The organism is Marinobacterium sp. xm-m-383, assembly GCF_013283255.1.
Classification (GTDB): domain Bacteria; phylum Pseudomonadota; class Gammaproteobacteria; order Pseudomonadales; family Balneatricaceae; genus Marinobacterium_E.
In genome coordinates this window covers 57,526-112,705 of the sequence record NZ_WBYT01000003.1, presented here as the reverse complement: position 1 = coordinate 112,705, position 55,180 = coordinate 57,526, and the positions used below count along the sequence as shown (strand labels likewise).

Here is a 55,180-nt window from a genome sequence, read left to right as displayed (position 1 = left end):
GATGCTGCATATCACAGTTTTCAAACTTCTCCATCACTTCAGAAAGCGCTGACTTGTCTCCGGCTATCAATCGTTCACGCAACTGCTCAAGTGCATGAAATTTCTGGTTGTGAGCAGCGCTAGCCGAGTCAAATTGGTCAATGGCGACACGAATCGCATCGGCATCCTCTGTGCGCATCAATTTGCCGATGTACTGAAGTTGACGTTTTTTCGCACCATTAGAGGTGATTCTTGCCATCTCTGCACAGGCCTCTGCTAGGCGTTCAGACATGGGGACTTTCGCTTGTTGATCAAGTCGTAACTCAGTGATGCGACCACCCAGTTTTTGAAGCTCTTCAGCTTCCCGTTTAACTTGGCTGCGGCTGACGAGTTCGATCTCTTGATCACTCTCTTTTGAAAAATCTTTACTGCTCATAATTAACCGTAGAAAAAGGTGGCTAGTCCGAGGAAGGCAAAAAAGCCTACCACGTCTGTAATGGTGGTGAGTAGAACACCCCCGGCTAGTGCTGGGTCGATTCCCGCTTGCTTAAGGGTCAGTGGCAGAAGGCTGCCTGCCATAGCGCCCGCGACTAGATTGATCACGATGGCCATTGCGATCACTATACCGATGGTCATATCTTGAAACCAGAGGACAGCAATGGCGGCCACTACAACAGCCCAGAGTGACCCGTTGATGATGCTAACGATTAACTCACGGTTAAACAGCCAGCCAATATTGTGTCTTTCAATGTGTCCAAGTGCTTGGCCACGAATGACAAGAGTGAGGGTTTGACTGCCGGCGATGCCACCCATTGAGGCGACGATTGGCATCAGTACTGCCAAGGCTACAACCTGATCGATGGTGGCTTCGAATAGGCCAATGACGGCCGAGGCCAAAAAAGCGGTAATAAGGTTAATTCCCAGCCAGACTGCACGACGCCGACTGGTTTTTAGTACCGGAGCAAAGGTGTCTTCATCCTCGTCCAGACCGGCCATGCTCATCAGTGAGTGATCGGCGTCTTCTCGAATTACGTCGACTACGTCATCGATGGTGATACGACCTAGAAGCTGTCGATCCTCATTGATAACAGGGGCCGAGATCAAGTCGCGCTGTTCGAAGATGCGAGCTACCTCTCGTTCAGGAAGATCGGCAGGGATCGCATGGTCATTCTCGGTCTTCATGATTTCACGAACCAGCATCTGTGGGTCTGAAATGAGAAGTCGAGTAATAGGAAGTACACCTATTAGTGCGTTGCGTTTGCGACTCACCACGAAAATACTGTCGGTACTGTCAGGTATCTCACTGTGTCGACGTAGATAACGAAGCGCCGTCTCAACCGTGATATCAGGTCGAATGGTTACCGTATCGGTATTCATCAGACCGCCGGCCGTATCATCGGGGTAGGAGAGTACCGCTTCAACCCGTTGGCGATTCTGCAAATCCATGTTTTGCAGCATCTCTTGCATGACCGTGTCAGGAAGCTGCTGAAGAATATCGGCTAAGTCATCGACATCGAGTGACTCTGTCATCGCCAGAATTTCTGCCGCGTCTAAATCGCTGACAATTTCAGCCTGAATATCTTCACCGAGGTGCTGTAGAACCTCACCCTCTATCTCTGGGTTGAGCAGGTTCCATACAATGCGACGTTCGCGAGGAGGGGTTTTCTCTAAAAGGTGAGCAACTTCAACAGGTCTCATGCCCTTATTGAGCATGTAGCGAATCTGTTTAAGATTGTCTGACTGAAGGGCTTCGCTTAACGTATCTAGAGCGATCGGTGCTTCGTCCGTACTCATGCAGCCCTCCTTTACGAGTAGGTTAGTCTCTACTCATCTTCGTCAAAACGGTTATTTATGATCTCAATCACAGCATCCATCGCGGCGGATTCATCCGCGCCATCCGTTTGTATGATTAGATCTGTTCCTTGGGATGCAGCCAACATCATAATGGCCATAATGCTTTTAGCATCGACTGTTTTGCCATCTTTTGTGATTTTGATGTCACAACCAAACTTACCTGTTACGCCAATAAGTTTAGCCGCTGCACGCGCGTGTAGTCCCAATTTGTTGATTATAGTAACGTTTTTTTCAATCATTGCGAAACTTATTCTGATAATTCTCGATGGCGTACTTGGATGTTATCCATTCTGTCAGCAAAGCGAGATGCAAGGCTCTCAGCAATATATACAGAGCGATGTTGGCCTCCCGTGCAACCAATACCTACAGTAACATAGCTTCGATTATTGGTTTTGAATTGGGGAATCCACTTCACAATGAACTGCTCTATATCATTAATCATTTCATTCACTTCATCGGAAGCGTTGAGAAATTTTTTAACCGGTTCATCTTTCCCAGAGAGAGGGCGCAACTCTACAAACCAGTAGGGGTTAGGAAGCACCCTGACGTCAAAGCTGAAATCAACATCTAATGGAACGCCGTGCTTGAAGCCAAAGGATTCAAACTGCAAAGAGAGCGCTTGCTCTTTACGCTGTGCTACCCTCAATTTAATGGTGTCACGCAGTTCATAGAGTGAAAGCCGAGTGGTATCAACTCTCATGTCTGCAGAACTTGCAATGGGCTCAAGCAGATCTCGTTCTAAGGCTATTGCCTCTTCCAGTCCAATATCTTGGTTGCTCAGCGGGTGTTTTCTTCGAGTGGCGCTGTATCGTTTCAATAGGGTCGCTTCTGATGCGTCAAGATACGTGATCTCGATGCCTATGTCTTCTCTAACCCTCAAGGATTCCATGATCTCTGGGAAGGCTTTTAGGTCGGTATGCTGGTTGCGGGCATCAATGCTCACAGCAATCAGGGGTGCGTTATTCTGGTCGTTAAGCATCTGCTCGACCAACGCTGGCAATAGCGTCGCTGGTAGGTTGTCTATGCAATAGAACCCAACATCTTCAAGTGCTTGCAAGGCGGTACTCTTCCCTGAACCACTGCGACCCGAGATAACAACGACTCTCATGATTAGACCTTTGATAGCTCAGTTGCTTTATTGAGTAGGGCCTCAGAATTCGTGCAGTCTCTGAGTGAATTAAGGGCTTCGGGCTTGCTGAACAGCTCGGCTAAACCAGCCAGTGTCTTAAGGTGCTCATCATTTCCATCATCGGGCACGATCAGTGCGCAGACAAGATCGACCGGCGCTGAATCGATTGAATCAAAATCGACACCGCCATCGAGTGTGATTAAGCAGGCGGATGCTGTTGAACAGCCCGGAATTCGACAGTGGGGTATACCCACGCCAGAGCCAATTCCTGTACTGCCTAATCGTTCACGATTAAGAAGGCCTGTAAAAATTTCATCTTCTGTTACGCCATCAACTGAAGAGGCCAGCTTTTCGCTGGCCACTTGAAGAAGGCGTTTTTTACTGGCGACTGACTCCCGGCAGGCGGTTGTTTCAGTCGTCAGTAGGTCACCTAGTTGCATGTTGTCGTTCGTTTATTTGTGAGATTTCATTTTTTCTTTATGCTTGATGATTTGGCGATCAAGCTTATCCACTAAGCCATCAATCGCTGCATACATGTCATCATGCTCATCAGAAGCGACCACTTGGCCACCGGCTAAGTGAATATCAGCCTCGGCTTTTTTACCCTGCTTTTCGACACTGAGAGTAACTTGTACATTCTGAATGTTGTCGAAGTGACGTTCTAGCTTATCGAACTTGTTACGTACGTATTCACTTAGAGCTTCAGTCAGGTCTACGTGATGACCAGTAATATTTATCTGCATATGACTTCTCCTCGTCTTAGGCGGAGTGAAAAAATGAGGCCGCCTACCTCAATTAAACCAAACGCTTTCTCTCATTTGAAGGTGGAATGTTGAGAACTTCGCGATATTTAGCAATGGTTCGTCTTGCAACATTCACCCCCTCTTCATCTAGTAGTGTAGCAAGCTTACTGTCACTTAGTGGCTTGCGAGGGTCTTCTTCTGAAATTAATTTTTTAATGATTGCTCGAATCGCAGTTGATGATGCACCACTGCCGTCACTGGTAGCCACCTGACTCGAAAAGAAATATTTCAATTCAAAGACACCGCGCGGGGTGTGCATGTATTTTCGAGTTGTAACACGGGAGATGGTGGATTCATGTAGATCAACGGCTTCAGCAATGTCGTGAAGAATAAGAGGCTTCATCGCCTGTTCACCCTGTTCAAGAAAACCGATCTGTCTGGAAACGATCTCCGTTGAGACCTTTAAGAGGGTCTCGTTGCGGCTTTGTAAACTCTTTATGAACCAGCGTGCATCCTGGAGATGGTCTTTTAAAAATTGGTTCTCCGCGGAGTTGTCTGCACGTTTAATCATGCCTGAGTAGACATCATTGATACGTAACTCAGGAACTACGTCGTTATTTAAAGTGAGTGTCCACTCCCCAGCGCGTTTACGCACGATCACGTCCGGTACGATGTAATCAGTATCACCCAGATCTAAAGAGTCTCCTGGTGTTGGGTTAAGTGATTGAATCAACCTAACCACCTCTGACAGTTGCTCCTCTTTGAGCCTCATACGGCGCATCAAAGATTTAAAATCTCGACTGCCCAACAGGTTTAAATAGTCGGTCGCTAGGCGCAGTGACTCTGCGCGCCAAGGTGTCTCTATGGGTAGCTGTCTTAACTGGATTTTCAAACACTCTGCAAGATCACGGGCACCGACACCGGGTGGGTCAAACTGTTGAATGCGGTGAAGTACTGTCTCCACCTCATCTATTTCCACTTCAAAAAAGAGTTCAGGTAGTTCCTCTTGGCAGTTAAGAAGAATGTCCTGCAGATCGGTGATCAGATAGCCACGATCATCGATAGAGTCGATAATCATCTCAGCAATGTATCGATCAACATCGCTGAAATTAACCAGATTCAGTTGCCAGTTAAGGTGGTCTTGGATGGTTTCAACCGCAGCGTCATTATCACCTGGCATCCAATCATCATCACGATTGGAATTTGAAGAGCTTTGGTAAGTATCGTCCCATTGACTGTCGGTTGAAAGCTGTTCAGGGATGTCATCAGTAGACCAGCTATCTTCCGGCTGAGACGATTCGAACGTCTCTTCGATCTCTGAATTAGATTGGGTCTCATCTAAGGTTGATGACTCTTTTTGCTCAATGCTTTGAGAGTTCTCTTCACTCTGATCTTCTTCATCGGCTACCTCCAGTAGTGGGTTACTATCGAGTGCCTCTTGAATCTCTGTCTGTAGCTCTAAGGAGGAGAGTTGCAGCAATTTGATCGCTTGCTGCAATTGTGGGGTCATGGACAGGTTCTGTCCGACTTTGAGCTGTAAAGAGTGCTTCATTAAAATGATAATTACTTAAAAGTGTGAGAGTTACAAGCGAAAATCATTGCCCAGATAAGCCTCTTTAACGGCTTGATTCATCATGATCTGCTCAGGCTCACCCTCTGCAAGAATGTTACCCTCACTAACGATGTAAGCCCGTTCGCAAATGTCGAGAGTCTCTCTGACATTGTGATCTGTTATCAGGACGCCAATACCTCGATCTTTAAGGTGTCTGATGGTCTGTTTGATGTCGCTGACAGAGATGGGGTCTACACCAGCAAAAGGCTCGTCCAGTAGGATGAAGTCAGGATCGTTTGCTAGGGCTCTTGCAATCTCAACTCGGCGTCTTTCACCTCCGGATAGGACCATCCCTTTGGACTCTTTGATGTGAGTGATATGAAACTCTTCAAGCAGTGACTGAGCTTTCTCGTGTTGTTGATCTTTGGTCAGGTCTTTTCTCTGCTCCAGTATGGCCATCAGATTGTCGTAGACACTCAGCTTTCTGAATACAGAGGCCTCTTGCGGAAGATAGCCTAAGCCGCGTTTTGCGCGCTCATGAATAGGCATTCTAGTGACGTCGTCGCCATTGAGACGAATGTTGCCTCGATCCGCTCTGACCAGACCTACAATCATATAGAAGCAGGTTGTCTTACCCGCTCCGTTGGGCCCAAGCAATCCTATAATCTCACCGGGCTCAACAGTGACGGACACATCTTCAATAACAGAGCGTCCTTTGTAGCTTTTGGCTAGGTGGAGGGCTTCGAGTGAACTCATGGTTAATTATCTTTTTTAGGCTGAAGAACCATTTTGACACGCTGGCTTCCGCTCTCACTGCTAAAGGCTTTTACTTTAGAGTTCGCCATGTCGTAATTAATTTTAGCCCCAGTGAACTCGTCACCACCCTGAGTCACTCTAGCGTTCCCCGTAATTAACAGCAGTTGAGAGCTTACTGTGTAATCCAGAGTTGAACCGGTTGCATAGGTAATCTCTTGGTCCAGTTGAGGGCGTTGTTCGAAGTAGGCTGGAGCACCTTTTGAGATGATCTGATTGATGGTGTCATCATTACCACGTAACAGATCGACGGTTTCACCTTTAAGCACCATTGATCCCTGGGTGATGATGACGTTGCCTGTGTATCGAGTGACTCCTTTGGCCTCATCAATATTAGCTGAGTCTGCCTCAACGTAGATAGGCTCGTCTCTATCGGTTGGCAGCGCTAAAGCTGATCCACTAAGAACAACTGTAAAGGCTAGAAATAGGTTACTGGTCAGTGCTCGAAGCGACATAGGCCCCCCTCACGGTTGAATGAAGATCTAAGGTGTTTAATTCCGTATTCAGTGTCATGCCAACCCCTTTGGTTGAACCCTGGTTGTTCAGAAATTCGACGGCTACATCACTGGTCGCCAGATTCTGTTCTGGAAAGTAGCTCAACTGCTCTGTGAAGAGTGCAGTGTCTTTCTCAGAATCTGGATTATGGTGAAGCTGTACACTGCCTTCAAGGTCTAGTTGACTGTTATCGTCCGCAAAATAGCCTAGACCAGCATTGATGGTGTGTTCAGTCGTGCCATCTTGGCGATAGCCTACGGAGAAAGGTGTTGTTAACTTCATCTGTTCTGAGTTAACTAAATGCTCTGCTCGCGGGGTGTGGGTGACAGAGCTTAGATTGCCCTCTTCAGACCAACGAGTGAGAGTGGCGTCAGTTACAAAAAAATCAATTCTGTTTGGGTTCTCTTTAAGGAGTACGCCCTCTTCAATATCGCCTTGATTCAATAACAGTGTGAAGATCAAAAAAAGAGCAATCAACGTCGACGCAATGGCTAATCGAATTTTCGCTCTGAGATTAGTGATCACTTAAATCGCTCCAACGCGTTGTCTAGCGTACCTTGGCAAGCCATGATCAATTCACACAGCTCACGTGCAGCTCCGCGACCACCTGATTGAGTTGTAATGTGATCAGCGTTCTCTTTTACGAGCCAGTGACCGTTCGGAACGGTGACCCCAAAGCGTGCGGCTACAATGGCAGATAGGTCAGGTAAGTCATCGCCGATATAGGCCGTGTTTGAAGCGTTGTAACCGGTGTTTTTCCAAAGCTCTTGAAGTGCTGTTAATTTATCTTCTCGACCTTGCTGTATGTAATTAATACCCAGTGACTCAGCGCGTTGGATGACTTGATTAGATTGTCTACCGGTAATGATGGCGGTTTTTACGCCGGATTCCATTAACAGCTTTATGCCAAGGCCGTCCAATATATTGAAGCTCTTAATCTCACTGCCATCGGCTAGGAAGCTAAGATTACCCTCGGTCAGTATACCATCAACATCCATCACCAGCAGTTGAATGGGTTTGATTAGTGCTATCTGATCTTGTGTTGGATTGGGACGCATTAGATGACCCCTGCTTTTAACATATCATGCATGTTCAATGCCCCAGTAACTCTCCCTGCCTCATCTAAAGCAATGAGTGCATTAATTTTTTTATCTTGCATGATCTGTAAAGCTTCGGCGGCCAACATCTCAGGCGTCACCGTTGTGAAGCTCTTTGTCATGACCGTGTCGATTGTCGCTTGGTTAAGATTCACGCCCTGGTCAATGGCACGGCGGAGGTCCCCGTCGGTAAAAATGCCAAGAGGTTGGAGTTCTTCATCCACAACGGTTGTCATTCCCAGGCGTTTTTGGGTGATCTCCAAAAGCGCTTCTTGAATGGGAGTGCCTGGTGCAACTGAGGGAACTTCGTCTCCAGAGTGCATTAAATCACTCACTTTCAACAGCAGTCGACGACCCAGCGCACCGCCGGGGTGTGAAAAGGCAAAATCTTCTGCACTAAATCCTCTCGCCTCTAAAAGAGCCGTTGCGATCGCATCGCCAAGCACCAGTTGTGCGGTTGTACTGGAGGTGGGGGCAAGATTAAGTGGGCAAGCTTCGCGTTCAATAGGGGTCACAAGGCTGATATCAGCACTGGTTGCCAACGCTGAATGGGGTTTAGAGGTGATTGAAATGAGCGTAATCCCTTTGCGTTTAAGCAGAGGTAAAATAGTAACGACTTCGTTGGATTCACCCGAGTTGGAGAGGGCAATGACAACATCTTCTTTCGTGAACATGCCAAGATCCCCATGGCTCGCTTCGCCTGGGTGCACAAAAAACGCGGGTGTTCCGGTGCTTGCTAGAGTTGCTGCTATTTTGGTGCCAATGTGCCCTGATTTGCCCATGCCGGTCACAATGACACGCCCTTTGCAGTTCAAAAGAGAGTGGCAAGCTTGGTTGAACGCCTCTCCAAGAGAGTCATTTAGGGCTTGTATAGCCTCTTGCTCAATCGAGATGGTCTGTTTGCCTGCGCTCACGAAATCGAATCGAGTGGTATTGGAGTCGGACAAGGGTCGAGATCCTTAAGTTCGCGTTAATACTGATTAATTTACAGTATATTACTGTTTTTATAAGTGACTGTCCGGTAAAGAGTCTCGATATTTTTCTCTTAATCTAAAGGTCTGCTTGATAAGCTATGTTTTTAGACTAGAATTCCACCAATATTTTCTATTTCTTCATCGATAGGCACTGATGGCTCAATTAAATGACACACATATCGAAGTGAGTAATCTCAGTTTTTGGCGTGGTGAACGAAAGATCTTTGATGATCTATCGTTAACCATTCCTTGCGGCAAGATCACAGCGATCATGGGGCCCTCAGGAACGGGAAAAACGACCCTTCTTAAATTGATTGGGGGACAGCTTAGGCCTGATCAGGGCTCAATTAAAGTCGACGGTGACAATGTTCACTCACTTTCACGTCGCCGTCTCTTCGAGTTACGGGCAAAAATGGGGATGCTGTTTCAAAGCGGTGCTCTATTTACGGATATGACAGTAGCTGAAAATGTCGCCTTTCCTTTGAGAGTTCATACAGATTTGCCTGAAAGCGTTATTCGAGATCTGGTTTTGATGAAGTTGAACGCTGTCGGCTTGCGAGGTGCCGGTGAACTAAAGCCAGCTGAGTTATCAGGCGGTATGGCAAGGCGAGCCGCATTGGCTAGGGCAATAGCCCTTGATCCGGATTTCTTGATGTATGACGAGCCCTTTGCAGGACAGGACCCTATTGCCATGGGCGTTCTAATTAATTTGATTTCTCGTTTGAACAGGGCGCTTGGTCATACATCCGTCATAGTTTCGCACGATATCCAAGAGACCTTGAGCATTGCAGACTACGTCTATCTTATCTCTGATGGTAAGGTGCTGGCTCAAGGTGCACCTGATCAACTCAATGGTTCTGAAGATCCGCGCGTTGAACAGTTCATGAAAGGTCGACCAGATGGCCCCGTTCCTTTCCATTACCCGGCGCCCTCTTTTGAAGGTCAGTTGTTTGGTGGCTCACAATGATTCAGTTCCTGCAACAATTGGGTGCTAAAACCCTTAATCGCGTGGCTGCAGTGGGTCGTGCAGGGCAGCTATTGAGTCAATCTCTGATTGCCAAGCCGGCTCCTATGATGATGTTGCCGCTGTTGGTTCGCCAGCTCTATTTTATTGGTGTGCTATCGCTGGTTATTATCATCGTTTCGGGTCTATTTATCGGAATGGTACTCGGTTTGCAGGGCTACACTATTCTGGTTGATTATGGTTCAGAACAGGCTGTTGGTCAGATGGTGGCGCTGTCACTGGTTCGTGAGTTGGCCCCTGTGGTTACAGCACTGCTATTTGCTGGACGAGCAGGTTCCGCAGTCACAGCTGAAATTGGTTTGATGAAGGCGACCGAGCAGTTAGCCAGTTACGAGATGATCGGTGTCGATCCTATGCGACGCATTATTGCTCCGCGTCTTTGGGCAGGATTTATCAGTATGCCATTACTGTCTATGATCTTTGCAATCGTGGGTATCTGGGGTGGATCTTTAGTCGCTGTTGACTGGCTAGGTATTTTTTCTGGGAGTTTCTGGGCCAATATGCAGGCTTCAGTCAGCTTCTCTGAAGATGTTTTAAATGGTGTAATCAAATCGTTGGTATTTGGTTTTGTAGTGATCTGGATAGCTGTTTTTCAGGGTAATGATTGTGTGCCAACGTCAGAAGGCATTTCGCAGGCGACCACCCGAACAGTTGTCTACTCTTCGCTGGCTATATTAGGGTTGGACTTTCTTCTAACCGCAATGATGTTTGGAGATTTTTAATGCGTATTCGTGCCCTCGAAATCAGTGTTGGCGCACTTATCCTCGCCGGTATGTTGGCTCTTGTCGCTCTGGCAATTAATGTCAGCGGTTTAAACCTCTCTCAGAAGGGAGGTGGTTACACCGTCTATGCTCGCTTTGATAATATTGGTGGTCTAACTGAGCGTGCAAAAGTCTCCATGAGCGGTGTTCAAATTGGTCAGGTTTCAGCTATTCGCATTGATCCTAAGCGCCTGATGGCCGAAGTGGAGATGCAGATCTTTGATGATGTTGACTACCTAAGCATTGATAGCTCAGCGCAAATTCTAACGGCAGGTCTTTTAGGGGAGAAGTACATCGGTATTACCCCTGGATTTGAAGATGATCTGTTGGAAAATGGTATGACTATTGAAGATACGCAGTCAGCATTAGTGCTTGAAGAGATTGTAGGTAAGTTTCTGTTTAATAAGGTGAGTGAGTAACATGTTAGGTCGTTTTATTTTTCTGACCGCGCTCTGGTTGGGGTTGTTATCTCCTGCGCAGGCTAATTGGGACTCTGCCAGTCAGATCATGGAGACAGCGACAGCGGATATGCTCGCCTTGGTTAATGATGAACGCCTTCGACAGCCAGAGAATATTGATGAGTTGATTGGCGAGATCGATAAGCTGGTCGGTGAGTCGGTTGATTTTGAGTACATTGCGAAATCGATCATGGGCAAATATTACCGCCGCGCCAGTGACAGTGAGGTTGCTGACTTCTCTGTCGTCGTGAAAAACACTCTGCTTAGGACTTATGCCAAAGCAGTCGTTGGGTTCAACTTTAAAGAGTTTGAAATCATCCCTCCAGTTGAGCAGAGCCCAGATCCCGACAAACAGATTGTCAACGTGAATGTCTCTGCGGAAGATGGAACGGTTTACTCGCTTCTTTACTATATGGTTTACAAAGATGACCGTTGGTTATTGGTCAATGTGGTTGTCGATGGTATTAATCTGAGAATCACCTTCCGTAATCAATTTGCTGGCTTGATGGAGCAGCATGGAAAAATTGCTAAAGTGATCGAGCAGTGGTCCGAAGCGATGTCTGATAAAGTGTCAGGTGCCTAATGGATCCGGTGTTTAAGATTCAAGGTGAGTTGACTCGTAACACCTACAACCAAGTTGTTGAACAGGTTTGCTCTGCTATTGCTGCAGGAGCAAGCGCGATCGATCTATCTAATGTAACGAAAGTCGATAGTTGTGCGGTCGCCTTGTGGGTAGAGATCAAACGAAATAACGCCAATATTGAGTGGGCCAATCTTCCAACTCAGATGGAGACCATTGCGGACCTAGTGGGCGTTGATATTCAATAATCTGTAGTGTTCGTTTTGAATGCATTTATAGGGCCTTGATAGATGATATCAGGGCCCTTTTTCGTTATTATACGCGGCTAAATTTAAGGATTATCTGGAGATTACTATGCACGCTGATGAAGTGAAGCAACTGGTTGAGAGTCAGCTTGAGGGTTGTACGGTCCATACGGCGGGCGAAGGCTGTGATTTTCAGGTAACGGTTGTTGGTGAAATGTTCTCCGGAATGAGTCCGGTTAAGAAGCAGCAAGCGGTATACGCTTGTTTGACTGATCAAATTGCATCAGGTGCTATCCATGCTGTTTCCATTAAAACGTTTACTCCAGATCAGTGGGAGTCACAGCAGTAATTAATCTGCTTAGGTAATCAGATGGATAAATTAATCATTGAAGGTGGCGCTCGTTTAGACGGCGAAGTGTGGATCTCTGGTGCAAAGAACTCTGCGCTACCGATTCTTGCTGCAACCTTAGTCGCCAGTGAGCCGGTCACTATATGCAATCTGCCGCATTTGCATGACATCACCACCATGCTTGAGCTGCTGCGTCGTATGGGCGTTGAGCTTACCGTGGGTGAGAAGATGAGTGTTGAGCTTGATCCCACTACGATCACCGAATTCACAGCACCTTATGAGCTGGTAAAAACCATGCGTGCTTCAATTCTCGTATTGGGCCCTCTGTTAGCGCGACATGGTCGTGCACAGGTTTCCCTGCCTGGTGGTTGTGCCATTGGTAGTCGTCCGGTCGATCTTCACCTGCGTGGATTGGAAGCGATGGGGGCTCAGATTGAAGTCATGGATGGCTACATTGATGCTCGTGTTGATGGCCGCTTAAAAGGGGCTACGGTCTTTTTTGATACTGTGACGGTAACCGGTACTGAAAACATCCTATCAGCTGCAGTTTTAGCTGAAGGTGAAACGATCATTGAAAACGCGGCACGTGAACCCGAAGTGGTCGATCTAGCCAACTGCCTTATCGCTATGGGCGCTAAAATTTCAGGTGCTGGTACAGATACGATTCGTGTTCAGGGTGTAGAGACTCTTAAAGGGTGTACTCACTCAGTTATGCCGGATCGCATTGAGACCGGTACTTACCTAGTCGCTGGCGCTATCACTTCTGGTCGAGTGCGTACCCGTAATACTCGCGGTGATATTCTTGAAGCGGTTTTGAAAAAGCTTGAAGAGGCTGGTGCCAAGATTACACAAGGTGATGACTGGATCGAGCTGGATATGGAGGGCCGCCGTCCGAAAGCGGTCAGTGTTACTACAGCTCCATACCCGGCGTTTCCGACCGATATGCAAGCTCAATTTGCAGCGCTTAACAGCATTGCTGATGGTGTGGGTCGCATCAAAGAGACTGTCTTTGAAAACCGCTTTATGCACATTCAAGAGATGATTCGTCTTGGAATGAAAGTAGTTATTGATGGTAATACCGCCACGATTGAAGGGGTCGAAAAACTTAAAGCGGCACCGGTTATGGCGACAGATCTACGAGCATCAGCAAGTCTTGTACTTACAGGGTTAGTTGCAGAAGGCGAGACTCCAGTGGAGCGCATCTACCACATTGACCGTGGATACGAGTGTATCGAAGAGAAGATGCAGTCCTTAGGCGCTAAAATTCGCCGTGTTCCTGCTTAATAATTGGATTAGTGATGAAAGAGCAATTAACCATAGCGTTGTCTAAAGGTCGAATTCTTGAAGAGACCCTACCGCTTTTTGCTGCAGCGGGCATAGAGCCGACTGAAGATATTTTTAAAAGCCGAAAGCTCATCTTTGATACTAATCACGAGAACATCAAGCTAGTGGTGATTCGTGCGACCGATGTTCCAACCTACGTTGAGTACGGTGGTGCTGACATGGGTGTTGCCGGGAAAGATGTTTTAATGGAGCACGGCGGGGCCGGACTCTACGAACCTTTAGATTTAGAGATCTCAACCTGCCAACTACGCGTAGCAGGAATGAAAGATGCTGAAGCGGTTGAAGGTCGCATGCGTGTCGCTACCAAGTTTGTCAACGTGACTCGTGAATACTTTGCCCGTCAAGGACGTCAGGTTGACATTATTAAGTTATACGGCGCGATGGAGTTGGCTCCTATCATGGGTTTGGCCGATCGTATTGTAGACATCGTCGATACCGGTAACACATTACGTGCCAATGGCTTAGAAGCGATGGATCACATAGCGGACATCAGCTCTCGTCTCGTAGTAGGGCAGCCCTCTATGAAGATGAAGTACGATCTGATTCAACCAATTCTTGATCAACTAACACAAGCGGTTATTGATAAACGTGGAAAGTAATATGACTTCTCAAGTTAAACGTCTAAAAAGTTCACAAGCCGATTTCGATCAGCAACTTGATGCGATGTTGGCTTGGGAGAGTGTCTCAGATAAAGCCGTCAATGAGCGTGTTGATGACATCATTGCGCAGGTTCGAGCTATGGGTGATGAGGCGGTAGTTGAGTTAACCAATCGTTTTGATCGCACGTCTGTATCTGAGATCTCTCAGTTAGAGATGTCAAAAGCTCGTTTGCAGCAGGCACTTGAGGCTATTTCGCCAGAACAGCGTAATGCACTTGAAGTGGCTGCTGATCGTGTGCGTTCATACCACGAACGACAGCTCTCTCACTCTTGGCAGTACGAAGAGGCTGACGGCACGTTGTTAGGCCAGAAAGTAACCCCTATGGATCGCGTAGGTATCTACGTTCCTGGTGGTAAGGCGGCATACCCCTCTTCAGTTTTGATGAACGCAATGCCTGCGAAAGTAGCCGGTGTTGAAGAGATTATCATGGTTGTGCCGACACCGGATGGTGTTATCAATGAGATGGTTTTAGCCGCCGCAGCGATTGCTGGCGTCGATCGTGTCTTTACAATCGGTGGCGCACAAGCCGTTGCTGCTCTCGCTTATGGAACACAGACAGTGCCTCGAGTCGATAAAATAGTTGGTCCAGGTAACATCTATGTTGCTACAGCTAAGCGTGCGGTCTTTGGTGCTGTTGGTATCGATATGATTGCAGGACCTTCGGAAATTCTTGTGATTTGCGATGGCAAAACGGACCCAGATTGGGTTGCGATGGATCTCTTTTCTCAAGCGGAACATGATGAAGATGCTCAGCCTATTTTGATCGCAACCGATGCTACTTACATTGATCGTGTTGAACAGAGTATTGCCAAATTACTGCCTACTCTTGAGCGTGAGCAGATTATTTCGGCATCTTTAGCAGATCGTGCTCTATTGATTGAAGTTGCTGATTTGGATGAAGCGGCTGCTCTATCCAATCGAATTGCACCAGAGCACCTCGAACTCTCGGTTGAAGACCCTGTCGCCTTAACTGAAAAGATTAAGCACGCTGGTGCCATCTTTATGGGTCGCTATACGGCAGAGGCTCTAGGTGATTATTGTGCGGGGCCTAACCACGTTCTGCCTACTTCAGGTACTGCGCGATTCAGTTCACCATTGGGAGTCTACGATTTCCAGAAGCGCTCATCACTGATCATGTTCTCTGCTGAGGGTGCATCAGAGATGGGCAAGGTGGCTTCTGTTCTCGCGCGAGGAGAGGGGCTAACGGCTCACGCTCGTTCTGCTGAGTATCGAATCAAGGACAACACTTAACTTAGTTCTCCAAGCTGATGGTTATCGGCTTGGAGGTCTCTCACTGGTTGTCACCTCAAGTACCAACTCTTTGTTGTCCCTAAAGATCTTCATCTCTGTTACATCACCCGGTTTAACGCGAGCAATCTGATTCATTGATGCAACTCCGGATCCTTTAACGGGTTCACCGTTGATCGCTAATAAAACGTCACCTGGTTGTAGGCCTGCCAGCTCCGCAGGACTATTGCGATAGATGCCGGTTAACAACAAACCTTTGATCTCTCGTTTCAGACCAGCTGCCTCCGCCTCATTAGGAAGCATCGGACGAGCTTCCACGCCTACCCAGCCGCGAATGACCCGGCCATAACGGACTAGATTGGATAGCACATCTATGACTTGCTCCGTTGGAATGGCAAAGCCAATGCCCTGTGAGCCACCTGACTTTGAAAAAATGGCAGTATTGATGCCAACCAGATCGCCGGTGGCCGTGATCAGTGCACCACCGGAGTTGCCTGGATTAATAGCAGCATCGGTCTGAATAAAGTCCTCGTAGGTATTCAGCCCTAAACTGTGTCTGTCCATGCCAGAGATAATTCCCTGGGTAACGGTTTGCCCAACGCCGAAAGGGTTTCCGATGGCCAGCACAACATCACCGATCGCTAAACTGCTGGTTGGAAGCAGTGTTATGCCGGGTAGATTCTCTAGGTTTACTCTTAGCAGTGCCAAATCTGATTCTGGATCGGTGCCGACAATGGAAGCCACTGCCTCACGTCCATCAATTAACGAAACGATGATCTGTTCAGCAGCAGCTACAACGTGGTTATTGGTCATGACGAAACCATCTTTGCTGATAATAACGCCAGAACCTAAACTTTGAGGAAGTGAAATCTGGTTGTTCTCATTAGTCTCTAAAGAGCGTCCATAAATACTGACAACCGATGGCGCTGCCTTCTTAACGGCTTCAGAGTAGCTTGTAATCAATTGCGGCCCAGCTTGATCTGCGGGTGTGTTGATCAGCTTAATTTCGGTACTGTTAGAGCCGCTGAGCTGTGGGAAGAATTGAACGATCAATACTGCCGCTAGAATGCCAGCCAGTGTTGGCCAAACCAAGGTGTTCAGATACTTGCCCATGTTAAATTGCTCTTACCAGGTTGTAATGATTACTGATTATAAGGCGATAGCGGGGTAAGATGTAACTTGAACACTATTTTTCTAAGAGGTATCCAGTGTCTGTCGCGTTGAAAGATCTTGTCAGTTACTGCAACGACTATTTATCCGTTGATCGGTTTAAAGACTACTGCCCCAATGGATTGCAAGTTGAGGGTAAGAGAAATGTCTCGAAAATTGTCAGTGGTGTTACAGCAAGCCAAGCGTTGATTGATGCGGCAGTTGAGGCCGGTGCTGATCTTCTGTTGGTCCACCATGGCTACTTTTGGAAAGGGGAGGCAGAGTCATTAACCGGCATTAAAGGCAATCGTATTCGTACCCTGATGAAAAACGATATCAGCCTATTGGCTTATCACCTGCCACTCGATGCGCATCCTGAAGTGGGAAACAATGCTCAGTTGGCTGAGATCATCGGCATACAGATAGAAGATGGCATGGATCAGGGTAACCCGTTTAGCGTGGGAAATGTTGGGTCAATATCTCAACCAATGAGTGCTCAAGCGTTTTCAGATTTAGTCTCCACAAAGCTGAGCCGTCAGGCTGAATTGGTGCTGGGTGACGATCGTTCTGTGCAACGCATTGCCTGGTGCACCGGATCGGCAGAACGCATGATAGAGCGTGCTGATCAGCTTGGGGCTGACCTCTTCATTAGTGGCGAGATCTCTGAACCAGTGGTTCATTATGCAAGAGAAGCGGGTATTCACTACCTGTCAGCTGGGCATCACGCGACGGAGCGTTACGGTGCAAAGGCACTGGGAGAGCATTTGTCGAATGCTTTTGGTATCGAACATCAATTTATCGATATCGATAACCCCGCCTGATTTTGACTGGCTAATTAGGCAATAAAAAAGAGCGCTTAGGCGCTCTTTTCGTCTCGGTTGTAAACCTTGGCGGGGTCCGCTGGGTTCTCAACTATCTCAGAGTGAAGTCCAAAGCTATCTGACAGGGTGCCAGGTTCATCCTCTCTCTTCGGAGCATAGTCTAGTGGCATAGAGAGAGTCGGTGGCTCTGCTTGAGTGCTAGAAGCTGTAGACTTGTCTTCCAGTTGACTGCCTGCACTGCTCTTTAGACTAGCAACCAATTTTTCATCACGAACCAGTGTTTCAGCACTTTCGGCTAAATGCTGATGCACTTTTTGGTATTGGTTGGTTAAGCCGTTCACAAGTTCAGCCGTCTTGCTGAAATGTTGGTTAACTTCATCACGGTAGCGCTCTAAATCAAGCTGAGCCCTCTCAAGATCGTTCGCAAGTTGTACTTCGCGTGAACCGTTACTGCCACTACGGCCAAACAAGAAACCCAATAAAGTACCGATAATAAGCGCAGCGATTGCAATAACCCAAACAGTATTCTGATCCACGTTAACTCCTTTGTGTGACTCGAACTCTATCCGATAAGAATAAATGAAAGTCGCGCTAAAGCCCATGCTAAACTTGAGGCTTAATTCAATTATTGCTCAGTAATAAGTATTAATGAGGCTAGTTTTGCTGCTGCGCTTTCTGATTATTCTACTCATTCCTGCTTCGGCTCTAGCAGACCTTCGGTTGGTGGTGTTGTCGCCGGACCTGACTGAGAATATTTATGCACTGGGAAAAGGGGATTCGGTTGTTGGTAGGGTTTCTGCCGCGGATTACCCTAAAGAGCTTTTAGATGTTCAAGTGATAGGGGACTACCAATCACTCGATGCCGAAGCGATTTTGAGGTTGGATCCCGATTATGTATTGGCTTGGCAGGGGGGAAATCCCGAACGGCAGTTAACTTACCTTGAATCTCTGGGTCTGAATTTGATCAGGATTAAAGGCGATACTCTCACTGAGATACCTGCTCAGTTAACGGAATTGGGTATTTTGCTCAATGCAGAGGCAGAGGCGAGTAATTTGATTGCCGAGTTTAATCGCCGCTTGGCCATCAGCGCCGTCAAGGTAAAAGAGCCTAAGAGAGTCTTTTACCAACTATGGTCAGATCCGATGCTCACGCTTAACGCCCATTCGGTGGTGTCAGAAGCTGTGGACCATTGCGGTGGAGTCAATGTATTCAAAGATCGGCCTGAAATGGCACCGCAAGTCAGTATTGAATCTGTTATTAGTGTGAATCCAGAACTGATTTTAGCATCCGATGGTCTACCCGATACTTGGCAAGAGGCTTGGCAGCAGTGGCCATTTCTTGATGCGGTTAGGCACCAGAATCTCTATAAAATCAATTCTGATTATCTACATCGTTTGACGATGAGAACCCTGGATGGAGTGGATGAGGTTTGTGAAATTTTGAGTCGCTTGGATTAGCCACTACTCAGTTGCTTCACTTTTAGGTTTGTCGATCATGCCATCGATAAACGATTTGGTGTTTTCCCAAGCCTTTTTACCCAGATCTTTTGCTTGATCAGCCGTAAAGCCTTCAATAAAGGATTTTGACTCTTCTAGTGCTTCTTCACCAAACTCTTTCGCTTTACCCGCTCCGATTTTAGCCGAACAGAGAGTTCTTTCAGCTACGCAACGCGAGATACAACCCGCTTTCTCTGCATCATTGGTAATGAAGCGAAGTTTACAGGATGCTTCGCACACATCTTGATCAAAGGCACAGTCTGCATAACTGGTTGTGCTGAACGTAAGAAACATAAGAAGAGCCAGAAAGCGCATGGTTCAGTTCTCGATAGATTAACTTGTAGGTGAACGTTGTTGCCAGAGTATCTCTTCTTGTCCATCGCGTCGAGCTAGGACTCTGCCTAGTACAAACAGCAGATCCGAAAGGCGGTTGATATAAGCTATTGCTTGCGGATTGACGCTACTCTTCTGTGCGAGCTCTACCAAGCCGCGTTCAGCTCGTCGGCAGACCGCTCTGGCAAGGTGAGTATGGGCCGCGTCGGGTGTTCCACCTGGAAGAATGAAATTCTCTAGTGATGGTAGCGTGTCGTTGTAGTGATCCAGCACCTCTTCAAGCCAATTAACCATCTCGGGTGAAATAACCACATAGCTGTCATCAGCAATGGCAATCTCACCACCAAGGTCGAACAGATCGTTTTGAATTCTGCGAAAGATTGGCGATAGATCATCAGCTTCTGAAAGGTGTGAATCGACCACACCAATCAGACTATTTAACTCATCAACAGTACCCATCGCTTCAACACGAGGATGTGTCTTATGCACTTCTGCACCAGTGGCGAGTCGGGTAGTTCCTTTATCGCCAGTACGTGTATAGATTTTGGTGAGTCGGCTCATTGTTTACTCAAAGTAATGTTTTGCAGTAATTGAAAAGTTTCTTTCAGTATTTGGATAATAACCAATAGTGCTTCCAGATAAACTAGCAGTATTGACCGATTTTTTGTCGAATATGTTGTTTAACTTAAAGCTGAACTCCCAGCTTTTTTGTTTCAATAAACTGCTGAAATTGAATGTGTTATAGCCCTTAATTTTATCGTAATTATTGAGGAAGTCTGCACCAATGTAACGGTCCCCGATATATTTCCAGTTTAAGTTATTAATCAAACCGTTGTCGGTTTTCCATGTGATTCCAGCATTTGCTGAGTGTTTTGCAGTTAAGGGAATTGTTTTGTTGGTGAAGTTGTGCTGATTTCCTAGATAGTCGGTATAAATAGCGGCTTGCTTTACTTTTGAATCTAAATAATCGTAACCCACGCTAAGGTCAGCTACTGCGTTAATATTTTTCTTAAGTGAAATGGATATGCCATTTCTCTCTGTTTTATCAAAGTTAGTTGTTAGATAGTTAGCACCATCATAAATTAGCTCATCATTCAGTATTAACGTATAAGCTTGAATTTGAGCAGTAGTACCTTGATCTTCAAACGTCAACGCTGCCTCATAAGAGTCGCCGGTTTGGGTTTTAAGTGCACTTGTTGAACCAGCATAAAGGTAATTGTTGTGCTCATCTACCAATGCGAATCTATAATTTTGGTCAGCCCTTAAATCAACACTCCAGTTTGGTGTTAGGTGTAATGTTAATCCAATGTTGCCAACAGTTTGATTGTCATTATTCTTTTGAGAAATCGGAGATAAATGAGTGTTGCCAACATGGGTGTATTCCATATATGCATGGCGTAATCCAGTGTTGATTGTGACTCTGTCGTTTATCTTTTGATCAAGAACAGCGTAAATGGCATAAATGTTTTGATCAATGTTCATCGGACCATAAGAAGACGAAAAAGCATAGTCTGTGTATGTGTAGTCGATGCCTGTTAGAAGGGTTGTGTCTTCGTTTAGATTGCTTGTAACTCTTGGGCTAAACGAGACGCTCTTTCTATCTTGATTGGTGTTATCAACAGAGCCGCCAATGTAAGCATTCGCATTAGTTTTTTCATTGTTTACAAATGCATCTAGGGTAATGGTATTAAAAGTGTCTATTGATTTTATGTGATTAAGTTTAATTGAGGTCCCTTTTTTATCGTACCAATCATCGGCATAAATATTCTGTGAAACTGTAGGATTGTTTAGAACATCGTCCACAGAACTTAATGGACCGCTGTTCAACCAGTAATCTTCAATTCGTTGAATTGAAATTTGTGTATCACCTAGCTGACTATTTTTCTCAAAATTAATATTCAATTTCTTCAAGTTAGAGTCGTTGTGGTCTCTAAAATTATTAGCCTCTGTTTTTTCTAGGGTGAAGTTGAATGAACTATCTTTTGATAAATAGTCACCAGCTGATGCTCTAATGGTGCTTCTTTCAAAACTGCCAACTTCTACTGATGCGCTGTTATGGCGTCTATTGTTCTTTTTTGTGATGATGTTAATAACTCCACCAACAGCTTCATGTCCATATAGGACTCCAGAACTTCCTTTTATGATTTCAATTCGATCTATCTGTTTTAGGTTGAACATATTTATATCTATTGAAGATTGGTCAGCAGCGCGGTTAATTTTTTGACCATCAATTAGAATGACAGTATTGAAAGAGCTGAATTCTCCAAACCCTCTCATATCTATATTCCCTTTGCCGTTCACTCCAGAACTGTCAGTGATTTGAATGAAGCTCTGTTGGCGGAGAATATCGGTTAAAGTAGAAGCGCCACTATTCAAAATTTCATCTGCGGTTATAACAGTCTTAGCAGCAGGAAGTCCGATTGTTGATGATTCCATTCTGCTCCCTGTGACGAAAACCTTCAGTGGATTCGCCAAGGCACAAGAAGAAGCAGTCGACGCTGCCAGTAAAAGGGTCGTAAATAATTTCATGATCTCTCTCGATGCGCCCACCGCGCATGGTTGGATGGAATTGAGAGTGGGCCGGTATCCGGGCTTGGAGGTCTCTATTTCAACGCCTTCCCAGCTGTCGCCAGTGGCATGATGTTGAAATAACCGTCCTTACCGTTGCGGGGGCAGCGTCAGTTTTTCACTGAACTTCCCGTTTAACCCCATTAAAGGGCACCTACTCCGATGAGTGACGCGCATTGTATCAGCGCGACTAGGTTAGGCAACTTGAATCGATTCAAGCGATGTTGAATGGCATTCACTCTGTTAACGTTCAGCAAGCGTTAGGCTTTGGATGGTATTAAGCATCTTTTTGTTACAGGGAACTTCGACTGCGTACTTTTTAGCGAGATCCACAATGGCCCCGTTAATATGCTCAACTTCAGTGCGTCGACCCTTTGTGACATCCTGCAACATGGATGATCGGTTTTTAGAGGTTAATTCAGCAACGCTTCTAACTTCATCAATGAGAGGGGTTTGACGATCAACCCCTATCTTGATCTCAAGCCGCTCAATTTCCTTTGCCAGATTGGTTGTCACTATTACCCGCTCGTCTGTCGAAAATATTTCGCCATTGGTGCATTGATGTGTAGCAGTAACTGGATTTATACAGCAGTTTATCGCGACTTTTCGCCATAAGATGGTATCGATATCATCGATCCAGTCGGCCCCACAAAGCGGTGATGCTTTACTATCTACTTTTTTATTAAGGCTTCCGATAAGCGTAGAGCCATTTGCCGCATGAACCGTATGGAAAGGTGCTAGATTAAAAGCACCATCGGTCGTACTGGCAAATAGAATGTTGTGATCTGGAAAGGTCTCTTGAATCGTCTGTTGTACACCGTAGCCATTAATCATAACGATGATGGTGGCATCACTCGCTAACTGATTCTTAACCCTGTTAATGGCATCAAGTGCATCAAACGCTTTAGTAGTGATTAGTATATGTGTAATGGTGTCTGAGAGATTTTCTGTGCAGGTCGCTTTGCATTGAACCACTCTCAACTCTTTATTAGGGCTCTCAACACGAAGTGATTGTCCATTGCGATTGAATGCGTCGACCTGCTCAGAGGAGCGGAGTACTAGTGTAATCGCTTCGCCTTGTCGATGTAATCGATCAGCCCAAAGGCTGCCAATCGCACCGGCACCAATTATATGCCAAGTCACACGTACCACTCCTAATGAAAAAAGGTATTATATCGACCATTCATTCGTTTTAAGAGAGGAGAGGGCGATGCCATCGTTCGATATTGTTTCTGAAGTAGATTCTCATGAAGTGGCTAATGCGGTCGATCAAGCGAATCGTGAGATCTCAACACGTTTTGACTTTAAGGGCGTGGATGCCAGTTTTGAGCTAGACGGTGAGTCGGTTAAAGCGGTTGCTGAAGCGGACTTTCAATTAAAGCAGATGATCGATGTGCTTCGAGCAAAATTGGTTAATCGAAAGATCGATCCAAACTGTATGGACATTCAAAAAGCTGAGCAGAATGGTAAACAGGCTCGCCAGACGATTGTTCTTAAGCAAGGTCTAGATCAGGCAGCGAACAAGAAGCTAGGTAAATTGATCAAGGACTCAAAGCTAAAAGTTCAGACTCAAGTGCAAGGCGAACAACTGCGTGTCACCGGTAAGAAACGTGATGACCTTCAAGCGGTGATGGCGCTGTTGCGTGAGTCAGATTTTGAGCTGCCTCTGCAGTACAAAAACTTCCGCGACTAGAGTTTACGCTCAATAAAAAAGCGACGTCTGAAAAGAGGTCGCTTTTTTGTTTCAGAAGAGTAGTGATCAGCTTTGCTCACGTTGATTCTGTTCTAGAGTCTGAGCTTGAGCTACCTCCAGTTTGTCGCGCAGCATCCACAACATGACCAGTGATGGAATGACCATCAAGAAGGTAATGACAAAGAACAGTGACCAGTTACCATCAAGACCATCTACCATGGTGCCACTGAAGCTCGCCAGCGTTGTGCGACCAAGGTTACCAAACGACGCGAGTAGGGCGTATTGAGTCGCACTGAATGCACGCCCTGTCAGTGCCGTTAGGAAGGCCACAAAGGCAACTGTTGAGAAAGCGGTAGTAAAGTTGTCGACGATAATGGTTGCTGCAAACAGCCACTCTACCGGCCCAACTTCTGCTATCAGTGCGAACATTAAGTTAGAAGCGCCCATTGCAATACCACCAATCATAAGCCCTTTAAGCACACCGAAGCGAACGTTGATGGCGCTGCCGATGAGTGTGAACACCACCGTCGCGATCCAGCCTAGCATCTTGGTGTATTCACCAATCTGCTCGTTGGTGAAGCCAACCTCTTTATAGAAGACCACTGACATCCGGCCCAAGAAAGCCTCGCCAATCTTAAACATAAAGATAAAGGCAATTAGGGTGATGGCTACCGATAGACCGTTTCGGCGAATAAAATCGGCAAAGGGTTCAATGACCGTAACTGCGAACCAACTGGCGAAGCGACCTAAACCAAAGCGGTTTTGGTAGTTCTCTTCCAGTTTGCTCTGAAGGTTGGAGCGGCGATCGACCGGTTCACTCACTAACAGAGTAAATACCATTAGTAGCCCCATTATTACTGCCATAACACCGTAGACACCGTTCCAACCCATTGAGTCGGCATTAACGAAGGCTAGGTAGCCTGGAAGCGAGTAGCCAGTCCACCAGCCGACAACGGCCATAGCTGAAGCGGGCGGCATCTTCGTGGTTTCATTGATATCAAACTGGTCGATACGAAAGGCATCGACTGCAATATCTTGGGTGGCCGATGCGATGGCAATCATCAATGCGATCAGAGAGATGTAGAGCATGCCCGGCACTTTACCAGACTCTGTGGTTGGTTCTCCCATCGCGGAATAGGCACTGCTTGGGTCTGCCTGAGTGATTAGCAGAATCATAAACAGCATGATGCCCTGACATAAAAATATCCAAGAGCGGCGTTGTCCTAAACGGCTTAAAACCGGCAGGCGAACACGATCGACCAAAGGGGCCCATAAAAAGTTAAATGCATAGACGGCAAAGATCGAACCGAAGAAACCGATGGCGGTTCGAGATAGGCCCTCATCTTTGAGCCAACCGCTCATGTTGGAGCCGATTAGAACCCAGGGGAAGCCGGAGCTACACCCCATCAAGAAGACCCAAAGTAGGCGCTTATCTTTATAAACTCGAAGGGTATCGATCCAGTTTGTTAACATTTTTTATAGCATCCTTAAAACTTAAAGTTGATGCTATCAATTCGTGTATGAACGGTAAATGAAGCAATAAAAAAGCCGGCAGAAGCCAGCTTTTTTAGAGAGCGATTCGAATTAGATTCGAAGACCGCCATCAACCTCGAAACAACGACCTGATACATAGTCGTTTTCAAGGATGAAAGAGACTGTGTGAGCGATCTCTTCAGGTTTACCAAGACGTTTAGCCGGGATGCCCGCAGCGATTTTCTCGCGTGCTTCCTCTTTCATCGCCATAACCATCTCAGTACCGATGTAGCCTGGTGCAATCGATGCTGCACGGATACCGTAGCGAGCAAGTTCTTTCGCCCAAGTAACGGCCATCGCTTCAACACCTGCCTTAGTAGCGGTGTAGTTGGTCTGACCCATGTTGCCACTGCGCGAGATAGAAGAGATGTTGATAATGCAGCCCTCTTGCTTGTTTTTGATCATTTGTGCCGCAGCTTCACGGGCACAAAGGAAAGTACCAGTAAGGTTTACATCCATTACTAGGTTCCACTGATCCATGCTCATTTTCGAGACGATTTCGCCATCTTTTACTTTGATGAATAGACCGTCACGTGTGATGCCAGCATTGTTAACAAGACCGTTTAAGCCACCCATATCAGCAACCACCGATTCGAATAGAGCTTCAACTTCAGCCTCTTTAGAGACATTACATACGTAAGTGCGGCCATCGCTGCCAGCAGCTTTTACTTGATTGAGAGTCTCATCAAGGTCTTCTTGGTTAAGGTCTACCAGTGCAAGACGTGCACCTTTGTTTGCTAGCTCAAGTGCCATTGCACGGCCAAGACCACGACCACCACCAGTGATCACTACTACTTTATCTTTTAGATCCATTTCCGGACTCCTACCAACAATCTAATATTTTCAGCGCTTAACGCTGATTGCTGCCTGTTTTTATTTTGCGTTGCAGCTAGTGCACTGCACAAACTAAGCCTTCTGCAGTGCAAAATCCATAGCTTTTGTGGAGTTTTTTAAAAATTGAAAAAAATAGTTAGTTGAGGGGCTGGTGAGTTCCGTTTTTGTGCATTTAAGTCATTGAATTTAATGTTTATTCAAGTTGGTTATACCCATCATTATTGGTATTAGACATAGGTAAAAGGCCACTGCACAAAAGTGATATTGCGCTGCAAAAGCTTGGTTGTAGTCCGGCTGTAGCTAAGTTGTAGTCTATATGTAAAAAGTTGCTTGAATGTAAATTTAAGTTAAACCACCTGTTGTTCTCTTTAGATTTCTTTTAAGCCTTGATAGCCTTTGTTAAAACAGAGCGAGAACAGCATGCCAATACTCTTTATTATCTTTGTCGTAATCCCCGTTATTGAAATCACCATCCTTATAAAGGTCGGTCAAGCGATTGGTGGCTGGTATACCGTGGGCCTGGTTCTGCTGTCAGCTTTTATCGGGGTAAATATGTTGCGTTATCAGGGTGTGACGACTCTGTTAAAAGCTCGCAGTCGTATTGAGAGTGGAGAGATTCCGCTATCAGAAATGAGAGATGGGATATTGATAGCGATAGGCGGAGCCCTTTTGGTTACTCCTGGGTTTGTGACCGATGTAATTGGTTTCTCCTGCCTGTTGCCATTCACTCGTGGCCTGTTTTTTAATCTTTTCGGACAACGCATAAGTGATGCGTTTACTAAGAGTGGTGGGCAAGCACACTTTTACTCATCGACCCAGAACTCCCAGGATCCCTTCTCTCAAAATAGAAGTGACATCATTGATGGTGATTTTGTTGAGGTGAATGACCCATCAAGCAATAACGACGACAAACGGTTGCACTAATTTACACTGGGTTGTCCATTAATAAGTCCTGCACTTTCTGCTTATGGCTTGCTAAGACCTAAGTTGGAAATTTAAATTTTTTTCAGCTTGGGTGTTGAAATCTTTTCCCCCCTCCCCAATTAAATATTTCACCTAAGAATTGTCGGTGAATTATTGGTTCACTGGCTTTAAACAAAAAACCAACATCGTATTGGATCCTAGATTCAGGAGAAGAACCAGATGAAAATTCGTCCACTTCATGACCGTGTAGTAGTTCGTCGTAGCGAAGAAGAAGCTACTTCGGCTGGCGGTATCGTATTGCCAGGTGCAGCTGCAGAGAAACCAAACCAAGGTGAGGTTGTCGCAGTAGGCGCTGGTCGTGTCACTAATGATGGCCAGGTTGTTGAGCTGTCTGTCAAAGTCGGTGACAAAGTGATCTTTGGTCAGTACGCGGGCACTAACACTATCAAAGTAGATGGTGAAGAGCTGCTGATCATGCAAGAGAGCGAAATTTACGGCGTACTAGAAGCCTAATTCGTTTTACTGGTAAAGAATTGAATAAATTTAAAGGATTCTAAGAAATGTCTGCTAAAGAAGTACTCTTTGGAAATGATGCTCGTCAGGGCATGCTTGCTGGCGTAAACGTTCTAGCAAATGCGGTTAAAACAACTCTAGGCCCTAAAGGTCGTAACGTTGTACTAGAAAAATCATTTGGTGCACCAACAGTGACTAAAGATGGTGTCTCAGTCGCTAAAGAGATCGAACTTAAAGATAAGTTCGAAAACATGGGCGCACAGATGGTTAAAGAAGTAGCCTCTAAAGCTAACGACGTTGCTGGTGACGGTACTACGACTGCAACTGTTCTAGCTCAAGCGATTGTTAATGAAGGTCTTAAGTCTGTTGCAGCGGGAATGAACCCAATGGATCTTAAGCGTGGTATCGATAAAGCGGCTGCTGCTGTAGTTGCTCAGCTTGCTGAAATGGCTGTGCCATGTGCTGATTCTAAAGCGATTGCTCAGGTTGGTACTATCTCTGCAAACTCTGACGCTGAAGTGGGTAACATCATTGCAGAAGCGATGGAGCGTGTAAGCCAAGATGGTGTCATCACTGTTGAAGAAGGTTCTGGTTTCGAAAACGAACTAGACGTTGTTGAAGGTATGCAGTTCGATCGCGGTTACCTATCTCCTTACTTCGTAACTAACCAAGACTCTATGGTTGCTGAACTAGAAGATCCATTCATTCTTCTAGTTGATAAGAAGATCTCTAACATCCGTGAGCTGCTTCCAGCACTTGAAGGTGTTGCTAAATCATCACGTCCACTGCTTATCGTAGCGGAAGACGTTGAAGGTGAAGCGCTAGCGACTCTTGTAGTGAATACTATGCGCGGCATCGTGAAAGTGTGTGCTGTTAAAGCGCCTGGTTTTGGTGATCGTCGTAAAGCAATGCTAGAAGATATCGCTATTCTTACTGGTGGTCAGGTGATCTCTGAAGAGGTGGGTCTGAGCCTAGATGCAGTTGAACTTGAGCAGCTTGGTCAAGCTAAGCGCGTAGAGATTAGCAAAGAGAATACTACCATTGTTGACGGTGCTGGCGCTAAAGCAAACATCGACGCTCGTGTTCAAGCGATCCGTGTACAGATGGAAGATACTACATCTGAATACGACAAAGAGAAGATGCAAGAGCGTGTTGCTAAGCTAGCAGGCGGTGTTGCAGTGATCAAAGTGGGTGCTGCGACTGAAGTTGAGATGAAAGAGAAGAAAGCTCGTGTAGACGATGCACTTCACGCAACTCGTGCAGCCGTTGAAGAGGGTATCGTTCCTGGCGGTGGTGTTGCTCTGATTCGCTCACTTCAGGCTGTCGAGAGCCTAGAGGGTGACAACCATGATCAGACGATCGGTATTCAGCTAGCACTACGTGCAATGGAAGCACCACTTCGTCAAATCGTAGCAAACGCAGGTGGTGAGCCATCAGTGGTTGTCAACGAAGTTCGTAACGGTAAAGGTAACTACGGTTACAACGCGGGTACAGAAGTCTACGGCGATATGCTTGAGATGGGTATCATCGACCCTGTTAAGGTAACTCGTTCGTCACTTCAGGCGGCAGCGTCAATTGCGGGTCTAATGATTACGACTGAAGCGATGGTTGCTGAGATCCCAGAAGATAAGCCAGCTATGGGTGCACCTGATATGGGTGGCATGGGTGGTATGGGCGGCATGATGTAATCATCCCCCCCAAATGTGAAGCCCCGAGCGGTCAGCCGCTCGGGGTTTTTTTATGTCTATAATTCAGTAGTTGAAGAGGTTCTTTATACCGCTAAGTTTTTGTATTTACTTTAATATTTTTACTTTGGTTATAGGTTGGTATGAGATTTCATATCTTGAAAGAGTTTTCCTAGTACATTGGTCTAAATCAACCTTTAGTAGGGTAGTCACTCAGTGTTGACTCTAGTAGTTTGCAGTTTCCGATTGTAATAAAAACAAACCCAACAACGGAGTTACAAAGTAATGACTGATAAGACTCAAGGCGTTTCACGCCGTACGGTACTTAAAGGCACTGCAGCTTCTGCAGCGGCTATCGCAGTACCAAGCTTCTACATCCCAACTGCTTCTGCTGCAGGTTCGTTCCGTAACGACCCTAAGGCTTCTGGTAAGTGTGTCCTAGGTTTTAACGTACCTCAATCAGGCGCTTACGCAGATGAGGGTGCAGACGAACTACGCGCATTCAAACTTGCTGTTAAACACCTTAACGGCGAAGGCGATGGCGGCATGATGCAAACCATGAAACCAATGAACCTTAAAGGTAACGGTATTCTTGGTATGAAAGTTGAGTACGTAACTGGTGATACTCAGACTAAGTCTGACGCAGCACGTGCATCGGCTAAACGTATGATCGAGAAAGATGGCGTTATCATGTTCTCTGGTGGTTCATCTTCAGGTGTAGCTATCGCAGTTCAGGCTCTAGCTGAAGAGATGGGTACCATCTTCATGGCAGGTCTAACACACTCAAACGATACAACTGGTAAAGACCGTCGTCGTCACGGTTTCCGCCACATGTTCAACTGTCACCAATCAGCACTAGCGCTACGTCCAGTACTTAAAAACGAGTACGGTACAGATCGTCAGGTTTACCACCTAACAGCTGACTATACTTGGGGCTGGTCTCAGCAGGACTCTATCGAGAAGGGTATGGCTGCTGAAGCAAACTGGAACACAGTTGCTAACGTTAAAACACCAGTAGGTGCAGGTGACTTCTCTCAGTACATCACACCAATCCTAAACTCTGGTGCAGATACTCTTATCCTTAACCACTACGGCGGTGACATGGTTAACTCTTTGACTCAGGCGATTCAGTTCGGCCTGAAAGATAAGCAAGTTAACGGTAAGGACTTCCAGATCATCGTTCCTCTATTCTCTCGTCTAATGGCGAAAGGTGCGGGCGACAACATGAAGGGCATCCTAGGTTCTACAAACTGGAACTGGAAGCTAACTGACGAAGGTTCTAAAGCATTCGTTAAGTCGTTCGGTCAGGAATACGGTTTCCCACCATCACAGGCAGCTCACACTTGTTACGTTCAGACTATGCTTTACGCAGATGCTGTTGAGCGTGCAGGTACTTTCGATCCACAAGCAGTTATCGCTGCTCTTGAAGATCACGAGTTCGATGGCATGGGTAACGGTGCTTCTCTATACCGTAAAGCGGACCACCAGGTAATGAAGAATGGCCTAGTTGTACGCGGTAACATGAACCCAACATCTGACTTCGACCGTCTTGAAGTATTGGATGTGGTTTCACGTGAGAAGCTTACATACGATCCAAACGAAGGCCCATTCGCCGGCGGCGCTCAGTGGTCTTAATCCAAGTGTAATTTTAATTACACCTTGGCACGCGAAGGGGTCCAAGGGACCCCTTCGTTTTTTATTAGCTTTTTTGGAGATTCATAGCTGTGGATGCAATAATCCTCCAGATCTTGAACGGTCTAGATAAGGGTGGTGCTTATGCACTGATTGCCCTAGGTCTAACGTTGATTTTCGGTACCTTAGGTGTCGTGAACTTTGCTCACGGTGCTCTTTTCATGTTGGGTGCTTTCGTCGCAGTTTCAGTTCGCGAAGTACTTACTATTTCAACAAAAGTTAAAGATGAGTCGGTTACTTTCTTTGAAGCATTCAAAGAGATCCCATACCTAGAGCTCTGGCTCGGTGATACGGGTAGAGCCATAATCGACTGGTCTGTTCCTATATCGATTTTAATCGCTATACCTATCATGCTTGTGATTGGCCTGGTGATGGAACGTGGCCTCATTCGTCACTTCTACCGTCGCGCACACGCTGATCAGATCCTTGTAACCTTCGGTCTTGCGATCGTTATTCAGGAGATCGTCAAAGCCATTTACGGTGCAAACCCGATTCCACAGCCAGCACCAGAGATGTTTGAGGGTACAGCGAACATCGGCGCACTCTTCGGTCTAGGCGACAATATTGTCTATCCGAAATGGCGTCTTGTTTACTTGGGCTTTGCTGCGATAGTCATTGCTGCAGTGTTTGCCTTCTTGCAGTTTACAACCTTTGGTATGGTGGTTCGTGCCGGTATGGCGGATCGTCAAACGGTTCAGTTGTTGGGTATCAACATCACCAAACGTTTCAGTATCGTCTTCGGTCTAGCTGCTGTCGTCGCAGGTTTGGCAGGTTTGATGTACACACCAATACTCTCTCCTAACTACCACATGGGTATGGACTTCCTAGTTCTGTCATTCGTGGTTGTAGTAGTAGGTGGTATGGGTTCACTACCGGGTGCGGTAGCGGCAGGTTTCCTACTCGGTATCCTCCAATCGTTCGCATCGATGAACGAAATCAAACAAATCATCCCAGGTATCGACCAGGTAATTATCTACCTAGTTGCAATGATCGTACTGCTCGTTCGTCCACGTGGTCTAATGGGTCGCAAGGGTGTAATGGAGGACTAAGATGCATATTGATAAATTTACACCTAAATCTGACATGATGATGCTGCTGGGCTTTGCAGCAGCCGTCCTGCTAATGCCACTTTGGCTTCAGCCATTTGGCGCAGCCTACCCAGACTTGATGCAGCGTTTCGCTATCTTCGGTCTGTTCGCAATTGGCTTTAACATTCTTTTCGGTCAGACAGGTTACCTGTCGTTTGGTCACGCAGCGTTCATCGGTGTGGGGTCTTACACTACGGTTTGGATCTTCAAGCTGTTTACACTGAACATCCTTCCAGCGATGGTTGCCGGTGTTGTGGTGTCAGGTATCTTCGCCCTAGTTATTGGTTTCATCTGTCTTCGTCGTACAGGTATCTACTTCTCGATCCTGACACTGGCTTTAGCTCAGATGAGTTACAACCTTGCTTACTCTGTACTAACACCTATTACCATGGGTGAGACAGGTCTGCAGGTTGAAGCGGCTGACCCACGTGCTTGGGATGCGCCTCTAGCTGAAGGTGCGGTACCTCGTACCAACCTATTCGGAATTGAGATGACAGACTTTGGTGGCCTAGCAGGCTTCTACATCTGTGCAGCATTCTTGATTGTTGGTTTTTATGTCGCTCTACGTATCACTCGTTCACCTTTCGGTTCGATGCTACGTGGCCTTAAAACTAACCAAAACCGTATGTCATACACAGGTTTGAACACTCGCCCATATGCACTGGCAGCGTTTGTAATATCAGGTATGTATGCGGGTCTTGCTGGTAGCTTAATGGCAGCGATGGACCCTCTAGCGGGTGCGGAGCGTATGCAGTGGACTGCATCAGGTGAGGTTGTTCTTATGACAATCCTTGGTGGTGTCGGCACATTGGTTGGCCCGTTCCTTGGTGCGGTAGCTATCAAGTACTTCGAGAACATCTTCTCTGCTATCGATGGTGCAGTTCTGACTAGTGCTCTAGATTTCCTACCAGACTTCTTGGTTTCTGGCCTTGTTCCAGTACTGTCTCTGTTCGTAGGTAAAGGTTGGCACCTAACGCTAGGTCTAATCTTCATGCTGGTCGTTATCTTCCTGCCTGGTGGCATCATGGAAGGTTACCGTCGAATCAAAGCTCGCTTCTCGAAGCAGGGCGAAGAGTAACTCAAGCTAACAGGATATTTATATGTCAGTACTAGAAATCTCTGGCGTAAACAAAACATTCGGTGGCTTGAGAGCACTGGATGACGTCAACTTAAAAATTGAAGAGAAAACCGTTCATGCGGTCATCGGTCCGAATGGTGCCGGTAAATCAACACTGCTGAACGCAGTCATTGGTAAGTTGATTCCAGATAACGGCACGATTTCGTTCTCTGGTAACAGCATGATTGGCCTTAAGCCACATAAGATTAACCAGTTGGGTATTTCACGCGTATTTCAGACTCCTGAGATCTTTGCTGATCTTACGATCATGGAAAACATGATGATCCCACTGTTGGCTCACCGCGATGGCGAATTCAAGCTAAATGCTTGGAAACGTTCTGATCAGGATGCAGACCTGCAAGAGAAGGCTGCTAAATACCTAGAGTATGTGAACATGCTAGGTAAATCTGATACTCACGCGGGCAGCATGAGCCGTGGTGATAAGCGTCGTCTTGAGTTGGCAATGTGTCTCTCTCAAGAGCCAAAACTACTACTTCTTGATGAACCAACCGCGGGTATGGCACGTGCCGATACCAACAACACCATCGATCTGTTGAAGAAGATCAAAGCGGATGGAATGACGATGGTCATCATCGAGCACGATATGCATGTAGTCTTCTCACTCGCTGATAAAGTGAGTGTAATGGCAGCAGGTCACGTGATCGTTGAGGGTTCTCCAGATGAAATTAAAGTGAACCCTAAAGTTCGTGAAGCATACTTGGGAGGAGCGGAAGTATGACCAATACAGTCGCAACTGAAGCCGTTAGAACTCAAAACCTGGGTACACCGGTTACCTACTGTTCTATCCACGATATTCATGGTTACTACGGTGAGTCTTACATCGTTCAGGGTGTGAGTTTCAATATCCATGAGGGTGAGATTCTTGCTCTACTTGGCCGTAACGGTGCCGGTAAAACATCAACGTTGCGTACCATCGCACGTTGTGATGACCCAGTATTAAAAAGCGGTGAGATCTGGTTGGATCACCAAAATATTCACGACATGACAGCGTATGAAGCGTCACAAGCGGGTATTGCACTGGTTCCTGAAGATCGCTGTATCATTCCTGGTTTGACGGTAGAAGAGAACCTGCAGCTGGCTCAAATTGCGCCTCCTAAAGGTTGGAATATCGAACGCATCTACGAGCTATTCCCTCGTCTGGGCGAGCGTCGTAACCAAGAGGGCGTCACTCTGTCAGGTGGTGAGCAGCAGATGCTTGCGATCGGTCGCGCGCTCTGTCGAGACATCAAAGTTCTTCTTCTTGATGAACCTTATGAAGGTCTGGCTCCTGTTATCGTTCAAGAGATTGAGCGTACTCTACGTGAGATCAAAGAGCTGGGTATTACTACCGTGATTGTCGAGCAGAATGCAATTGCTGCACTGAAGCTTGCTGATCGCGCAGTAATCCTTGATACCGGTAACGTTGTATTCGACGGAACCGCTCAAGAAGTTCTTGATAACGAAGCGCTTCGTAACGAGTACCTAGCGATTTAATCGCGCTCTTATCAGTACTCCACCTGTGCCCAGCTTTGCTGGGCACTCTTTTTTGGGGGGGATAAAACTGGTAATGTATCACTTTCTAATTGAGTAAGAACCCTCTTCAATGTCTGAACGTCGCGAACCAGGATTCAATTTAGATCAACTGGCCGAGCCAGTGCCCACTCTTGAACCTGAAAAGCAAAAACCTCAAGTGCCTAACAACCCCACTAATGCCGCCGTTAAGCCCTCTTCTAAAAGTAGTGGTTTAGCAACGGGTGTTGCTGTTATTGCACTGTTAGTGGCTGTGGCTATGGCTGTATGGAACTACCAACTGACTCAAAAGATGGATCAACAATCCGTTCTTCTGGAACAGATGAACTTATGGCTTGAGAGTACCGATGCAACGCTGACGAAGACAACGACTTCAGCGTCACAATCAGGTGAAACCCTCTCTTCTCGATTAGAGCAGCTAAATGGTCGTGTTGAAGATCGTATTAAGCATTTTGACTCTGAGATCGCTAAGCTTTGGACCGTGTCATATCAACGCAATAAGCCTCAGCTAGAGAAGCAGGGCAAGACGATTGAAGCACAGGCTAAATTGATTAAATCTCAGGCTGAATCGATTAAAAGTATTCAGTCGGGTGTGGATCAAGTTCAAGCACAAGCTAAAAAGAGCGAAGGGTCTGTTAATAAACTGTCCAAATCAGTATCAGAATTTGATAGCAGTTTGAAAAAACGTGACCAGCAACTATCAAAACTTAATGACCTAGTTGCCAGTAAAGATAAGCAGATCGCTCAATTAAGTGAACGGGTAGCTCAACTCAACAGTGACCTTGAGTTTCAGCTCTCTATTGAACGGGACGAGAGAGCAAGGCTTTCAGAGCAGCTTGAACAAGTTAAGGCAGGTTCCAATTCCAGTGATCTTGATGGCCGTTTAGCGACCATTGAAGATCGTCTACGCTCCATTGATTCTAGTCGCCAGTCGGTCAATGCCGAACTATTGAACATCAAACAACAGCTCAATACGCTGCTGCTTGAAGGAGCTATTCGTTAGTTGAATTATTCGCAACTGATCAATACTTGTCCAAATCCTTGCCAATGGGCACAATACGCGCCACATGAAATGGAGCTGAGTTAAGACGTGAAGCTAAGAACCTTTTTTGCTTTACGCATTCCTGATAGAACGGCTCGAGAGCTCGCTAATCTTTCTGATGAGTTGTGTCAGTTTGATTTAGGGCTGGACGCAACCTGGTTTGATTCATCTGGCTATCACCTGACGCTCTGCTTTTTAGGAGATGTCAGCCTAGAACAGATAGAACAGCTCGAGAAACGTGCCACTCAAATAGATTTTGGTAGTCGTTTTACCGTTCAGCTAGATCAGGTCAGTTATTACGCCGTTAATCCGAGACTCTCCCTGATCGCGGCGATGACCGCGCAGAATAGTCAGCTAACGATGCTCCATGAGCAGTTAGTGGCGTTAGCCGAAGAGGTTGGCATTGTTTGTAAAGATCAGAACTTTATGCCCCACGTCACCTTGGCACGCTTGCCAGCGGACAATCGATTTGCTGTCGACAGAGAGTTGCCGCCTATCGATCATAGCCTGCCGGCTGACTCGATTGTGCTTCTTCAGAGCACTGAGGGTGATCATGGCAGTGTCTATAAGCCGCTTTTCGAAGTGCCACTTACACGCTAAACCGTTTAACCAATTTTGAGAACATGATGCGAAAACCCGAGCTATTGTCCCCTGCAGGGACCTTGCGAAATATGAAGTATGCCTTTGCCTATGGTGCTGATGCGGTCTATGCCGGTCAACCGCGCTATAGCCTTCGTGTACGTAACAACGACTTTACTCTTCAGAACCTTGAAGAGGGGATCAATATTGCGCATCAACTGGGTAAAAAGTTTTTTGTCGCCAGTAACATTCTGCCGCACAATTCAAAGTTGGGTACCTACATGAAGGATATTGATCCTGTTGTAGCGATGAATCCTGATGCCATGATCATGTCCGACCCTGGCCTGATTATGATGGTCAAAGATAAGTATCCAGATCTTCCGATTCACCTCTCTGTTCAGTCGAATACTATGAACTGGGCTGCAGTGAAGTTCTGGGAGCGAGCAGGTATTGAGCGAATCATCCTGTCACGTGAACTCTCGCTAGATGAAGTGGCTGAAATACGTCAACAGTGTCCGGATATTGAGCTTGAGGTCTTTGTTCATGGCTCACTCTGTATCGCCTACTCAGGTCGCTGTCTGCTATCGGGTTACATCAACCACCGAGATCCAAACCAGGGTACTTGCACAAATGCTTGTCGTTGGAAATACGATGCTCATGAAGCTCAGGAAGATGAGTCCGGTGATGTGGTTCCCGTTCAGAGCTTTGATCCAGGCGAAGAGAAGCAGCCTGCCCTAGGTGAAGGTAAGCCATCAGATCAGATCTACCTGCTCCAGGAGGAGACTCGCCCTGGAGAGTATATGCCGGCCTTTGAAGATGAGCACGGTACCTACATCATGAACTCAAAAGATCTGCGCGCCATTCAGCACGTGCATCGCTTGACGGAGATGGGCGTCGACTCTCTGAAAATTGAGGGACGCACTAAGTCGCACTACTACGTTGCCAGAACCGCGCAAGCTTACCGTCAAACCATTGACGATGCAGCGGCTGGTCGCCCATTCGACAAGGGGCTAATGGATGTCCTTGAGAATCTTGCAAACCGAGGATACACCGAAGGTTTCTACCGTCGTCATGTTCACGACGAATACCAGAACTATGAAACGGGTAACTCTGTGGGTGTGCATCAGCAATTTGTCGGTGAAGTGGTTGAGCGTGACGCGGACTCTGGCAAGCTTGTTATCGATGTGAAGAACAAATTTGAGGTGGGTGACACACTTGAGTTGATGACCCCTCAGGGTAATCGTCGCTTCAAGCTTGATGAGCTGTATGACAAGAAAGGTGCTCGAGTCCATGTTGCCCCAGGTTCAGGACACCGTGTGACACTACCACTCGATTTTGATACTGATATGGAATACGCGCTACTGATGCGTGATCTTCCAAACGCTCCAGAGAGGGCGTAAATGATAGCCGGCGACTGAGCCGGCTTTTTTGTCTCTACAGGTTCTGCTTAGCCGTTAGACAAAGTGTGGTCATCCCATCTCGATTGGATGATGTATAATCTTGCAGCACTGCAGGGGTGGAGCCCCCTGATCATCACTATAAATGGAGTTTTCCAATGAGCGTTATTCGTCAAGACGACCTTATTGATAGCGTTGCTGATGCGCTACAGTTCATCTCTTACTACCACCCAATCGACTTTATTGAAGGTGTGCACGAAGCCTACCTGAAAGAGGAGAACCCAGCCGCTAAAGATGCGATGGCGCAGATCCTAATCAACTCACGTATGTGTGCCGAAGGTAAGCGTCCTATCTGTCAGGACACCGGTATCGTTACCGTATTCCTTAAAGTGGGTATGAACGTTCAGTGGGATGCTTCAATGAGCGTCACCGATATGGTCAATGAAGGTGTTCGTCGTGCCTACATGCACCCTGATAACGTTCTACGCGCCTCGATTCTTGCCGACCCTGCTGGAAAACGTCAGAACACCAAAGACAATACTCCTGCTGTTATCCACTACGAAATTGTAGAGGGCGATGAAGTAGAAGTTCATGTGGCTGCTAAAGGTGGTGGTTCAGAGAATAAATCGAAGATGGTGATGTTGAACCCATCTGACAGCATCGTGGATTGGGTGGTTAAAACGGTACCGACTATGGGTGCTGGTTGGTGTCCACCAGGTATGTTGGGTATTGGTATTGGTGGTACTGCCGAGAAGGCAGCAGTCATGGCCAAAGAGTCTTTGATGGACCCAATTGATATTCATGAGCTACGTGAGCGTGGCCCGCAGAACCGTGTCGAAGAGCTTCGTTTAGAGATCATGGATGCGGTCAATGAGCTAGGTATTGGTGCACAGGGTCTTGGTGGTCTGACAACGATTCTAGACGTTAAGATCATGGACTACCCAACGCACGCGGCATCTTTGCCAATCTGTATGATCCCTAACTGTGCTGCGACTCGCCATACTCATTTTACTTTGAAAGGTGATGGGCCGGCCGTTCTCACACCGCCAAGCTTGGATCAGTGGCCAGAAGTGACCTTTGAAGTCGGTGCTAATACACGCCGCGTCAATCTAGATGAGATCACACCTGAGTCGGTTAAAGAGTGGAAGGTTGGTGAGACTATTTTGCTTAATGGTAAAATGTTGACCGGTCGTGATGCCGCCCATAAGCGCATGGTAGAGATGCTTAACAACGGTGAAGAGTTGCCAGTTGATCTGAAAGGGCGATTCATCTACTACGTGGGTCCTGTCGACCCTGTCCGTGATGAGGTTGTAGGCCCTGCTGGCCCAACAACGTCAACACGTATGGATAAGTTCACACGTCAGATTCTAGAGTCAACGGGCCTACTGGGCATGATTGGTAAATCAGAGCGTGGTCCAATCGCTATTGATGCGATCAAAGATAACCAAGCTGTTTACTTAATGGCTGTAGGTGGTGCAGCGTACCTTGTATCTAAAGCGATCACTGACTCAAAAGTGCTAGCCTTCCCAGAGATGGGCATGGAAGCGATCTATGAGTTTGAAGTCAAAGATATGCCGGTGACTGTGGCTGTAGATGTGAATGGTGAGTCTGTTCATACATCTGGTCCAGCTAAATGGCACGACATAATCGTTAAAGCGAAAGGCTAAACGAAAACTCACATTAAGGGCCGCGTTTATCGCGGCTTTTTTGTTTGTGGAATATAGAAGGCTTGCCGTGTGTCACTATTCTCGCTAAAGTCCCTTGATTACATGACTGTTTGGTTAAGTTTTAATGTCTCAAGATTCACAACCCGCTACTGCGCTTCGCATGATCGATATTCATAAATCCTACGGATCCCTGAACGTTATCAAAGGGGTCTCACTGGAGGCGAAAGATGGCGATGTGATCTCTATTCTCGGTTCGAGTGGCTCGGGTAAGAGTACGCTACTGCGCTGTATTAACCTGCTTGAAAATCCAAGCAAGGGTGAGATCTATCTTGGGGATGAGAAACTTGAGTTGGTGCCATCTAAGAGTGGCGAGTTGCAGGCTAAAAGTCGAAAGCAGCTTGAAAATATGCGTTCGCGTATCGGTTTTGTATTCCAGAACTTTAATCTCTGGCCGCACCGTACTGTGTTAGAGAATATTACAGAAGCTCCCATTCAAGTTTTAAAACAGTCTAAAGATGAGGCGGTGGGGCAGGCAAAACTGATCCTAGAGCAGGTCGGTCTCGTAGATAAGATCGATGCCTATCCTAGTCATCTTTCAGGTGGCCAGCAGCAGCGTATTGCGATAGCACGTGCTTTAGCGATGGATCCACAGCTGTTATTGTTCGATGAGCCAACTTCAGCGCTTGATCCTGAGTTGGTCAATGAAGTGCTGGCGGTCATGCGGGATCTGGCCTCACAGGGACGCACTATGCTGATAGTAACCCATGAAATGCGCTTCGCACGTGATGTTTCGAGCCAGGTTGTCTTTCTTCATGAAGGACATATCGAAGAGCAGGGAACACCAGAGAAACTATTCGAAAATCCTTCATCTGCAAGGGTGAAGGCCTTTATGTCGAGTCATCAATAGGACAGTAGATCCTAATAGGAGAAAATAATGAAATTAAAAAACCTCGTCGTTGGTCTTACTTTGAGTGCTGTTGCAGCCTCTTCAGCTTTCGCAGGCGATAAAATCCGTATCGCTACTGAAGGTGCATACGCGCCTTTCAATATGGTCGATGACAAAGGTCAGCTTCAGGGCTTTGACGTAGATATCGCTAATGCACTTTGTGCTGAAATGAAAGCAGACTGTACGCTAGTGGCACAGGATTGGGACGGTATTATCCCTGGTCTTATGAGCCGTAAGTACGATGCAATCATCGCATCAATGTCGATCACAGAAGAGCGTCTAAAAGTTGTCGACTTCACTAACCCATACTACTCAAACGTTCTCGCTTACGTGGGTCCTAAAGTTCAGTCTATGGGTGACATGAAGGGTAAAACGCTTGGTGCGCAGCGTGCGACTATCGCTGGCCAGTACCTTGAAGACAACATGTCAGGAAGCGCGAGCGTAAAACTGTACGATACTCAAGATAACGCATACTTAGACCTTGCTGCCGGCCGTCTTGATGGCATGCTGTCAGATAAGTTCCCAGCATACGACTGGCTACGAACTGATGACGGCAAAGGCTTTGAGTTCAAAGGCCAGGATATCGACATCGACGATAAGATCGGTATCGCAATTCGTAAAAACGATGCTCTAAAAGAGAAGTTCAACAAAGCACTTCAAGCGATTGTTGATAACGGTACTTACGCGAAAATCAACGCTAAGTACTTCCCATTCTCGATCTACTAATCGGGACAGGCTGTGCCTAAATGGCGCAGCCAATATCTTACTCTATGTTTGATCTTCACGGCTTCGGTCACCTTCTTTGGGAGGGTGCCTGGATAACTATTCAGCTTGCGCTCGCTAGCCTATTTTTTGGCCTTATTATTGGGCTTGCTGGTGCCTCTGCGAAACTATCCTCGATTGCGCCACTTCGCTGGTTAGCAACCGGATACACAACGCTGATTCGTGGAATACCGGAACTGCTTTTAGTGCTCACCATCTACTTTGGTGGCTCGATGCTGTTGATGGCTATCGCAGAGCGTTTTGGTTATACAGATTACATAGAGGTGAGTGCTTTTGCAGCGGGTGTCACGGCGCTCTCTATTGCATTTGGTGCCTACGCTACTGAAGTTTTTCGAGCGGCTATTCAAGCGCTCCCGAAGGGCCAGTGGGAGTCAGCCTATGCTTTGGGCTTGCCTCGCCTGACGACCTTCTATCGAATTATTCTGCCCCAGGTTTGGCGTCTTGCGCTGCCAGGTCTTGGCAACCTTTTCCAAGTACTTCTAAAAGATACCGCACTCGTCTCTGTTGTTGGTTTGAACGACATTATGCGACAGGCCTACGTTGCGACGGGGTCTACAAAAGAGCCGTTCACTTTCTACATGGCAGCCGCACTGATCTATCTTGGTCTCACGGCAATATCTACTTTGATAACTACTTATCTTGAGCGCGCATCAAATCCTGCTGAGAAGAGGGTTGCAGCATGAACTGGTCATGGGATGTGATCTGGGAATATTTTCCACGCCTCTTTGATGGCGTTTGGTTAACACTAGAATTGGTTCTCTATTCAGCCTTAACGGGGCTAGCGATTGCAGTGCCTCTTGCGCTGATGCGTGCCTCTAAAAATCGCTTAGTTTCTGCGCTTCCTTGGGCATACATCTATTTCTTCCGTGGCACGCCGTTATTGGTCCAAATATTTTTGATCTACTATGGCTCAGCTCAGTTTGATCTCATTCGAAATACATCCCTTTGGGAAATTTTCAGTGAACCCTTCTGGTGTGCACTGATAGCGTTAACGCTGAACACTGCAGCGTACAGTGCTGAGCTTGTTCGTGGTGCAATCCAGTCTATTCCAAAGGGGGAGATTGAAGCTGCAGAGGCTTTTGGTATGTCGAAACTGGTTCAGATACGACGTATCGTCCTGCCTCGTGCTTTCGGTATTGTGCTTCCTGCTTACGGGAATGAGTTAATTCTGATGTTGAAGGGTAGTGCGCTCGCCTCAACCATTACTCTGTTGGATCTTACGGGTATGGCGAGAACCATTATTGCTCGTACTTATACCCCGCTGGAGATCTTTTTTGCGGCAGGTATGTTGTATCTTGCTATCGCTGCGCTATTTATTTTGGCGTTCCGGTTTATTGAGCGCTGGCTAAATCGCTATCAATACCCGCGATAACTTTTATCGATTCTGAGCAGATCTTCTAACTGCTCTCACGTATAATTTCACCATACTCATTAGATCTCTGGATTGATCATGCAAGCCACTCCAACAATCACCTCGATTGCTCAGCGTAACGATGCTCCGCACGCACCGTTTTTGCCGCTGTCTAAAGCTGAGATGAAGAAGTTGGGTTGGGACCAGTGTGACATCATTATCGTGACCGGTGATGCCTATGTTGATCATCCATCGTTTGGTATGGCCATCATTGGCCGTCTGCTGGAGTCGCAGGGTTTCAAGGTAGGTATTATTGCTCAGCCAGATTGGCAGAGTGCTGAGGCCTTTAAAGTATTGGGTAAGCCTCGCTTATTCTTTGGTGTTGCGGCGGGTAACATGGATTCTATGATCAACCGTTATACGGCCGATCGTAAAATTCGTTCTGATGATGCCTATACGCCGGGTGGTAAAGCCGGTAGCCGACCTGATCGTGCCAGCATTGTCTACAGCCAGCGCTGTCGAGAAGCTTATAAAGAGGTTCCCATTGTATTGGGAGGTATCGAAGCGTCACTGCGTCGTATTGCTCATTATGACTACTGGCAAGACAAAGTTCGTCGCTCAATACTGCTCGACTCCAGGGCGGATATATTGCTCTACGGTAATGCTGAACGTGCCATTGTTGAAGTGGCTCAGCGAATGTCAGCCGGCGAATCGGTTGGCGACTTGACCGATGTCCGAGGCACCGCTTTTATTCGCACGGATACGCCCGAGGGCTGGATGGAGATAGACTCCACTCGTATCGATAGACCGGGCAAAATTGATCGAATGATCAACCCCTATGTTAACACCCGAGACCTTGAACAGTGTGCGTTGGAAAAGGGTTCCAAAGAGGAGCCTGAGGCTGATGAAGTTCAGGTTCTGCATATTGAACCTAAGGTGCACCTTGATCGCAGTAAAACAGTCATTCGCATTCCCCCATTTGAAAAAGTCTCTAAAGATCCTGTTCTCTACGCTCATGCGAGCAGAGTACTCCACTTAGAGACAAATCCCGGTAATGCTCGCGCGTTAGTCCAACAGCATGGTGATCAAGAGGTGTGGTTGAATCCACCTCCGATTCCATTGACCACTGAAGAGATGGATTTCGTTTTCGGGCTTAACTACGCACGTGTTCCACACCCGATCTATAAAGGGCAAGAGATCCCTGCCTACAAGATGATTCGGTTTTCGGTGAACATCATGCGCGGCTGTTTTGGCGGTTGTACTTTCTGCTCCATTACAGAACACGAAGGGCGCATTATTCAGAATCGCTCTCACGAATCGATTTTAAATGAGATTGAAGAGATCAGAGATAAAGTCCCAGGCTTTACAGGGGTTATCTCAGATTTAGGCGGGCCCACGGCCAATATGTATCGCATCGCCTGTAAGTCACCGGAGATCGAAAAGTCCTGTCGTAAGCTCTCTTGTGTCTACCCGGAGATATGCCACAACTTAAATACTGATCACTCCTCATTGACGGAGCTTTATCGCAAAGCACGCAAAACAAAAGGTGTGAAGAAGGTGATGATTGCGTCAGGTCTTCGCTACGATTTGGCTGTGGAAGACCCTGAATACGTGAAAGAGCTGGTGACCCATCATGTTGGTGGTTATCTAAAGATCGCGCCTGAACATACTGAACGAGGTCCGCTCGATCATATGATGAAGCCGGGCATTGGTACTTACGATGCGTTTAAGAAGATGTTTGAACGCTTCTCTAAAGAGGCAGGGAAGGATCAGTATCTGATTCCTTACTTCATCGCTGCGCACCCCGGTACCACTGACGAAGATATGATGAATCTCGCTGTCTGGTTAAAGCGCAATGACTTTAAAGCGGATCAGGTGCAGGCGTTTTACCCTTCACCGATGGCGACCGCTACCGCCATGTACCATACCGGTCGTAACCCTCTGAAACGTCAAAGCTACAAAAAGTCTTCAGAGCGGGTTGAGACGGTCAAAGGTGAAAAACAGCGTCGTTTACACAAAGCATTCCTACGCTACCACGACCCTGAAAATTGGCCGCTGTTACGTGAGGCTCTGAAGTCGATGGGACGTGCTGACTTGATAGGCGATGGCCCTAATCATTTGATTCCTTCAAACAATTCAGAGGGTGATCAATATAAGAGTCCGCGCCGTAAGAACGTTAATAAGCAAAGTAAGAGTGTTAAAAAAGGTAGATTATTGACTCAGCATACAGGCTTGCCACCTCGTGGTAAGGCTAAAAAAGGGTCATCTAGCGTTAAAAAGCGGCAAAAAGCGTAACATTGATAAAAAATAGTTGTATTCGGCACTAACTGGATTAAACTTAACTCAGTTGTTTACGTTGTGGCGTTTGAAACGTCCAGAGAAACAAGTTGCACTAGAGCTTAACCCTAGGGTTGGCTGGAACACCGAAAGTAAAACTTCGCATCTGATCTTCTGCTCCTTTTCCACTCTGAACTAAGCACTAATTTTGTTAGTTTTGAGTGTTGTGTCATCGTTTTGTCACTTCATCCTGCTAATAAATAACTGGGTTACAAGATAGGCTTGTAATTTAGTTCGCGGCACAGGTCGCACTCAGGCCAAGTCATTGACTTGGTAGATAACTCCCCTCGGGGATGCACTAAAGTTCCTAAATGGGACAGGATTAAGAGGCAAGAAATGTCAGAGCAGCTAACTGGTACAGTTAAATGGTTTAACGACGAGAAAGGTTTTGGTTTCATTCAGCAGGAGAACGGTCCAGACGTATTCGTTCACTTCCGTGCTATCAACGGTACTGGTCGTCGTACACTAGCTGAAAACCAGCAGGTAACTTTCGAGGTTACTCAGGGCCAGAAAGGTCCTCAAGCTGACAACGTAACTGTTGTAGCATAAGAGTAAGATTCTTAGAAAAAAGCGCCATATGGCGCTTTTTTTGTGCCTGTCAGATTAATTACAGACTTTAACCCGACTATAATCTAACGGTCTTTTTCTGGAGCCTGATATGGATCTCGATCCTCAAGTCGATCAACTGATTGAGTGTTTTAATACTCTCTTTTTGGAATCCCTTAATACCGAACTGGTTCGCGGTGATGGGGAGCCTATCTACTTGCCTGCCGATTCCGATTATCCTCATCATCGAATTATCTTTGCACATGGCTTCTTTGCAAGCGCATTGCACGAGATTGCTCACTGGTGTGTGGCGGGTCCAAAAAGACGACTGCTTGAAGATTTCGGTTACTGGTACAAGCCAGATGGCCGTACAGAAGAAGAGCAAGCCGAGTTTGAGCGAGTGGAGGTATCCCCTCAAGCTTATGAGTGGATTCTAACGGTATCGGCGGGTCGAAAATTTCATTTCAGTGCCGATAACCTCTCTCAAGGGTTAGGAGCTTCAGATAGCTTTAAAGAGGCTGTTCTTAACAGGGTGCATCAACTACTCGACAATGGAATGAACCCACGCTTGAAAGCGCTCAGCGAAGCTCTGAGAACACTCTATGCTGTGGAGCCTCTGAGTGTCGATCAGTTCCAATTAGAGAGTTATTCGTGCGCCAGTTAAGTATCACTGCAACCGATTGGCTTTTACAGGCCAAAGGCGATGACTGGTCTCTCTTTGCTAGCGTTACTAATCGCTTTAACTATCTAAGATTGACGCTGCCGACAAAAGAGTATCTTTACGCTGAAGGTGAGCAGGAACTGGGTCAATCAGATCGAGGTGTGTGGGTGCTCGGTGTATTTGATCATGTCGAGCAGTTACAGTACTTTCTTGCGTTGCATAACGACAACCCATTAAAAGTGCCGGCGCTGAAAATTGAGCAGAGTTGGCCAGTGGTGGCATACCAAGAGCAATCTCTAATGGATTATCCACACTACTCAGGGGTCTATCGTGTCGGTTTCAAATCCTATCGGGTGACTCAAGAGATAGACGGATATCGGGTGGAGTATATTGACGGTTATAAAGCGGCACTGCTGGGAGTGTTGGAGTCAGAGGTTGATGCCTGTCTAGCACTCTACAGCCACTTCGACAGTCGTACCCGTGGCTGTAAGATGTGCTGATCGATCAATGCTGCATATCCTGCTTCATCTCTTTTTTCATACCAGGCTTTTGAATCATTTTGACGGGCACTTCTAATGCTTGGCTAGTTCCATCACTGAAATTTAATTTCAGATCGATTGTCTGATCGATGGAGAGTGGCTCCTTTAGTCCGATAAACATCACATGTAGGCCGCCTGGTTTCAAATGAGTGGTGCTGTTTGCTGGCAGATCAATGGCAGGAATTTTTCGCATACGCATCACTTCACCATCTTTGATATGAGTATGCAGCTCGACCACTTTAGAGATAGAGGACTCAGCTGAAACCACTTGAAGATCGGCACCACTGTTTTTGATATCCATGAATGCGCCGGTCATTTTCTGGCCCGGTGGAACAGCACGCACACGCGCATCTGAAATCTCGACCTCGGCCTGGGCAAGGGTGCTTGTTAAAAGTGACGCGATTAACAGTTTTTTCATCTTAGTTTCCTACTGCAAGATGGAACGGATTTTCTCAACAAGTTGGTTGGGATTGTTGTGTGAGACGCTTCCTAGAAACTCACCTTGTTGATCGATTAGATAGATTTTAGAAGAGTGGTCGACGGTGTAGCCCATCGCTGAATCAGGCTGCTCGACCATTCGATAGTAAGCCCCGTACAGTTTAATCGCGCTGTCGATCTGCTGACGGCTGCCGGTCATACCAAGAATGAGAGGCGAGAAAAACTGAGAGTAGACCTGTAGCTGTTCCAGTGAATCCCGATCAGGGTCGACGCTGTAAAAAATGGGTTGAATTTGGTTTAGTTGCTCATCATCGAGTTCATTGAAAGCAAACTTCATACTGGTTAAAGAGGTGGGGCATATATCGGGGCAAGAGGTGTAGCCAAAATAGAGCAGTACCAACTTGCCTCTGAAGTCACTCAGTGACAGATCGCCATCAATACTTTTACCCTGAAACTCACCACCCAGCTGAATCGGTTGGTAACTGTTATTGGGCTTTAGGTAAACCAAGCTAACAATGACGGCTGCCAATATCAGCATCACAATAACGAGTAGATTTTTATTGCGAGTCTTCATCGTGCGTCAAACCTCAATTCAACAATCTCTTGTTTCGAATCCGTTTCAAAAATCACCTTTGCTAGCCAGGTCATCGTTCCAGTGGTACAGACGGCTAACTGAGTCTTACCCTGCCATAGGTGTTCACTCTTTTGCATTTCAAACTGGTTAACACCCATGTACATATCGGCACCTTGCAGATCGACCCAAACTCGATTGACTTCAGGTAGATCAGTTTCAGCCGTCAGTGTCATACTGTTTAAAGACCGGGCTGGCATCGGACCCAGTGTAAAGCGGTACCGAATATCATCGTTAACGACTTCGCATCTGCCGCTGTTGATATCACAATGTGACACCGGTTTTGGTCCCAAAAAGAGTTGCGAAGCCCAGATTAACAGTACTACGGAACTGAGCAGAAACAGACTGATAACGATTCGCTTAGGTGGATTAGTCACTTAAATTCCTAACTCTATTGTGCGTATGTTTTCATGCTCGAGTCTAACAGTGAACCAACTTTACGTTTATTTACACGGCTTTTTACACAGCCTCAGTGGTATCAGTTCAGATCGCACTTTTATCGATAGACCGTATAATACAGCTCTTCAAAAGGGGTGTTCATGATAAAGCTCAAAAAAGTCATTGTTGCAGATGAGAATATGCCGGCCGTTGAGGCACTGTTCTCCTCCTTCGGTGAAGTTCGCCGTGTGGCGGGTCGCTCAATAGAACCCAGTCAGTTGGCTGATGCTGATACGCTTCTGGTACGTTCTATTACCCAAGTTAATGCACAGTTATTGAGTGAGGCTAAACCGTTAGAATTTATCGGTTCGGCGACCATAGGTATGGATCATATGGATTCTCACTACCTGACTGAGCGCGCAATCCCCTTTACTAACGCAGCAGGCTGTAATGCCGATTCGGTTGTGGATTATGCGCTAGCAGCTATTTATGAATATGCCGAACAGAGAGCCTTAGATCCACTGAGCCTCTCATACGGGGTGGTCGGTGCCGGTAATGTAGGCTCTCGGTTAGTTAGCCGTTTAACTGCACTGGGGGTTAATGTCCTTGTATCAGATCCCCCTCGTGCTCTTCGGGATCATTCCTTTATAGATACCCCTCTCGCAGAGTTAATGGCCCAGTCGGATGCTGTCTGTTGTCATCTGCCGTTAACCACCAGCGGTGAGCATGCAACCCATCACTTGATTGGCGAGTCGCTTCTGCAGCAGCTGAGTCCAGGAGCACTGCTTTTAAATGCTGGACGGGGGCCCACCATCGATGGTGAAGCACTCTTAAAGTTTGCCAAGCAGAGAACTGACGTCACACTGGTGATGGATGTGTGGGAAGAGGAGCCGACAGTCGACCGTGAATTGGCCTGTCGTGTGTTGATCGGTACGCCCCATATAGCGGGTTACAGTTTAGAGGGTAAGTTACGCGGAACCTATATGCTGTACGAGCGTTACTGTGAGATTTTGGGTCTTGAGGTTTCTGTCTCTTTCGACAGCCTATTTATTGATTATCCAACCCCAATGCTTGAATTAACTCGACAAACAACCGTTCAGCAAGTGATTCAATCTGTCTACTCCATAAAAGAGGATCATCAGCATTTTATGGACTCTTTGACCCCTGCGAAAAATCAACCTAAAGCCTTTGATCAATTGAGAAAGAGTTACCCGGTGCGTCGAGAGTTTTCATCGCTGAAGCTGACCGGTCAGACGACAGGCGCGATGAAAGTTCAGCTTGCAGCTTTAGGGTTTAAGGTGGATGAGGTGCAGGTATGAAGTTTCGCTTAGGCGTATTGGTCAACCCTTATGCCGGTATTGGTGGCAGTGTTGCATTGAAAGGGAGTGATGGTGAAGCGATCAGAGATGAGGCTTTAAGCCGAGGTGCTCAGCAGCTTGCTCCGGTCAAAATGCGTCACGCCCTTGAGGCCATAAAGAGTGATCAAATTGAGCTGTTTACCTGGGGCGGTGCCATGGGTGAAGAGTCAATTAAAGAGTTAAAGTTAGAGTGCCTTGTCTTAGGTTCACCGCAGCACTGGCCGACCAGTGCAGAGGATACGTTGATCGCTGCTAGAGCAATGGTTGACGAGGGTGTCGATCTCATTCTGTTTGCGGGTGGTGACGGTACGGCACGCAATATTTATGAAGCCATTGGGCAACAGGTGCCTGTCCTTGGCGTTCCGGCGGGTGTGAAGATTCATTCAGGCGTCTATACCCTGACCCCTTCGCTAGCAGGGTCATTAATTACTGATCTTATCGAAGGGCGTCTGGTTCGCATGGAGCAGGCTGAGGTTCGCGATATTGATGAGTCTGAGTTTAGGCAGGGCCGAGTTCGTGCAAAATATTATGGCGAACTGCTTGTGCCTGCAGAGCATCAGTATGTGCAGTCTGTGAAAGAGGGCGGCAAAGAGGTTGAAGAGCTTGTAGTCGCTGATATCGCGGCCGATTTTGTTGAGCAGATGGATCCCGAACTTCTCTATGTGATGGGATCCGGCACAACCGTCGCGGCGATCATGGATGAGTTGGGACTCGAAAATACGCTGTTGGGTACCGATCTTATTAAAGATGGAGAGGTTGTCGCTAGTGATTGTTCAGCACAGCAGTTACTTGAGCTAGTGGGGGATGCGCCTTTCAAGATTGTCATCACACCGATTGGCGGGCAGGGGCATCTTCTTGGTCGCGGTAATCAACAGTTGAGCCCGCAGCTGATTCAAAAGGTAGGTCTACCGGGTCTCTATGTCGTTGCGACACGCTCTAAAATCGTCGGACTTAATGGGCGCCCGCTTATTATTGACAGTGGTGACCCAGAGCTGGATCGAAAACTAACCGGTGTGGTGGCGGTGCACACCGGTTATCGAGACGCCGTTATCTACCGAGTCGGAATTTAACGGCGGTTTTGCAGAGCCTCAATACGAGCTGCTAGAGGAGGGTGGCTCGCAAACATCTCCATAAAGCCCTGCTTCTTGATGCTGCTGATGCCAAAGGCCGTGAGCTGTCCGGATAGCTCTTGCGCTTGACCCGATTCAGCCTGCAGTCTTTGCAAAGCATTAATCATGCCCTGCTTGCTCGCTAGGTCTGCACCCGCTTCATCTGCCCGGAACTCACGGCGACGCGAGAACCAAGCCACAATCATATGAGCAAATACGGCAAAGACCATCTCAGCGATAAAGGTCGCGATGTAAAAGCCTATACCAACACCGCCTGAGTTATCGCCACGGCGCAAGAAGCTATCAACGGCGTAACCGACGATACGAGCTAAGAACATCACAAAGGTATTGATAATCCCTTGAATCAACGACAGAGTCACCATGTCGCCATTCGCAACGTGACCTACCTCGTGTGCTAGCACCGCTTTCACTTCATCGGCTTTGAATCGCGAAAGCAGACCGCTACTGACCGCAACCAGTGCGTTGTTCTTATTCCAGCCAGTCGCAAAGGCATTCGCTGCATTGGATGGGAATACCCCCACTTCTGGCATGCCAATACCGGCTTTTTGAGCCAGTTCTGCCACCGTTTCAACCAGCCATTTCTCCTCGGCATTGCGAGGTTGCTCAATAATTTGAGTGCCCGTTGTTCTCTTCGCCATCCACTTAGAGATAAACAGAGAGATAAATGAGCCGGCAAAACCAAACACTGCACAAAAGGCTAGTAGAGCGCCAAGGTCTAGGCCGTTCGATGTTAGGTATGGACCAACGCCAAGGATGTTAAGCGTCAAGCTGGCCACCAGAATGATGGCAAGGTTGGTCGCTAAGAAAAGGATTATTCTGAGCATTTAGGTTGCTTCCTCAAACAATTTATCTATTAACACAAATTGTGGCGAAGCAACCTAAATTCAACCTTAAAGGTGAACTCTTAAAGGTTAACGACGCGAGCTTCGATAGCGTTACGCAACTCTTGGTAAGAGTCGATGTTCTCTGGTGCGAAATAGAGTTTGTAGTAGACCTTTTCACGCACGCGGTTGATCCCTTCACGACTATCACCGGTCATCGATGCGTAGGTGTGAGCCATTTGCAAGTGAATGACCAGAGTGCCTGCCGGTTGAGTAAATGAGTGTCCCGCTAGGTCAACGCGCTGGCGCGGTTCATGTTGTGAGTAGAAAGAGATCTCACCAATGTGCGCCATGTTGATTAGAAAGTTTGATGTGATGTCCACAACCAGCTTCTTATCCATGCCGTTGTGGTTCATCTTAATACCGCGATCTTTTTTGATCTTTAAAAACATAACTACTCCTGTTAGTTAGTCGCACTATAGTCGCTAATTGTGACAGTGATACGACATGACTCCATTCCGTAGAGCTCGGGTTACTGTTTGTAGGTTTTCAGGAAGGTGCCAATTCTAGAGATGGCATCTTCCAAGAGTCTTGGTTCCGGTAAAAATACAATCCTAAAGTGCTGAGTATCCGGAAGGTTGAAACCGCTACCATGCACAATTAGCACCTTTTGCTGCTGAAGTAGATCCAGTGCGAATTTCTCATCGTTGCTGATGGGATGGATCTCGGGATCTAACTTCACAAAACAGTACATTGCCCCTTTGGGTTTAACGCAGCTGACACCGGGGATCTCATTTAGCATCTTGTAGGCGATATCTCGCTGATCGCATAGGCGACCACCAGGAACAATCAGTTCATTGATCGATTGGTATCCGCCAAGTGCAGTTTGAATGGCATTCTGCGCCGGTACGTTTGCACACAGACGCATGTTCGCCAGCATCTCTAAGCCTTCGATGTAGTCGGTTGCCGTGTGCTTAGGACCACTTATAAACATCCAACCTGAACGGAAGCCCGCCGCACGGTAAGTCTTGGATAATCCGTTAAACGTACAGACCAACACATCATCTGTCAGTGATGCGATCGAGGTGTGTTTCGCTTCGTCGTAAAGAATTTTATCGTAGATCTCGTCAGCAAAGATGATCAGATTGTGTTCACGCGCTAGTTCGATAATCTCCATAAGAACCGATTCTGGGTACAGCGCACCAGTTGGGTTGTTGGGGTTGATCACCACTATCCCACGGGTGTGCTCAGAAATTTTGCTGCGAATGTCTTCAATGTTTGGAAACCACTCGCGCTCCTCGTCACACTGATAGTGAACCGGTGTCCCGCCCGCTAGGCTGACGGCAGCGGTCCATAGCGGGTAGTCTGGCGCAGGGATTAACATCTCGTCGTTATCGTTGAGAAGCCCCTGCATTGCCATCACGATCAGCTCAGAGACACCGTTGCCGATGTAGATATCTTCGATGGTGACATCTTTGATGCCTTTGCGTTGTGACTCCTGCATGACTGCTTTACGAGCCGCAAACAGCCCTTTTGAATCACAATAGCCCTGCGCGCTTGGCAAGTTGTAGATAACGTCTTGAACAATCTCGTCAGGGGCATCGAAGCCCCATGGGGCCGGGTTACCGATATTCAGTTTTAAAATTTTGTGGCCATCCTCTTCCAAGCGTTTTGCTTCTTGAAGGACAGGTCCACGAATGTCGTAACATACATTGTTGAGTTTGTTGGACTTTCTAATCTGAGACATCGGTAGAGCTCTTCTCACGGGGAGATTAATTTAAAGGGGATCGATTTGAGTAGAATACGTCGTACTTCCAACGTGTTGATAAGCAAACCGTGTTAGTAGTAACTATACGACTTTGCTCGGTTTGGGTATAGAGTTTACCGAGCTCTTAGAGAGGTTTTTCATAATGCAATATGATGATTTAAAAGACGATGAGTACTGGCGGGATAAATTGTCACCTGAAGAGTTCTACATATGTCGCCAGAAAGGGACAGAACGTGCCTTCACTGGTGCCTATTTTGATGAGAAGCGATCAGGTTTATACCGCTGTAAATGCTGCGATGCTGAACTCTTTGATAGCTCTCTGAAATATGATTCCGGATGCGGTTGGCCTAGCTTCTTTGATGAGTTGGGTGAGGGTAGGGTAGATCAGCATCCTGATCACTCACAAGGTATGGTGCGTACTGAAATTACCTGCAGTCAGTGTGGATCTCATTTGGGCCATATATTCTCGGATGGCCCACAACCAACCGGTGTTCGTTACTGTGTCAACTCTGCATCTCTTAATTTTGAACCGGATCACTGATGAAACCTTTTTCACACCTTCTGCAACAGGCTAAGCATTTTTACCCCGATTGGAGTGAGGCCGAGCTGCTAGGTCCACGGGCGGCTAATCGGACAGAGCTTATGGCCACTCCGGATGATCGCATATTGTCCGCAATGACCTGGCGTATCTTCTGTGCAGGGCTCAAGCGCTCGTTAGTGGATGGTAAGTGGCCTGCTTTTGAAAAAGCATTCTTTGGTTTCGATCCTGAAAAGGTCTCGTTGATGAGTGATGATCACCTCGATGCATTAATGCAGAACAGGGATCTCATTCGCCACTTTGGAAAAATTAAAGCAACTCGTATCAACGCTTTGATGATTCATGAAGTCAGCCAAAAACAAGGTAGCTTTGGTCAGTTTTTGGCTGATTGGCCGGTCGAGGATACTGTCTTAGGGTTGTGGAGCTACTTGAAAAAAGAGGGGGCACAGTTGGGTGGTAACTCAGGAGCCTATGCACTTAGAATTATTGGTCGTGACAGTCCAGTCCTGACAGATGATGTGGTGGTCGCGTTAAAGGCGCAGGGCGTTGTTGATAAGCGTCCCACGGCTAAGCGTGATCTACTTCTGGTTCAAGAAGCATTCAATCAGTGGCGCGGTGAATCTGGCGTTGATCTGTGCCAAATCAGTCGTCTTTTGGCTAGGTCGATTGGTTAATCGACCTCCTAATCAGTAGGGTCACTGGTGATGGATACAAGTCACCTGGCTGAGAAAGCTCTCTAGATCTTCAGCAATGACACTGAACTTTTTCTGTCCTGGCTTCTCTAGAAGCACACGACCTGTGTCGCTCTCCACCGAAAGAATCTGATCGCCATCCGGTTCAGTAGTAGCAAAGAAGAAGCTGATGTTTTGTCGCAAGCGTCTTTTGTTCAGAGCATGGCCAATGAGGTTCTCTCTTAAGCGCTCCAGATCCTCAGGGTTCCAGACAAAGATGAGACTTAATTCGCCCTCGGTATGGGTTGCTAAGATGGGTTGTGACCAATAACTGGTGTAGTAATCAATGATCGATTGGGGAATCTCTATCTCTAGAGCTTCTGAAAGTCGCTCAAACATGTCCAGAGTCGAGTTATTGATAGGGCTGGGTAACCACTCAGACTCTTGGTCAACCTCATAGCCTGGCAGCAGTGCAGGGCTCAACCAATCCTCTTCAACCAGAAGTGTTGGATTACCCTGTTGTTTGCATTCGGTTTTGAATTCGTCGAAGAGGCGAGTCAATTGAGCGGTAACGGCGGACATGTCATTTCTCTCTAATTTATCCAGCGCGTAGGTTAACAAATAATCAACCTTCAGTTTGGTTTAAAAAAATCGCTATTTTTTAGAAAAATATCGGATAAAGGTTTGACTCTGATCGAAAAGCCATTAAAATTCGCACCCTGTTCTTGAGCAGCAATGCTCAGTTACTGCTGGAGCGGTAGTTCAGTTGGTTAGAATACCTGCCTGTCACGCAGGGGGTCGCGGGTTCGAGTCCCGTCCGTTCCGCCATTTATGAGATTGCAGTCCTCTAATTCTGCACTTCTTGTAGGAGCGATCTTGCAAAGGTCGCGATTTTCGCATCGTCTTCGACAATGCTCCTACAGATACGGCGCAAGCCACCGTTATGGGCGAATAGCTCAGTTGGGAGAGCATCTGCCTTACAAGCAGAGGGTCGGGGGTTCGAACCCCTCTTCGCCCACCATAACGGAGCGGTAGTTCAGTTGGTTAGAATACCTGCCTGTCACGCAGGGGGTCGCGGGTTCGAGTCCCGTCCGTTCCGCCATTTTGAGATTGACAAGTTAGAATACCTGCCTGTCAGCTCATGTGGGATGTTCAGGGTCGCTAAGTCCCGTCCGTTCCGCCATTTACGAGTTCGCAGTTCTCTGATTCTGCAGCTTTTGTTGGAGCGATCTTGAAAAGGTCGCGATTCATCGCATCGTCGATGACAATGCTCCAACGAATTAGCACACGCCTACGATATGGGCGAATAGCTCAGTT

The 55,180-nt window shown here is 46.9% G+C and carries 63 protein-coding genes, 4 tRNA genes and 1 riboswitch (2 of these 68 running past the window's edge); of the genes, 40 read left to right on the top strand and 27 right to left on the bottom strand.

Going from position 1 to position 55,180, the window contains the following annotated elements:
* The 12 genes in view from yjgA to XMM383_RS06135 are tightly spaced (at most 52 nt apart) and all read right to left on the bottom strand, a layout consistent with a single transcriptional unit that may run on beyond the window.
* Window positions 1–415 carry the 5' portion of a ribosome biogenesis factor YjgA gene (gene yjgA, locus XMM383_RS06190; RefSeq protein WP_173494689.1) on the bottom strand. It extends 107 nt beyond the left edge of the window, so only the first 415 of its 522 coding nucleotides appear in the window; the start codon lies at window positions 413–415; its stop codon lies beyond the left edge, outside the window.
* A gap of 2 nt (window positions 416–417) precedes the next feature.
* Window positions 418–1,773, bottom strand: coding sequence for a magnesium transporter (mgtE, locus tag XMM383_RS06185; protein WP_173480510.1), 1,356 nt, complete (start codon window positions 1,771–1,773; stop codon window positions 418–420).
* Window positions 1,774–1,802: 29 nt separating this feature from the next.
* Window positions 1,803–2,072: an HPr family phosphocarrier protein gene (locus XMM383_RS06180; protein WP_173483320.1), complete on the bottom strand. Its 270-nt coding sequence runs from the start codon at window positions 2,070–2,072 to the stop codon at window positions 1,803–1,805.
* An 8-nt stretch (window positions 2,073–2,080) separates the two neighbouring features.
* A complete protein-coding gene (rapZ, locus tag XMM383_RS06175) occupies window positions 2,081–2,941 on the bottom strand; it encodes an RNase adapter RapZ (RefSeq protein ID WP_173494688.1) in 861 nt (286 codons plus the stop codon).
* Between the two features lie 2 nt (window positions 2,942–2,943).
* Window positions 2,944–3,402 (bottom strand): PTS sugar transporter subunit IIA, encoded by a 459-nt coding sequence (locus XMM383_RS06170; RefSeq protein ID WP_173483916.1) that lies wholly within the window; start codon window positions 3,400–3,402, stop codon window positions 2,944–2,946.
* Window positions 3,403–3,414: 12 nt separating this feature from the next.
* A complete protein-coding gene (gene hpf, locus XMM383_RS06165) occupies window positions 3,415–3,705 on the bottom strand; it encodes a ribosome hibernation-promoting factor, HPF/YfiA family (RefSeq protein WP_173483917.1) in 291 nt (96 codons plus the stop codon).
* A 52-nt stretch (window positions 3,706–3,757) separates the two neighbouring features.
* Window positions 3,758–5,257, bottom strand: a complete 1,500-nt coding sequence (locus XMM383_RS06160; RefSeq protein ID WP_173494687.1) for an RNA polymerase factor sigma-54 — start codon at window positions 5,255–5,257, stop codon at window positions 3,758–3,760.
* Between the two features lie 30 nt (window positions 5,258–5,287).
* Window positions 5,288–6,013: an LPS export ABC transporter ATP-binding protein gene (lptB, locus tag XMM383_RS06155; protein ID WP_173494686.1), complete on the bottom strand. Its 726-nt coding sequence runs from the start codon at window positions 6,011–6,013 to the stop codon at window positions 5,288–5,290.
* Between the two features lie 2 nt (window positions 6,014–6,015).
* On the bottom strand, window positions 6,016–6,525 hold the full coding sequence (gene lptA / locus XMM383_RS06150; RefSeq protein WP_173483318.1) for a lipopolysaccharide transport periplasmic protein LptA: 510 nt from the start codon (window positions 6,523–6,525) through the stop codon (window positions 6,016–6,018).
* Window positions 6,500–7,090: an LPS export ABC transporter periplasmic protein LptC gene (gene lptC / locus XMM383_RS06145; RefSeq protein WP_173494685.1), complete on the bottom strand. Its 591-nt coding sequence runs from the start codon at window positions 7,088–7,090 to the stop codon at window positions 6,500–6,502. The genes lptA and lptC overlap by 26 nt, the downstream gene beginning before the upstream one ends.
* Entirely contained in the window at window positions 7,087–7,623 is a 537-nt protein-coding gene (locus tag XMM383_RS06140) for an HAD family hydrolase (RefSeq protein ID WP_173494684.1), read from the bottom strand. Before XMM383_RS06140 ends, lptC begins: the two co-directional genes overlap by 4 nt.
* Window positions 7,623–8,609: a KpsF/GutQ family sugar-phosphate isomerase gene (locus tag XMM383_RS06135; RefSeq protein ID WP_173494683.1), complete on the bottom strand. Its 987-nt coding sequence runs from the start codon at window positions 8,607–8,609 to the stop codon at window positions 7,623–7,625. Before XMM383_RS06135 ends, XMM383_RS06140 begins: the two co-directional genes overlap by 1 nt.
* A gap of 181 nt (window positions 8,610–8,790) precedes the next feature.
* Between XMM383_RS06135 and XMM383_RS06130 the strand changes: the two genes are divergently transcribed.
* The 9 genes from XMM383_RS06130 to hisD all read left to right on the top strand — a co-directional run bounded on the left by XMM383_RS06130 (window position 8,791) and on the right by hisD (window position 15,308).
* The gene (locus XMM383_RS06130; protein WP_173494682.1) at window positions 8,791–9,603 is read left to right on the top strand and encodes an ATP-binding cassette domain-containing protein; all 813 of its coding nucleotides are present in this window, start codon (window positions 8,791–8,793) and stop codon (window positions 9,601–9,603) included.
* A complete protein-coding gene (mlaE, locus tag XMM383_RS06125) occupies window positions 9,600–10,382 on the top strand; it encodes a lipid asymmetry maintenance ABC transporter permease subunit MlaE (protein WP_173483315.1) in 783 nt (260 codons plus the stop codon). Before XMM383_RS06130 ends, mlaE begins: the two co-directional genes overlap by 4 nt.
* Window positions 10,382–10,840 (top strand): outer membrane lipid asymmetry maintenance protein MlaD, encoded by a 459-nt coding sequence (mlaD, locus tag XMM383_RS06120; RefSeq protein WP_173494681.1) that lies wholly within the window; start codon window positions 10,382–10,384, stop codon window positions 10,838–10,840. The genes mlaE and mlaD overlap by 1 nt, the downstream gene beginning before the upstream one ends.
* A gap of 1 nt (window position 10,841) precedes the next feature.
* The gene (locus XMM383_RS06115; protein WP_173494680.1) at window positions 10,842–11,462 is read left to right on the top strand and encodes a phospholipid-binding protein MlaC; all 621 of its coding nucleotides are present in this window, start codon (window positions 10,842–10,844) and stop codon (window positions 11,460–11,462) included.
* Window positions 11,462–11,707, top strand: coding sequence for a lipid asymmetry maintenance protein MlaB (locus XMM383_RS06110; protein WP_173480525.1), 246 nt, complete (start codon window positions 11,462–11,464; stop codon window positions 11,705–11,707). Before XMM383_RS06115 ends, XMM383_RS06110 begins: the two co-directional genes overlap by 1 nt.
* A 106-nt stretch (window positions 11,708–11,813) precedes the next feature.
* Window positions 11,814–12,053 (top strand): BolA family protein, encoded by a 240-nt coding sequence (locus tag XMM383_RS06105; RefSeq protein ID WP_173480526.1) that lies wholly within the window; start codon window positions 11,814–11,816, stop codon window positions 12,051–12,053.
* Between the two features lie 21 nt (window positions 12,054–12,074).
* Window positions 12,075–13,337, top strand: coding sequence for a UDP-N-acetylglucosamine 1-carboxyvinyltransferase (gene murA / locus XMM383_RS06100; protein WP_173483311.1), 1,263 nt, complete (start codon window positions 12,075–12,077; stop codon window positions 13,335–13,337).
* Between the two features lie 14 nt (window positions 13,338–13,351).
* On the top strand, window positions 13,352–13,996 hold the full coding sequence (gene hisG, locus XMM383_RS06095) for an ATP phosphoribosyltransferase (RefSeq protein ID WP_173480528.1): 645 nt from the start codon (window positions 13,352–13,354) through the stop codon (window positions 13,994–13,996).
* A gap of 1 nt (window position 13,997) precedes the next feature.
* The gene (gene hisD, locus XMM383_RS06090) at window positions 13,998–15,308 is read left to right on the top strand and encodes a histidinol dehydrogenase (RefSeq protein WP_173494679.1); all 1,311 of its coding nucleotides are present in this window, start codon (window positions 13,998–14,000) and stop codon (window positions 15,306–15,308) included.
* 21 nt (window positions 15,309–15,329) lie between these two features.
* Here hisD and XMM383_RS06085 read toward each other — a convergent pair whose 3' ends face one another.
* Window positions 15,330–16,418 carry a S1C family serine protease gene (locus XMM383_RS06085; RefSeq protein ID WP_173494678.1) on the bottom strand — a complete coding sequence of 363 codons (1,089 nt, stop codon included), beginning with the start codon at window positions 16,416–16,418 and terminating at the stop codon, window positions 15,330–15,332.
* A 95-nt stretch (window positions 16,419–16,513) separates the two neighbouring features.
* On the opposite strand from XMM383_RS06085, the gene XMM383_RS06080 reads away from it, so the two are divergent.
* Window positions 16,514–17,275, top strand: a complete 762-nt coding sequence (locus XMM383_RS06080) for a Nif3-like dinuclear metal center hexameric protein (RefSeq protein ID WP_173494677.1) — start codon at window positions 16,514–16,516, stop codon at window positions 17,273–17,275.
* A 35-nt stretch (window positions 17,276–17,310) separates the two neighbouring features.
* On the opposite strand, the gene XMM383_RS06075 is transcribed toward XMM383_RS06080, so the two are convergent.
* Window positions 17,311–17,811, bottom strand: coding sequence for a ZapG family protein (locus tag XMM383_RS06075; RefSeq protein WP_173494676.1), 501 nt, complete (start codon window positions 17,809–17,811; stop codon window positions 17,311–17,313).
* 124 nt (window positions 17,812–17,935) lie between these two features.
* On the opposite strand from XMM383_RS06075, the gene XMM383_RS06070 reads away from it, so the two are divergent.
* Window positions 17,936–18,733, top strand: a complete 798-nt coding sequence (locus XMM383_RS06070; RefSeq protein WP_173494675.1) for a helical backbone metal receptor — start codon at window positions 17,936–17,938, stop codon at window positions 18,731–18,733.
* Between the two features lie 3 nt (window positions 18,734–18,736).
* Here the strand turns inward: XMM383_RS06070 and XMM383_RS06065 are convergent, their stop codons facing one another.
* The 4 genes from XMM383_RS06065 to XMM383_RS06050 all read right to left on the bottom strand — a co-directional run bounded on the left by XMM383_RS06065 (window position 18,737) and on the right by XMM383_RS06050 (window position 22,816).
* Entirely contained in the window at window positions 18,737–19,066 is a 330-nt protein-coding gene (locus tag XMM383_RS06065; protein ID WP_173494674.1) for a hypothetical protein, read from the bottom strand.
* A gap of 39 nt (window positions 19,067–19,105) precedes the next feature.
* Window positions 19,106–19,666 carry a cob(I)yrinic acid a,c-diamide adenosyltransferase gene (locus XMM383_RS06060; protein ID WP_173494673.1) on the bottom strand — a complete coding sequence of 187 codons (561 nt, stop codon included), beginning with the start codon at window positions 19,664–19,666 and terminating at the stop codon, window positions 19,106–19,108.
* A 3-nt stretch (window positions 19,667–19,669) separates the two neighbouring features.
* Entirely contained in the window at window positions 19,670–21,541 is a 1,872-nt protein-coding gene (locus tag XMM383_RS06055; RefSeq protein ID WP_173483929.1) for a TonB-dependent siderophore receptor, read from the bottom strand.
* A gap of 124 nt (window positions 21,542–21,665) precedes the next feature.
* A riboswitch (cobalamin riboswitch) is annotated at window positions 21,666–21,846 on the bottom strand.
* Window positions 21,847–21,916: 70 nt separating this feature from the next.
* Entirely contained in the window at window positions 21,917–22,816 is a 900-nt protein-coding gene (locus tag XMM383_RS06050) for a ketopantoate reductase family protein (RefSeq protein ID WP_173483930.1), read from the bottom strand.
* Between the two features lie 67 nt (window positions 22,817–22,883).
* Here XMM383_RS06050 and XMM383_RS06045 point away from each other — a divergent pair, with 67 nt between their 5' ends.
* Window positions 22,884–23,366: a YajQ family cyclic di-GMP-binding protein gene (locus tag XMM383_RS06045; RefSeq protein ID WP_173480538.1), complete on the top strand. Its 483-nt coding sequence runs from the start codon at window positions 22,884–22,886 to the stop codon at window positions 23,364–23,366.
* Between the two features lie 66 nt (window positions 23,367–23,432).
* Here the strand turns inward: XMM383_RS06045 and XMM383_RS06040 are convergent, their stop codons facing one another.
* Together XMM383_RS06040 and XMM383_RS06035 are read right to left on the bottom strand one after the other, a co-directional pair.
* Complete coding sequence (locus XMM383_RS06040) at window positions 23,433–24,839, bottom strand: MFS transporter (protein WP_173483931.1); 1,407 nt, start codon at window positions 24,837–24,839, stop codon at window positions 23,433–23,435.
* Window positions 24,840–24,950: 111 nt separating this feature from the next.
* Window positions 24,951–25,712 (bottom strand): SDR family oxidoreductase, encoded by a 762-nt coding sequence (locus tag XMM383_RS06035; protein ID WP_173483302.1) that lies wholly within the window; start codon window positions 25,710–25,712, stop codon window positions 24,951–24,953.
* A 441-nt stretch (window positions 25,713–26,153) separates the two neighbouring features.
* Here XMM383_RS06035 and XMM383_RS06030 point away from each other — a divergent pair, with 441 nt between their 5' ends.
* From XMM383_RS06030 to XMM383_RS05935, 20 genes are all read left to right on the top strand, one after another.
* Window positions 26,154–26,657 (top strand): FxsA family protein, encoded by a 504-nt coding sequence (locus XMM383_RS06030; protein WP_173483301.1) that lies wholly within the window; start codon window positions 26,154–26,156, stop codon window positions 26,655–26,657.
* A 219-nt stretch (window positions 26,658–26,876) separates the two neighbouring features.
* On the top strand, window positions 26,877–27,170 hold the full coding sequence (locus XMM383_RS06025; protein ID WP_173480542.1) for a co-chaperone GroES: 294 nt from the start codon (window positions 26,877–26,879) through the stop codon (window positions 27,168–27,170).
* Window positions 27,171–27,217: 47 nt separating this feature from the next.
* On the top strand, window positions 27,218–28,858 hold the full coding sequence (groL, locus tag XMM383_RS06020) for a chaperonin GroEL (RefSeq protein WP_173480543.1): 1,641 nt from the start codon (window positions 27,218–27,220) through the stop codon (window positions 28,856–28,858).
* Between the two features lie 282 nt (window positions 28,859–29,140).
* The gene (locus tag XMM383_RS06015) at window positions 29,141–30,490 is read left to right on the top strand and encodes a substrate-binding protein (protein WP_173480544.1); all 1,350 of its coding nucleotides are present in this window, start codon (window positions 29,141–29,143) and stop codon (window positions 30,488–30,490) included.
* 89 nt (window positions 30,491–30,579) lie between these two features.
* Window positions 30,580–31,596, top strand: coding sequence for a branched-chain amino acid ABC transporter permease (locus XMM383_RS06010; protein WP_173484639.1), 1,017 nt, complete (start codon window positions 30,580–30,582; stop codon window positions 31,594–31,596).
* A 1-nt stretch (window position 31,597) separates the two neighbouring features.
* The gene (locus tag XMM383_RS06005; protein WP_173480546.1) at window positions 31,598–32,713 is read left to right on the top strand and encodes a branched-chain amino acid ABC transporter permease; all 1,116 of its coding nucleotides are present in this window, start codon (window positions 31,598–31,600) and stop codon (window positions 32,711–32,713) included.
* A 22-nt stretch (window positions 32,714–32,735) separates the two neighbouring features.
* On the top strand, window positions 32,736–33,491 hold the full coding sequence (locus XMM383_RS06000) for an ABC transporter ATP-binding protein (RefSeq protein ID WP_173483300.1): 756 nt from the start codon (window positions 32,736–32,738) through the stop codon (window positions 33,489–33,491).
* Complete coding sequence (locus XMM383_RS05995; protein WP_173480548.1) at window positions 33,488–34,246, top strand: ABC transporter ATP-binding protein; 759 nt, start codon at window positions 33,488–33,490, stop codon at window positions 34,244–34,246. Before XMM383_RS06000 ends, XMM383_RS05995 begins: the two co-directional genes overlap by 4 nt.
* 109 nt (window positions 34,247–34,355) lie before the next feature.
* A complete protein-coding gene (locus tag XMM383_RS05990) occupies window positions 34,356–35,285 on the top strand; it encodes a hypothetical protein (protein WP_173480549.1) in 930 nt (309 codons plus the stop codon).
* Between the two features lie 87 nt (window positions 35,286–35,372).
* A complete protein-coding gene (gene thpR / locus XMM383_RS05985) occupies window positions 35,373–35,924 on the top strand; it encodes an RNA 2',3'-cyclic phosphodiesterase (RefSeq protein ID WP_173480550.1) in 552 nt (183 codons plus the stop codon).
* Between the two features lie 26 nt (window positions 35,925–35,950).
* Complete coding sequence (gene yegQ, locus XMM383_RS05980; RefSeq protein ID WP_173480758.1) at window positions 35,951–37,303, top strand: tRNA 5-hydroxyuridine modification protein YegQ; 1,353 nt, start codon at window positions 35,951–35,953, stop codon at window positions 37,301–37,303.
* A gap of 155 nt (window positions 37,304–37,458) precedes the next feature.
* A complete protein-coding gene (locus XMM383_RS05975) occupies window positions 37,459–38,967 on the top strand; it encodes a fumarate hydratase (protein WP_173480551.1) in 1,509 nt (502 codons plus the stop codon).
* 124 nt (window positions 38,968–39,091) lie between these two features.
* Window positions 39,092–39,874, top strand: coding sequence for an ABC transporter ATP-binding protein (locus XMM383_RS05970; RefSeq protein ID WP_173480552.1), 783 nt, complete (start codon window positions 39,092–39,094; stop codon window positions 39,872–39,874).
* A gap of 27 nt (window positions 39,875–39,901) precedes the next feature.
* Window positions 39,902–40,639, top strand: coding sequence for an ABC transporter substrate-binding protein (locus tag XMM383_RS05965; RefSeq protein ID WP_173484641.1), 738 nt, complete (start codon window positions 39,902–39,904; stop codon window positions 40,637–40,639).
* A 20-nt stretch (window positions 40,640–40,659) separates the two neighbouring features.
* Window positions 40,660–41,379: an ABC transporter permease gene (locus XMM383_RS05960; protein ID WP_254442789.1), complete on the top strand. Its 720-nt coding sequence runs from the start codon at window positions 40,660–40,662 to the stop codon at window positions 41,377–41,379.
* Window positions 41,376–42,068 (top strand): ABC transporter permease, encoded by a 693-nt coding sequence (locus XMM383_RS05955; RefSeq protein WP_173480553.1) that lies wholly within the window; start codon window positions 41,376–41,378, stop codon window positions 42,066–42,068. The genes XMM383_RS05960 and XMM383_RS05955 overlap by 4 nt, the downstream gene beginning before the upstream one ends.
* A 78-nt stretch (window positions 42,069–42,146) precedes the next feature.
* Window positions 42,147–44,342, top strand: a complete 2,196-nt coding sequence (locus XMM383_RS05950; protein WP_173480554.1) for a YgiQ family radical SAM protein — start codon at window positions 42,147–42,149, stop codon at window positions 44,340–44,342.
* Window positions 44,343–44,720: 378 nt separating this feature from the next.
* A complete protein-coding gene (locus XMM383_RS05945) occupies window positions 44,721–44,933 on the top strand; it encodes a cold-shock protein (RefSeq protein ID WP_173480555.1) in 213 nt (70 codons plus the stop codon).
* Between the two features lie 109 nt (window positions 44,934–45,042).
* Window positions 45,043–45,594 (top strand): elongation factor P hydroxylase, encoded by a 552-nt coding sequence (locus XMM383_RS05940; RefSeq protein ID WP_173480556.1) that lies wholly within the window; start codon window positions 45,043–45,045, stop codon window positions 45,592–45,594.
* A complete protein-coding gene (locus XMM383_RS05935; protein WP_173480557.1) occupies window positions 45,582–46,091 on the top strand; it encodes a hypothetical protein in 510 nt (169 codons plus the stop codon). The genes XMM383_RS05940 and XMM383_RS05935 overlap by 13 nt, the downstream gene beginning before the upstream one ends.
* Window positions 46,092–46,095: 4 nt before the next feature.
* Here the strand turns inward: XMM383_RS05935 and XMM383_RS05930 are convergent, their stop codons facing one another.
* The 3 genes from XMM383_RS05930 to XMM383_RS05920 are packed head-to-tail and all read right to left on the bottom strand — an operon-like array spanning window position 46,096 to window position 47,576.
* Complete coding sequence (locus XMM383_RS05930) at window positions 46,096–46,548, bottom strand: copper chaperone PCu(A)C (protein WP_173494672.1); 453 nt, start codon at window positions 46,546–46,548, stop codon at window positions 46,096–46,098.
* A gap of 9 nt (window positions 46,549–46,557) precedes the next feature.
* Complete coding sequence (locus tag XMM383_RS05925; RefSeq protein ID WP_173480559.1) at window positions 46,558–47,142, bottom strand: SCO family protein; 585 nt, start codon at window positions 47,140–47,142, stop codon at window positions 46,558–46,560.
* Window positions 47,139–47,576, bottom strand: a complete 438-nt coding sequence (locus XMM383_RS05920) for a hypothetical protein (RefSeq protein ID WP_173484643.1) — start codon at window positions 47,574–47,576, stop codon at window positions 47,139–47,141. Before XMM383_RS05920 ends, XMM383_RS05925 begins: the two co-directional genes overlap by 4 nt.
* 162 nt (window positions 47,577–47,738) lie before the next feature.
* Here XMM383_RS05920 and XMM383_RS05915 point away from each other — a divergent pair, with 162 nt between their 5' ends.
* Window positions 47,739–48,896, top strand: a complete 1,158-nt coding sequence (locus XMM383_RS05915; RefSeq protein ID WP_173494671.1) for a 4-phosphoerythronate dehydrogenase — start codon at window positions 47,739–47,741, stop codon at window positions 48,894–48,896.
* On the top strand, window positions 48,893–50,005 hold the full coding sequence (locus tag XMM383_RS05910; RefSeq protein WP_173480562.1) for an ATP-NAD kinase family protein: 1,113 nt from the start codon (window positions 48,893–48,895) through the stop codon (window positions 50,003–50,005). The genes XMM383_RS05915 and XMM383_RS05910 overlap by 4 nt, the downstream gene beginning before the upstream one ends.
* Here XMM383_RS05910 and htpX read toward each other — a convergent pair.
* The 3 genes from htpX to XMM383_RS05895 form a co-directional block, all read right to left on the bottom strand.
* Window positions 50,002–50,889: a protease HtpX gene (htpX, locus tag XMM383_RS05905; RefSeq protein WP_173480563.1), complete on the bottom strand. Its 888-nt coding sequence runs from the start codon at window positions 50,887–50,889 to the stop codon at window positions 50,002–50,004. The genes XMM383_RS05910 and htpX overlap by 4 nt on opposite strands.
* An 80-nt stretch (window positions 50,890–50,969) precedes the next feature.
* Window positions 50,970–51,338, bottom strand: a complete 369-nt coding sequence (locus tag XMM383_RS05900; RefSeq protein WP_173480564.1) for a hypothetical protein — start codon at window positions 51,336–51,338, stop codon at window positions 50,970–50,972.
* Between the two features lie 80 nt (window positions 51,339–51,418).
* Entirely contained in the window at window positions 51,419–52,633 is a 1,215-nt protein-coding gene (locus tag XMM383_RS05895; RefSeq protein WP_173484645.1) for a pyridoxal phosphate-dependent aminotransferase, read from the bottom strand.
* A 163-nt stretch (window positions 52,634–52,796) separates the two neighbouring features.
* Between XMM383_RS05895 and msrB the strand changes: the two genes are divergently transcribed.
* Both msrB and XMM383_RS05885 read left to right on the top strand, forming a co-directional pair.
* Complete coding sequence (gene msrB / locus XMM383_RS05890; RefSeq protein WP_173484646.1) at window positions 52,797–53,195, top strand: peptide-methionine (R)-S-oxide reductase MsrB; 399 nt, start codon at window positions 52,797–52,799, stop codon at window positions 53,193–53,195.
* A complete protein-coding gene (locus tag XMM383_RS05885; RefSeq protein ID WP_173484647.1) occupies window positions 53,195–53,866 on the top strand; it encodes a DNA-3-methyladenine glycosylase I in 672 nt (223 codons plus the stop codon). Before msrB ends, XMM383_RS05885 begins: the two co-directional genes overlap by 1 nt.
* 21 nt (window positions 53,867–53,887) lie before the next feature.
* Here XMM383_RS05885 and XMM383_RS05880 read toward each other — a convergent pair whose 3' ends face one another.
* On the bottom strand, window positions 53,888–54,445 hold the full coding sequence (locus XMM383_RS05880; RefSeq protein WP_173484648.1) for a SecY-interacting protein Syd: 558 nt from the start codon (window positions 54,443–54,445) through the stop codon (window positions 53,888–53,890).
* 169 nt (window positions 54,446–54,614) lie between these two features.
* Here XMM383_RS05880 and XMM383_RS05875 point away from each other — a divergent pair.
* The 4 genes from XMM383_RS05875 to XMM383_RS05860 all read left to right on the top strand — a co-directional run.
* Window positions 54,615–54,691: transfer RNA gene (locus tag XMM383_RS05875), tRNA-Asp, on the top strand.
* A 117-nt stretch (window positions 54,692–54,808) separates the two neighbouring features.
* Window positions 54,809–54,884 (top strand) — tRNA-Val (locus XMM383_RS05870).
* Window positions 54,885–54,888: 4 nt separating this feature from the next.
* Window positions 54,889–54,965: transfer RNA gene (locus XMM383_RS05865), tRNA-Asp, on the top strand.
* A gap of 198 nt (window positions 54,966–55,163) precedes the next feature.
* Window positions 55,164–55,180 (top strand) — tRNA-Val (locus XMM383_RS05860) (it continues 59 nt past the right edge of the window).

What these genes read in the sequence shown, in the direction of transcription:
- XMM383_RS06180 (WP_173483320.1), bottom strand. Translation starts at nt 2,072, where the DNA reads ATGATTGAAAAAAACGTTACTATAATCAACAAATTGGGACTACACGCG.
- XMM383_RS06030 (WP_173483301.1), top strand. Translation starts at nt 26,154, where the DNA reads ATGCCAATACTCTTTATTATCTTTGTCGTAATCCCCGTTATTGAAATC.
- XMM383_RS06140 (WP_173494684.1), bottom strand. Translation starts at nt 7,623, where the DNA reads ATGCGTCCCAATCCAACACAAGATCAGATAGCACTAATCAAACCCATT.
- lptB (WP_173494686.1), bottom strand. Translation starts at nt 6,013, where the DNA reads ATGAGTTCACTCGAAGCCCTCCACCTAGCCAAAAGCTACAAAGGACGC.
- mgtE (WP_173480510.1), bottom strand. Translation starts at nt 1,773, where the DNA reads ATGAGTACGGACGAAGCACCGATCGCTCTAGATACGTTAAGCGAAGCC.
- XMM383_RS05990 (WP_173480549.1), top strand. Translation starts at nt 34,356, where the DNA reads ATGTCTGAACGTCGCGAACCAGGATTCAATTTAGATCAACTGGCCGAG.
- XMM383_RS05945 (WP_173480555.1), top strand. Translation starts at nt 44,721, where the DNA reads ATGTCAGAGCAGCTAACTGGTACAGTTAAATGGTTTAACGACGAGAAA.
- hisD (WP_173494679.1), top strand. Translation starts at nt 13,998, where the DNA reads ATGACTTCTCAAGTTAAACGTCTAAAAAGTTCACAAGCCGATTTCGAT.
- XMM383_RS06055 (WP_173483929.1), bottom strand. Translation starts at nt 21,541, where the DNA reads ATGGAATCATCAACAATCGGACTTCCTGCTGCTAAGACTGTTATAACC.
- mlaD (WP_173494681.1), top strand. Translation starts at nt 10,382, where the DNA reads ATGCGTATTCGTGCCCTCGAAATCAGTGTTGGCGCACTTATCCTCGCC.
- XMM383_RS06130 (WP_173494682.1), top strand. Translation starts at nt 8,791, where the DNA reads ATGGCTCAATTAAATGACACACATATCGAAGTGAGTAATCTCAGTTTT.
- XMM383_RS05925 (WP_173480559.1), bottom strand. Translation starts at nt 47,142, where the DNA reads ATGAAGACTCGCAATAAAAATCTACTCGTTATTGTGATGCTGATATTG.
- XMM383_RS05895 (WP_173484645.1), bottom strand. Translation starts at nt 52,633, where the DNA reads ATGTCTCAGATTAGAAAGTCCAACAAACTCAACAATGTATGTTACGAC.
- lptA (WP_173483318.1), bottom strand. Translation starts at nt 6,525, where the DNA reads ATGTCGCTTCGAGCACTGACCAGTAACCTATTTCTAGCCTTTACAGTT.
- XMM383_RS05970 (WP_173480552.1), top strand. Translation starts at nt 39,092, where the DNA reads ATGTCTCAAGATTCACAACCCGCTACTGCGCTTCGCATGATCGATATT.
- XMM383_RS06160 (WP_173494687.1), bottom strand. Translation starts at nt 5,257, where the DNA reads ATGAAGCACTCTTTACAGCTCAAAGTCGGACAGAACCTGTCCATGACC.
- XMM383_RS06025 (WP_173480542.1), top strand. Translation starts at nt 26,877, where the DNA reads ATGAAAATTCGTCCACTTCATGACCGTGTAGTAGTTCGTCGTAGCGAA.
- XMM383_RS06060 (WP_173494673.1), bottom strand. Translation starts at nt 19,666, where the DNA reads ATGAGCCGACTCACCAAAATCTATACACGTACTGGCGATAAAGGAACT.
- mlaE (WP_173483315.1), top strand. Translation starts at nt 9,600, where the DNA reads ATGATTCAGTTCCTGCAACAATTGGGTGCTAAAACCCTTAATCGCGTG.
- XMM383_RS05930 (WP_173494672.1), bottom strand. Translation starts at nt 46,548, where the DNA reads ATGAAAAAACTGTTAATCGCGTCACTTTTAACAAGCACCCTTGCCCAG.
- rapZ (WP_173494688.1), bottom strand. Translation starts at nt 2,941, where the DNA reads ATGAGAGTCGTTGTTATCTCGGGTCGCAGTGGTTCAGGGAAGAGTACC.
- XMM383_RS05995 (WP_173480548.1), top strand. Translation starts at nt 33,488, where the DNA reads ATGACCAATACAGTCGCAACTGAAGCCGTTAGAACTCAAAACCTGGGT.
- XMM383_RS06105 (WP_173480526.1), top strand. Translation starts at nt 11,814, where the DNA reads ATGCACGCTGATGAAGTGAAGCAACTGGTTGAGAGTCAGCTTGAGGGT.
- XMM383_RS06035 (WP_173483302.1), bottom strand. Translation starts at nt 25,712, where the DNA reads ATGGATCTAAAAGATAAAGTAGTAGTGATCACTGGTGGTGGTCGTGGT.
- htpX (WP_173480563.1), bottom strand. Translation starts at nt 50,889, where the DNA reads ATGCTCAGAATAATCCTTTTCTTAGCGACCAACCTTGCCATCATTCTG.
- XMM383_RS05960 (WP_254442789.1), top strand. Translation starts at nt 40,660, where the DNA reads ATGGCGCAGCCAATATCTTACTCTATGTTTGATCTTCACGGCTTCGGT.
- XMM383_RS06015 (WP_173480544.1), top strand. Translation starts at nt 29,141, where the DNA reads ATGACTGATAAGACTCAAGGCGTTTCACGCCGTACGGTACTTAAAGGC.
- hisG (WP_173480528.1), top strand. Translation starts at nt 13,352, where the DNA reads ATGAAAGAGCAATTAACCATAGCGTTGTCTAAAGGTCGAATTCTTGAA.
- XMM383_RS05940 (WP_173480556.1), top strand. Translation starts at nt 45,043, where the DNA reads ATGGATCTCGATCCTCAAGTCGATCAACTGATTGAGTGTTTTAATACT.
- XMM383_RS05915 (WP_173494671.1), top strand. Translation starts at nt 47,739, where the DNA reads ATGATAAAGCTCAAAAAAGTCATTGTTGCAGATGAGAATATGCCGGCC.
- XMM383_RS06170 (WP_173483916.1), bottom strand. Translation starts at nt 3,402, where the DNA reads ATGCAACTAGGTGACCTACTGACGACTGAAACAACCGCCTGCCGGGAG.
- XMM383_RS06065 (WP_173494674.1), bottom strand. Translation starts at nt 19,066, where the DNA reads ATGTTTCTTACGTTCAGCACAACCAGTTATGCAGACTGTGCCTTTGAT.
- XMM383_RS06005 (WP_173480546.1), top strand. Translation starts at nt 31,598, where the DNA reads ATGCATATTGATAAATTTACACCTAAATCTGACATGATGATGCTGCTG.
- XMM383_RS06085 (WP_173494678.1), bottom strand. Translation starts at nt 16,418, where the DNA reads ATGGGCAAGTATCTGAACACCTTGGTTTGGCCAACACTGGCTGGCATT.
- XMM383_RS06115 (WP_173494680.1), top strand. Translation starts at nt 10,842, where the DNA reads ATGTTAGGTCGTTTTATTTTTCTGACCGCGCTCTGGTTGGGGTTGTTA.
- XMM383_RS05955 (WP_173480553.1), top strand. Translation starts at nt 41,376, where the DNA reads ATGAACTGGTCATGGGATGTGATCTGGGAATATTTTCCACGCCTCTTT.
- XMM383_RS05885 (WP_173484647.1), top strand. Translation starts at nt 53,195, where the DNA reads ATGAAACCTTTTTCACACCTTCTGCAACAGGCTAAGCATTTTTACCCC.
- XMM383_RS05975 (WP_173480551.1), top strand. Translation starts at nt 37,459, where the DNA reads ATGAGCGTTATTCGTCAAGACGACCTTATTGATAGCGTTGCTGATGCG.
- groL (WP_173480543.1), top strand. Translation starts at nt 27,218, where the DNA reads ATGTCTGCTAAAGAAGTACTCTTTGGAAATGATGCTCGTCAGGGCATG.
- XMM383_RS05910 (WP_173480562.1), top strand. Translation starts at nt 48,893, where the DNA reads ATGAAGTTTCGCTTAGGCGTATTGGTCAACCCTTATGCCGGTATTGGT.
- XMM383_RS05900 (WP_173480564.1), bottom strand. Translation starts at nt 51,338, where the DNA reads ATGTTTTTAAAGATCAAAAAAGATCGCGGTATTAAGATGAACCACAAC.
- XMM383_RS06045 (WP_173480538.1), top strand. Translation starts at nt 22,884, where the DNA reads ATGCCATCGTTCGATATTGTTTCTGAAGTAGATTCTCATGAAGTGGCT.
- XMM383_RS06040 (WP_173483931.1), bottom strand. Translation starts at nt 24,839, where the DNA reads ATGTTAACAAACTGGATCGATACCCTTCGAGTTTATAAAGATAAGCGC.
- murA (WP_173483311.1), top strand. Translation starts at nt 12,075, where the DNA reads ATGGATAAATTAATCATTGAAGGTGGCGCTCGTTTAGACGGCGAAGTG.
- yegQ (WP_173480758.1), top strand. Translation starts at nt 35,951, where the DNA reads ATGCGAAAACCCGAGCTATTGTCCCCTGCAGGGACCTTGCGAAATATG.
- XMM383_RS05950 (WP_173480554.1), top strand. Translation starts at nt 42,147, where the DNA reads ATGCAAGCCACTCCAACAATCACCTCGATTGCTCAGCGTAACGATGCT.
- XMM383_RS06110 (WP_173480525.1), top strand. Translation starts at nt 11,462, where the DNA reads ATGGATCCGGTGTTTAAGATTCAAGGTGAGTTGACTCGTAACACCTAC.
- XMM383_RS05880 (WP_173484648.1), bottom strand. Translation starts at nt 54,445, where the DNA reads ATGTCCGCCGTTACCGCTCAATTGACTCGCCTCTTCGACGAATTCAAA.
- XMM383_RS06000 (WP_173483300.1), top strand. Translation starts at nt 32,736, where the DNA reads ATGTCAGTACTAGAAATCTCTGGCGTAAACAAAACATTCGGTGGCTTG.
- hpf (WP_173483917.1), bottom strand. Translation starts at nt 3,705, where the DNA reads ATGCAGATAAATATTACTGGTCATCACGTAGACCTGACTGAAGCTCTA.
- XMM383_RS05965 (WP_173484641.1), top strand. Translation starts at nt 39,902, where the DNA reads ATGAAATTAAAAAACCTCGTCGTTGGTCTTACTTTGAGTGCTGTTGCA.
- msrB (WP_173484646.1), top strand. Translation starts at nt 52,797, where the DNA reads ATGCAATATGATGATTTAAAAGACGATGAGTACTGGCGGGATAAATTG.